Genomic DNA, 57671 nt, shown 5'->3' with positions numbered 1-57671 from the left:
TGTATATAGCAGCCAGTATCGGTATTGCAATTGCTCCAACTGATGGTGACACTTCTGAACTGCTGTTAAAAGCAGCCGATCAAGCTATGTATCAAGCCAAGCAAAATGGCCGAAACTGCTTTGCGTTTTTTAACTTAAATTTACGTGAGCAAGCACAAGCTAGAATGAATTTACTAAAAAACATTCGCAGAGGCATTGAGAAGCAACAATTTGATCTTTATTATCAACCTATTGTTGATCTTGATTCTGGGACGATCCACAAAGCTGAAGCCTTGATCCGCTGGTTACACCCAAGACAAGGAATTATTAGCCCCGCACAATTTATACCTCTTGCTGAAGAGTCTCGCTATATTAATCCTCTGGGACAATTTGTTTTCACCAGAGCATTACAAACACTCAATATATTACGCGAAAAAATAGACCCTAATTTTCAGCTAAGTATTAACGTCTCACCCGTACAATTTAGCTGCCTTGATAGTGGTATTGATCAATGGCCTGCGCTACTTGAAGCAGCCAATTTACCACCTAGCGCCATTGTGGCAGAGATCACCGAAGGACTAATGATCACGCCAGAGCATTTAACCCAACAAAGGCTCAAATCGCTAGTGCGTTCAGGTATGGAGCTTGCTTTAGATGATTTTGGTACTGGTTACTCATCCCTTGCTTATTTACAGCAAATGGACGCCGATTACCTAAAAATAGACAAATGCTTTGTTGATAACATTCATGCTAATAACCAAGAGCTCGCGCTATGTAAGGCCATAATAACTATGGCGCACCAGTTTGGTTTAAAAGTGATCGCTGAAGGGATTGAAACAACCGAACAACGCCACCTATTAATGGAACTTGGCTGCGACTATGGCCAAGGATACTTATTTTCAAAACCATTACCTGAGCAAGAATTTATCGCCCTACTCAATAATTCAAAAACAAATGATTAGGGCGTGTTGACCTTTCGTGATTGATTTTGCAGCAGTATGTTTGGTATTTAGGCAAGGCAGAGCCTATGTCGTGTGGTTGTTCCCCATAAATAGGTGATAACGCAGTATAAATACCAAACATGCGCTGCCCAAAGGGTTCTTCCTAGGGGCGATTGACTCTTTGTTACTCGGTTTTTACTTAGCCCGCTAGGTTACAAACCTCGCGCCGCGATTAAATCGCCCCTAAGTTGAACAAATTTCAATCCTCAAAGGTCAACACGCCCTAATCAACCCTATTTTTCTTTTGTAAGGTGGTTAGTCTGTCAGCCACAAAAGCGCCCCGTTCACCCACATCTTTAGCGGGGCCAATAGTGCTATCAAACATTGTTTGCTGCTCTGCGCATGCATTGATAGCTGCACCAAAAATGATAATATAAGCACTGATGTACAACCACATTAGCATGATCACAACGCCACCCAGTGAACCATAAGTTTCGTTATACGAAGCAAATTTAGCAACATAAAACGAAAACCCCAACGAAGCCACTATCCACAACACCATCGCAATTAAAGAACCCGGTGTTACCCAGCGCCATTTAGCCGCTTTTCTATGGGGCGCATAACGATACAAGCATGCCAATGCAAAATTAAAAACAAGCGCCAATAATGGCCATGAGACTAATTGAATGACAATATCGACCTGTTGAGTTAACCCAACCAAATTAAGTGCTATAGGTAAAATACCGATAATGAGCAGCGCGATGACTGCAACCATAATCGCACCCACCGAAAATATAAACCGTACAATCAATGCTTGAAAAAACGCCCGTTTATTATGCTCATGGTAAGTAATATTACATGCCGTAATTAATGCTTGGCAGCCTTTACTGCTACTCCATATAGCAAGCAACAAAGTACCTATGGCGCTTATACTTAAAGTGGTATGCGACTTTTGACTCACTGCAGTCACTTGTTCAAGCACAATGTCACGACTACTAGGCGGTAACAATGTGATAAATTGGCTTAAATGTGCTGATATTTCAGCTGGTGATGAAAAGTAAGCATAAACAGATACCAACGCAGCAATCGCAGGAAAAATAGCCAACAACGCATAAAATGCGACCCCCGCAGCCACAAACGATAAATTATCTTGTGACAAACTAACATAAACTCGCTTAGTAATGTCCCACCAACCAAGTATAGGTATAGAGGTAGGCGTACGAGCTTGATGACCTCTTTTATTTTTCGCAGTATGCATTTTATACCTCATCACATTTTAAACTGTGGTTAAAGTTAATACGTTTAACCTGCAACAAACTTGCCATTAAATTATGGTCTATTATTTGCACTTACACATCAACAATCAGACCTGCCATTGCAAGGGATTTGTATCAATGAATAATTTTTTTATATTTATAAATCAGTTTGTTAAGTTAATAGAGAAGGACTCAACCAAGCTGAAAGTAGAGCAGCCTTGGCAGTTCACAGCCCAAGGGTTCAGCGAGCAAATAACGCACTTTTTACAGACTACGGCGCAAATGTTACCCGCACTCATATTGGGTATACTTGCGATCGTAAGCTGTTATTTTCTAGCAAAGCCCTTATCTTACTTATTACTTAAGCCTTTAGGGTACGTAAGTGAAAGCCGCTTGTTGCATGTAGTCACAAGACGGTTCATTAGTACTTTAATCATATTATTTGGCATTTATTTATTTTTAAGGCTCGCTGGTTTAACTCAATTTGCCGTCGCGGTAATGAGCGGAACAGGCCTTCTCGGTTTAATTTTAGGGTTTGCATTTAGGGATATCGCCGAAAACTTTATTTCAAGCATGTTACTAAGCGTACAACGCCCTTTTAAAATAGACGACGTCATTGAGGTAGACGGTCGCCTAGGTGTTGTAAAAAAAGTAACTGCGCGTGCAACAACCCTTGTTGATTTTGATGGTAACCATATACAAATACCTAACGCGAGCGTTTATAAAAATGTTATTAAAAACTTAACAGCAAACCCCAAAATGCGAGGTCATTTCTCAATAGGAATTGGCTACGATAATGATATTCGCACCGCACAAAGCCTTGCTATTAGCACAATATCAGAGCAAACCGCAGTGCTTAGCGATCCACCCCCTCAAGTATTAGTTGATAACTTAGGCTCAGCCACCATCAACTTTACCGTGTACTTTTGGGTCAATAGCGAACAACATAGTGTTGTAAAAGTAGCTTCACAACTCATGCGAGAATTAATCAATAACTTTACTCAACATCAAATAAGCATGCCTGACGATGCCAGAGAACGCGTACTGCTTAATAGCCAAGGTGAAGATATTTACCCCCCAGCAATAGCACCTAAAACAGCGGCAACAGAAACCACAAACGAGAACCCCCACATTAAAAAACGCGCAACAACACAGCATGAACACGGTATTGACGATGTAAGCAGTGATACTGATGATATTCGCGAACAAGCCGATGAATCTCGTGATCCCGAACAAGGTAATAATATTATTTAAATTTTAAAGGATTAAAAAATAGCGGTACTTCACTATAAAACAGCAAACACAAAAAAGCCCGCAGCGTTAACTGCGGGCTTTTTATTGAATGAGTGAGTCAGCCTATAAGCCGGGTTTTGTCCTTTCCGAAGAAAGTGATAATCATTCGTCTAGGCCATAAATCGCTCTATGGCTCAAGCAACCTACCCGGTTCTCACGTGGGCCACGCGTTCATTATTTAAAATGATAGAACCCTATTTGGTCTTGCTCCGGGTGGAGTTTACCTTGCAACCAACTATTACTAGTGGCCCGGTGCGCTCTTACCGCACCCTTTCACCCTTACCAATCCGAAGATTGGCGGTCTCCTCTCTGCTGCACTTGTCGTGGGCTCGCGCCCCCCAGCCGTTAGCTGGCACCCTGCCCTATGGAGCCCGGACTTTCCTCCCCCTGATCATTTTCGTCACAGGCAGCGATCATCTTGGCTGACTCGGCGCGCATTATACCTGAGCTAAGCAGTATGTGCAGTAAGATTTATTCTTTTTCGTCGATAATTGTTTTATATAAGGCGTTTTTCTTCATGCCGAAGTAATCAGCCACAATACCGCAGGCTTTTTTCATTGGCATTTCATTCTCAAGGAGCGCCAGCATTTTACGCGCCTCTGGTGGTACATCATCAACAAGCTTTGCTTTACCTGGCAACATGAGTACTATTTCACCGCGCTGCTTGGTTGGATCGTCAGTTAAAAATTGTTTAAGCTCGCTTACTGTGCCATTAAAAAAGGTTTCAAATGTTTTGGTTAGCTCTTTAGCAAATACAACCTGCTGATCGCTGCCAAGCGCAGCTTCTAAATCGTCAAGGCTGGCCATTATACGATGCGTGCTTTCGTACATGATGCTGGTGATGTTGGAATTAACCGCATCAATGAAAAAATCTTGTCGCGCTTTACTTTTAGCGGGTGTAAAGCCAATAAACTGAAAACGATCAGTTGGTAAGCCTGAACAACATACGGCCGTAATTGCAGCACACGCACCTGGAATTGGCGTGACATGCGCACCTTGCTCTCGGCATAAGTTAACCACGGCATAACCTGGATCACTAATCAGCGGTGTGCCGGCATCCGATACCAACGCAATATTTAAACCTTGATTTAGTTGATCAATAATTTGTTGCGCTTTTTGCTTTTCGTTATGGTCATGCAAAGCAAACGTTTTTGCTTTAATCCCAAAATGACTGAGCAACTTGCCGGTGTGGCGAGTGTCTTCAGCAGCGATTAAGTCAACTTGCGATAATGTCGCGATTGCGCGCTGACTTAAATCGTCAAAATTGCCGATTGGGGTGGCTACAATGTAAAGAGTGCCGATTTTCTGTGAATTCTCCTCATTTAACATTGAGGTCTCCTGCGTCAGTCAGTAATATAAGCAAATCGCGTTAACGTATTGGGAAATCATTGTGCGACTTAAACTTGTTAGTCTATTAATCATATTGTCAGGGTTATCGGCCTGTAGTACAACCGAAAAACCGACTAAAACCACTGAAAACCTCAGTTCAGCTAATAGCACCACACAAATTCAAGCGACTGATGCACAATCTATGTACCAAATTGCTTTGAATCGCCAAGGTGCTGATAAAATTCAGCTACTCTACAGTGCTCGTGACGCAGCAATAACTGAACAAAGCTGGCCACTGTTGGAACAAGTGTGTATCGAACTTGAACGTACTCCGAGTGTTGATCAGGTACAAAACAAGCTTTACATCGCATTTGCACAAAAGCAGCAAAACAAGAACACTTTGGCGCTTGAAATCCTCGCCAGTTTAGATTCACAACTAACGCAGCCCGAACACTTTGCATGGCACCAGTATCTAACAGCCAGTATTTACGCATCACAAAATTTACCTAAAGACGCGATGCCTTACTTTTTTAGGGCGTCAGAGACTGCAAGTAAAAATAACTTAACCATACCGCAGTTAAACAAAGGATTATGGGAAAACTTAAAACAGCTTTCATCTTACGCGCTTGAACGCTTTAACCGCGGCTCTGTTGTTCAACAAGGTTGGGTTAATTTAGCTTTATATCATTTAGTGTATTTAGGCGCGCCTGTTGAATTGGATCAGGCAATTAATAATTGGCAGCGACGCTATCCAACTCACCCTGCGATAGATGTATTGCCTAAGAAAGCGGCCGCACTTATAGCTATTGCCCCCTTAGATATTGAACGTTTAGTAGTGCTAATTCCTCAGTCAGGTGCAAATGAACGATTAGGTGATGCATTAAAAGCAGGTATTTTAGGTGCGCTAGATAGCTCACTGATTCAAGAGACCATTTTTATTGATGAAATGCTTAGTCCCTCAGAAATAACAGCTAAGCTTAGCGAGATTAAACCAAACTTTGTGATTGGCCCATTACTCAAAGGTAACATTGATAAACTTGTGGCTAATCAAGCTCTGCAAAGCTATCCAACTTTACATTTAAATTCATTTGATGGCGAACGCACATCAACTCAGCATTATTTCTTTGCACTTAATCCTGAGCATGAAGTTCAGCAAGCGCTGGAACACTTTTTAGCAATGGGTTACCAAAAACCGATGTTGCTTGCGCCAAATAACGGTGCTGGTCAACGGTTAGTTGAGTACTTTAATGTTCAGTGGCAACGCTATAGTGAAACAAAACCAGAAGTCGGTTTATACGATGATAAAAAGGACATGCCTACAACGATAACCAGCTTACTCGAAGTGGATAAATCGAAGGAGCGAATCAGCACAGTAAAATCATTATTTAAACAAGAAGTTGAAAGCGAAACTCGATCTCGTCGTGATATTGATGTTATTTATATCCTAGGTGATGCTATGGAAACCCGTTTGCTCAAACCTTATTTAGATGTAAATGTAAGTACCTTTGCTGAACGGATCCCACTTTACGCAAGTTCAAAAAGTCATAGTAAACAAATTGATAAAACTGATAAAGGTGACCTAGATGGTTTGTACTTTACTGAGTTACCGTGGATGCTAAGTGACCAGATATCAAAGCAAGCCTTACGTCAGCAATATAATACTTTATGGCCTGATCAAGCTGATATAAGCCAACGATTATTTGCGATGGCCTATGACTCCGTAGCAATGCTTAGTGATATTACGCAGTTGAGTATGATCCCTGGTAAGCAGTTCGGTGGTTTAACAGGCCAATTAAGCATTACTAGCGATGGCCAAATTAACCGTCATTTGAATTGGGCTCAATACAAAAACAAGCAAATTAGCGCCGTGCAGCTTAAAACACATGCACCGATCCCATTATTTATGCAAACAGCAAGTGACCAAATGGGGAGTGAGTAGCTATAATCCTGATTTGAGGCCAGCAAAATAAGGATGTTGTGATGTCTTGGTTTAAACAACTATGGCAAAATAGCCGTGAAAAAGGTCAGTATTACGAGTTACAAGCGCAAAAGTATTTAGAAGAGCAAGGTTTAATAGCCATTGAGCGCAACTATAACTGCCCCTACGGCGAACTAGATGTGATAATGCGTGATGGTGATACATTAGTATTTGTTGAAGTGAAGTTTCGCAGTAGCCACATAAAAGGCGGCGCGCTGCATGCACTTGGTAAACAAAAACAGCAACGTTTAAAACGTACAATTTATCATTATTTAGCATTTAAAAAACTGAGTAATCAAGCGCTCAGAATTGACTTTGTCGCAATAACCGGCGAAGTGCCGCAACAACTTAATTGGATAAAAAACGTATTTTAATATGCAAGATACAATAAAAGAAATTTTTACAGAAAGTATTCAAGTGCAGATTGCTGCAGGTGAAGTTTTGCCTAGTGCGTTAGAAAGCGCCGCATTCACAATTGCGCAAAGCTTAATCAATGGTAATAAATTGATTTTTTGCGGCACAGCAAGCTGTCATATGCTGGCTCAACACATGGCTGGTGTGTTGATTAATTTTTATGAAACAGAACGCCCGTGCTTACCTGCAATTGCGTTATCGCAAGAGCATATTAACTTAGGTCAAACGAGCCAAAGTGACGAACAAGATACATTTGCTCGCCAAGTGCGTGCGTTTGCACAACAAGGTGATTTATTGTTGGTACTGGCCATTAATGGTAATGAAAAGAATATTATTTCTGCGGTTGAGGCTGCGTTAACTAAAGATATGAAAGTGATCGTTTTAGTTGGTGATGATGGTGGTGAATTAGCAGGCTTGCTTGGCGCAAATGATGTTGAGATCCGCGTACCATCAAAGCGCCCTAGTCGCATTATAGAGTCACACTTAGTTAACCTTCATTGCCTAAGTGAGCTAATCGATTTAACCCTATTTCCACAGGATGAAAGTTAATGCTCAAGCACTCACTTATTATTATCAGTACCGTTTTATTTTTACAAGGTTGCGCCGTTGCCGTTGTTGCAGGAACTGCTGGCGCAGTAACTGCAGCGAATGATCGCCGAACTTTGGGTTCGCAAATTGATGATAACAACATCGAGATCAAAGCTAACTTATCTATAAATGAGATACCACGCTTAGCAGATCATGCCAATATAAGCGCTGTAAGCGTTAATGGCATTGTTTTATTGATAGGGCAAGTTGCCAATCAAGAAATGAAAAATGAAGCCCATCGTGCGATTGAGACAGTAATAGGCATACGTAAGATCCATAATCAGATTCGTATCGGTTCTAATATTAGCATTAGCACAAAAACACACGATTCGTGGTTAACATCAAAAGTAAAAACAAAGCTACTTACTACCGATAATATTAGTAGTAATAACATCAAAGTAATTACTGAAAATGGCGAAGTTTTCTTAATGGGTTTAGTCTCCAACTCCGAGGCTAACACGGCTGTAAGCGTTGCCCGTAACGTATCTGGTGTTGAACGTGTAATTAAAGTGTTTGAGTATTTGTAAAGGTATCAGGTTCGAGGAGTTTAAAAGCCTTGCAGTTAATATCGCAAAGTTTTTTAATTCCTGTAGGCGGGAGTTTACCTCGCGCATCTTCACTAAAAAACGCGGGGTAAACAATCAACCTTAACCCGCTTCTAGCAGCTCGTCGCCTATGAACTTTAACACCACCTGCGCGGCATAAAGCCCCGCCTACAATAAACCCAAACACCCATACCAATCCCGTAGTCCATAGTTTACCTAGCACTTAGTACCAAGTCACTTCCCTAGCACCTTTGATTTTTACCTTTAATGCGCTTTTATACAGACATAAAAAAACCGCTACTTAGCGGTTTTTTTGTCAATTTACATATTATTTTACAACACGTAAATGCGAGCCTTTTTTGTTATCTGGCTTAGGCGGTGTAGGTTCATCATCAGGGGGGAACCCATCGTCTAAATCAACACTTTCTAGCTCACCTACAAAATCGTCTTCGTCCTCTAAAAACTCATCTGCGGTAAACACTGTGCCTTCTCCGTTTTCGCGGGCATAAATAGCAAGCACTGCACCAATTGGCACATATACTTGCATTGGCTGACCACCAAATCGGGCGCTAAAGCTTAATTGCTGATTATCCATCGAAAACTGCGTGACGGCTGAAGGGCTAATATTAAGCACAATTTGACCATCTTGGATAAACTGTGTTGGTATTTGCACTGCAGGAAAATCAGCGTTTACCACTAAATGTGGCGTACACTGATTATCAACAATCCAATCAAAAAAAGCGCGGAGTAAATAAGGACGATTAGACGTCATTACAAACGGATCTCACGCTCAGCTTCAGTCAAAGAAGCTTGGAATGATTCACGCTCAAATAAACGGATCATGTATTCTTTCATTTCTTTAGAACCAGCACCATTAAGCTCAATACCAAGTTCAGGCAAACGCCATAGTAGTGGTGCTAAGTAGCAATCAACTAAACTGAATTCTTCACTCATAAAGTAAGGAGCTTCAGTAAAGATTGCTGCAACAGCTAGTAATGCTTCTGTCAGCTCTTTACGTGCTTGAGCAGCATCTGCGCCATTGCCATAAACTTTTGCAGCAAGGCTATACCAGTCCGTATCGATACGATGCATCATTAGACGGCTACGGCCACGCATTACCGGATATACAGGCATTAGTGGAGGATGAGGAAAACGTTCATCAAGGTATTCCATGATGATATTTGCCTGATATAAACCTAACTCACGGTCAATCAGTGTTGGCACTGTACCGTAAGGGTTAATTTCATGAAGTGCTTCTGGCAGGTTGTCCTTTTCAGCCAGATGAATATCTACACTTACGCCTTTTTCAGCAAGTACAATACGTACTTGATGGCTATACATACAGTTAGCACCAGAAAAAAGGGTCATTACAGGGCGCTTATTGGCAGCTACGGCCATGCCTACCTCCATTAAATAACAAAAACAGCAATAGGGGCTTAAGCCCCTATTGCAAAATTACCTTTAAATATGTTCAAACTTAATGAACATCTCTCCAGTATTCTTTCTTAAGCATGAATGCCAAGATAAACAGGATAATTAAAAATCCGATTACCTTAAGACCTAACGCTTCTGAATCAAGACGTGAAGGTTCACCCACGTATTCGAGGAAGTTAGTTAAATCACGAGCCGCTTGGTCGTATTCATCCACACTCATTTCGCCCGACCCATCTGTTTCAGTGCCAATAACTTTAGTCACAGTGTGACCATGTTCTTCAACCTGTTCAGTAATAGGTGTTGGTAAGCCTTGCAATTCCTGAAGAACGTGAGGCATACCTACCGATGGGAAAACAATATTGTTTACGCCAAACGGACGAGATTCATCTTTATAAAATGATTTTAAATACGTGTAAATATAATCCGGAGATTTTACACGTGCAATTAGAGTTAGATCCGGCGGAGCCGCACCAAACCATTTTGCTGCATCATCTTTTTCCATTGCATTGGTAATGTGACTACCGACTTTTGAACCATCAAAAATTAATTGTTCAAGACCTACTTCTGTAGGAATCCCGATATCACGAAAAGTACGTTCATAACGCTGATACTCCATTTGGTGACAACCAAGGCAGTAGTTCATGAACAACTTAGCACCACGTTGCAACGAAGGCTGATCAGTTAGGTCATTTCCAGCTTCCATTAATGGAACCGAAGGACCCGCCGCCATTGCCGGCAATACGTTTATTGATAAAGCAAATAAACCGATAATTAGCTTTTTCATCATTTCGTCAACCTCTCTGGCAATGGCTTAGTTTTTTCATTCTTACTGTATACAAACAACAGCACGAAGAACATAAAGTAAGTCACAGTACAGACTTGCGAGATAATCGTTTTCATATCAGTTTGAGGAGTTGCACCCACCCAACCTAATAGAACGAAAGTAACCACAAAACCTGCAATATTCCATTTATGGAAGCCACAACGATAACGAACAGATTTAACTGTACCACGGTCAAGCCAAGGTAATAACGCAAGTACTACAATCGATGCGCCCATCGCAGCAACACCCATAAGTTTATCAGGGATTGCACGTAAGATTGCATAGAATGGCGTAAAGTACCACACTGGGAAAATATGCTCAGGAGTCTTAAGTGGATTTGCTGGCTCAAAGTTTGGCGCTTCTAAAAAGAACCCACCCATCGCTGGCATAAAGAACACAACCCAACAAAAGAAAATTAAGAAACCAACCACACCCACAATATCTTTTACTGTGTAGTAAGGATGGAACGGTATCGCATCAACAATGTCTTTCTTGTCAGTGTAATACTCATGGAATTTAAATTTAGGCTTATCTTCTTCAGCTACAGAGCCTTTCTTACGTTTGATTTCAACACCGTCAGGGTTATTTGAACCCACTTCGTGAAGTGCCACAATATGTAAGAATACTAAGATCACGATAACCAATGGCAATGCAATTACATGCAGTGCAAAGAAGCGGTTAAGCGTCGCACCAGATATTACATAATCACCACGGATCCAAAGCGTTAAGTCATCACCAATAACCGGAATAGCACCGAATAGTGAAATGATTACCTGTGCACCCCAAAACGACATTTGCCCCCAAGGTAATAAATACCCCATGAAAGCTTCAGCCATAAGTGCTAAGAAAATAAACATACCAAACAACCACAGTAATTCACGTGGTTTTTGATAAGAACCATAGATCATACCACGGAACATATGCAGATAAATAACGATGAAGAACGCTGACGCACCCGTTGAGTGCAAATAGCGTAATAACCAGCCGTATTCTACATCACGCATGATGTATTCTACTGACGCAAACGCGCCCTCAGCAGACGGAACATAGTTCATGGTTAACCAAATACCTGTAAGGATTTGGTTTACTAGCATTAACATGGCTAACGAGCCAAAGAAATACCAGAAATTAAAGTTTTTAGGTGCAGGATACTGTGCTATATGCATGTTCCAAACACGTGTCATTGGGATACGATCGTCGATCCAACCAATAATTTTACCAAACATTAGGCTACCCCTCTTTCTTCACCCACTAAAATAGTGGTCTCATCTAGAAAAGTATAAGGTGGTATTTCTAAGTTCAATGGAGCAGGTACCGATTGGAATACACGGCCAGCCATATCAAATTTAGAACCATGACATGGGCAGTAGAAACCGTCATCAGTTCCTTCTACCTTTTCACCAAATCCACCACTTAAAAACTGCGGTGAACATCCTAAATGCGTACAAATACCTACAGCGAGAAATATCTCTGGACGTAATGAACGGTAATCATTTGTTGATGATTCTAATTGTTGTGGCTCTTGCGATTGCGGATCACGAAGTTGACCTTCATGTTCTTTCATCTGCTCAAGCATTTTTGGGGTACGTGATACAACCCATACAGGTTTACCACGCCACTCGACACGTATTAATTGTCCAGGCTCAAGTTTGCTGATATCTACTTCTACAGGCGCACCCGCAGATTTAGCTCGCTCACTTGGATTCCAAGACGCAATAAAAGGAACAGCAGCCCCAGCCGCACCAACACCACCTACAACAGAGGTAGCTATGGTTAAAAAGCGACGTCGGCCATTGTCTACAGGCGCATTGCTCATCCACTTATCTCCACTATGATTCTCAACACTTGCCATATTGAGAACATCAGTTACAGCAGGTTAATTTTTCGAAATTTTAAAATAGAAGCGATCATAATTAAAACCCCTGACTAAAACAAGGTTATTAACAGCCTCATGCTCGAATAATCCCGACTTTATCAACTAATTGACTAAGTTAGCTCGAGCATAGAGCCGTCTCTATGATATGACTTTTACAAAAACAATATACTGACCAAGATCAACCTCACTAAGAGGAAGCAGAAAAACTGCACATGGTGCTGTTGAACTCACTCACATTACTTGCCAGACAATTGTAGCAAAAAAATTCATCAATTAACTGACGGATTTACACTAATTATGATAATTATTGAACTTTTTTTAGAGTTATACGCAGGAAAGGCAGTAGTAGGTTAATTATTAGGCGTATATTTAATACGAGTTTGTTGGTTACTTATAAAAAGTGCGAGTTTTCGAATACTGTAGATTTCTGTTTCAAAGGGTACACTGAGCTTTAAAGTATTCGTGGCGTTCTTTTACCCATGGGTTTCGTGATACTTAACCCACGCTACGGTGTATAGGTTGACACTGTACTACTCGCTAACTTTACTCTCGCTAGCTTTTATAGCTCTAAAAAACAAAAAACCCAGCATAAGCTGGGTTTTTGAATTCTTGATAACGTAAATATTAACGTTTTGAGAACTGTGGACGCTTACGCGCTTTCTTAAGACCCACTTTCTTACGCTCAACTTTACGTGCATCACGTGTAACGAAACCTGCTTTACGAAGTTGTGGACGTAGTGACTCGTCAAACTCCATAAGTGCACGAGTGATACCGTGACGGATAGCACCAGCTTGACCAGTAGTACCACCACCAGAAACGGTGATGTAAAGATCAAACTTTTCAGTCATATCAACAAGCCCTAGAGCTTGATGAACAACCATGCGTGCTGTATCGCGACCAAAATACTCTTCTAAAGAGCGATTGTTGATTACGATGTTACCAGTGCCTGGGCGTAAGAATACGCGAGCACTTGAACTTTTACGACGACCTGTACCGTAGTATTGATTTGCCATGTTAGTGCTCCTTAAATGTCTAGAACCTGAGGCTGTTGTGCAGCATGGTTGTGCTCAGTACCAGTGTAAACCTTAAGTTTACGGTACATTGCGCGGCCTAAAGGACCACGTGGCAACATGCCCTTAACAGCCTTCTCGATGATCATTTCAGGCTTTGCAGCTTGAAGTTTATCAAAAGTAGTAGACTTAAGACCACCTGGAAAACCAGAGTGTGAATAGTACACTTTGTTTTTGAATTTGTTACCAGTTACAGTAACTTTTTCAGCGTTGATAACGATGATATAATCACCAGTATCTACGTGCGGTGTATATTCAACTTTATGCTTACCGCGTAGGCGATGAGCGATTTCAGTAGCGATACGACCTAAAGTTTTACCTTCAGCGTCAACTACATACCAGTCACGTTTTACTGTTTCCGGTTTAGCAACAAACGTTTTCATTTATAAAAATCCAATGTTTTTCAATTAAAACCACAGGTAATTATTATTAATTACCGCTCTAAATGTTTGCTCCAACCCCTTCGAGTTTAAGACTTGTGCGCCATTCAAAAGAGGCTAATCTAATGAAGGCAATAGAACGCAACGTGGCAGACGCGGGAGTATACCAGCACTTTTACCACATTGCTACTCAACGGTTGTTTTTTCCGCAAGAAATTTGTTCTATAAGCTATAAGCTGTAAGCTGTAAGCTGTAAGCTGTAAGCTGTAAGCTGTAAATTTTGTTTGTATTAACTTACGTGTCAAGAAAAGCTTGCCTTAACTGACGGCTCAGACTACGCCAAATGCTCTCTTGCTAAATACTCTAACGACTGCATTTCTTGCAATCGACTAATACAACGCTTGAACTCAAAATTAAGATTTCCTTGCGTGTATAACTCAGTGATTGGTTTTTCTGCTGAGATGATCAATGTTACGTGGCGCTCGTAAAACTCATCGACCAATGCAATAAAGCGACGTGCTGCATCATCATTACTTTGCCCGAGTTGTTTTACGTTCGATAAAATCACCGTATTATATAATCGGCTTATTTCCATGTAATCAACTTGGCTACGTGCGCTTTCACATAGCTCAGCAAAATCAAACATCACAATACAATCGGATACTTTGCGGGTTTTGATCATTCGCCCTTCTATTTGTATAGAAGTATCGAGCTTGCCAGGCTCTGGCGATAGCTTATCAAAATACTCAAACAAGTTTTTATCAGCTTGCTCATCCAACGGGCTATGAAATATCTCAGCCTGCTCCAAAGTACGTAATCGGTAATCAATACCCGAATCCACATTCACAATTTCAGTGTTTGCATTTACGAGTGCTATTGCTGGTAAAAAACGAGCTCGCTGCAGGCCATTGCGATATAATTCGTCAGGCACAATATTGGACGTTGCCACTAAAACGATACCACGAGCAAATAATGCCTCCATTAAACCGCCAAGTAGCATGGCATCTGTGATGTCTTGTACAAAAAATTCGTCAAAGCAGATAATGTCAGTTTCAGCTTTGAGAATATCAGCCACCACTTCAAGTGGATCAGCCGTTTTATTGAGCTTTTTAAGCTCATCGTGAACACGGTGCATAAAGCGATGGAAATGCACGCGCATTTTGCGTGTTCCCGGTAGCGCCTCATAAAAGGTATCGACTAAATAGGTTTTACCGCGACCCACACCACCCCAAAAGTACAAACCTTTTATAGGAGCCGTGCTATCTTTACTAAATAGCTTCGCAAACCAACCTTGAGTCGCAGGTTTTTGAGTCGTTAAATCATCGTATAACCTTTGTAGGTGACGCACTGCATTTTCTTGTGCGGCATCATAAACAAAGTCATCACGCTGTAGATCTTGTTGGTATTTTTGCCAAGGAGTCATAGATTATTACAATAAAACACGGTTTAATTTGCGCAATATATTAACACGCATCGTAACTCGGGGTATATTATCCGCAGCAGAAATTATTTTTGAATATACGCTTTATGCGTAATTTTAGTTATTTTCCCAAAGGGGTAGAATTTATGGGTACAGTTACTTGGATCGGCATTATTATTATTGTGGCAGTTGCGGCGTTTTTCCTCGGCGCATTTGTAACTAAAAAGCAATTTAAACAAGATGAGCTAGAACAACAGGCTGAACAGGCAAAAAATGCACTTGAGCAATACCGTCAAGATGTTGCCGATCATCTAGCAAGTACAGGTAAGCTCGTTAATAAGATGAAAGACAATTATGATCAGCTACTTGATCACGTTGAAGAAACAAACAAATTACTCGTTAATGATAAAAAGCAGCACCCTGCTGAACCATTTTTCTCAAAAGAAACCACAGAACAATTACAACGCTCATTAAAAGAGCGTCAGAGCGATCGCTCATCAGCTCATGCACAACCAGCTGACTATGTATCAGGTGAGTCAGGGTTATTTGCAGGCGAGAATAAAGAGCCTGAATCAGCGAAAGCGTCTTAGGGCGCGTTGACCTTTCGTGATTGATTTTGCAGCAGTATGTTTGGTATTTAGGCAAGGCAGAGCCTATGCAGTGTGGTTGTTCCCCATAAATAAGCGATAACGCAGTATAAATGCCAAACATGCGCTGCCCAAAGGGTTCTTCCTAGGGGCGATTGACTCTTTGTTGCTCGGTTTTTACTTAGCCCGCTAGGTTACAAACCTCGCGCCGCGATTAAATAGCCCCTAGATTGAACAAATTTCAATCCACAAAGGTCAACACGCCCTAGTAATTTCAAATATTCTAAAGTGTCTTGATGAACTTTTATTTGACCCCATAGTCTGTAGATAGAGCAGCTTATGTTTTATATGCATACCTAAAGACACTGAAATATATTTTCCAGTGCATTAGATACAACATTGATAAAAGGCTGCATTTGCAGCCTTTTTTGTGTGTGCTTTTTCTGTAAAGTGGAGTAAACCCTGACTATGAAAATGAAATTATCGTTAATCAGTGCAGCTATGGTATCTGCCAGCTTGTTATTAACCCCTGCAATCTCAGTGGCTAAAATGCCTATCGCAGTAAATGGTCAACAATTACCAACTTTAGCGCCCATGCTAGAACAAATAACGCCTGGTGTTGTCAGTATCCAAGTATCTGGTTCAAAAGAAGTGCGCCGTCGCGGTGACCCGCTCGACTTCTTTTTTGGCAATCCCCAACCGCGCAGCCAAAAGCGCCAATTTAGCGGTTTAGGCTCCGGTGTAATTATTGACGCCAAAGAAGGTTACGTTGTTACAAACAACCATGTAGTACAAGATGCGCAAACCATGCTTGTTACGCTTGAAGATGGCCGCGAATATGAAGCGAAGAAAATTGGCAGCGATAAAGAATCCGATATCGCCCTTTTACAAATAGATGCAGAAGACTTAATCGAAGTGAAACTTGCTAACTCTGATCAACTTCGCGTTGGTGACTTTGCGGTGGCGATTGGTAACCCATTTGGCTTGAGTCATACGGTAACATCAGGAATCGTTAGCGCTCTTGGCCGCAGCGGCTTAAATATAGAAGGCTACGAAGACTTCATTCAAACTGATGCAGCTATAAACCAAGGTAATTCCGGTGGCGCATTGGTTAACTTAAATGGCGAGTTGATTGGTATTAATACCGCTATTTTAGGCGCATCTGGTGGCAATGTAGGGATTGGCTTTGCAATTCCTTCCAATATGATGAAAAACCTCGTCGATCAAATTGTTGAACATGGCGAAGTACGTAGAGGCTCATTAGGTATATCTGGCCGCCCTCTCGATGCAGGCCTTGCCAAAGCGCAAAAGCTAGATGTAAAACAAGGTGCTTATGTGATGAAGGTCACTGATGATTCAGCTGCAAGTAAAGCAGGGATCCAAGCAGGTGATGTAATTGTTAGTATAGATGGCACAGATATAAGTGGCTTCCATGAGCTACGCAGTAAAATTGCGACTCTGGGCGAAGGTAAAAAAGTTAAATTGGGAATTTATCGCGATGGTAAAATCAAAACGATAAAAGTAACTCTTGATGGTGCAGCAGGTCTAACAGCCGCTGGTGACGAACTACATCCTGCATTCCAAGGTGCAACTCTCGAAAGCGTACAGAAAAATGGCGCTAAAGGAATTGAATTAACATCTGTCGATCCTCGTTCTCCATCAGCAAGAGTGGGACTTGAGGAAGGCGACATTATTATGCAAGTGAATCGTCAACGCGTCGAATCGATTCGTGATATGAACAAAATCATCGAAAACACCAAGGGAAATATTGTGCTTGGCGTAAAACGAGGCCGCGAATCTGTATTTGTACTCATTCAGTAAGCAATAAACACATTTAATAACATAAAAAATAACAGTGGCACTTGCCGCTGTTATTTTTTTTGTGCCATCATAAAGGGAATGCCCACTAATAATAAGAAAACCGTGCTGAAATTCTTTAAGTTTGTCCTTCCACCACTTTTTGCAGGCCTTGGGATTGCGTTTTTAGTGGTGTTTTTTAGCCCTAATATGCGAGCGTCACTATTACCTAACGTCCCCTTGCCCAGCGCAATGAGTGCACAACATCTTAGCTTTGCTGATGCAGTGCAACGTGCTGCACCTTCTGTTGTCACTATCTTTTCAGAAAGCATTTCTAGCCAACCTCGTTATAAGCGCCAAAATACCGTAAGGGAGTTAGGTTCAGGGGTAATAATGTCTAGTGACGGGTACATTTTAACGAACTATCATGTCATTAATAATGCTGATCAAATTATTGTAATTTTAACCGATGGCCGACGCTTTTTTGATGTGCAGTTAATTGGCTTTGATACCATTACTGATTTAGCGTTATTAAAAATTAATGTAGAGCATTTGCCTGTTATTCCAATCAGTGAGCGATTCTCGCCCCGCGTTGGTGATGTAGTGCTGGCAATAGGTAACCCATTAAACCTTGGCCAAACAATTACCCAAGGGATTATAAGTGCTACAGGTAAGCAAAAAATCACCGATAGCCCCTATAATAACCTGCTACAAATGGATGCTGCGATTAATGTCGGTAATTCAGGTGGTGCACTGGTTAATTCTAATGGCGACTTGGTAGGCATTACTTCCGCACAATTTAAAACCCGTGAGAATTTAGATATTCAGGGTATTTTCTTTGCTGTGCCTTATTCATTGGCGAAAGAAGTTATGGATAAACTGATCCGCCATGGTCGTGTTGTTAGAGGTTACTTAGGCTTTACGGGTACTGCCGTAGATACGACTGGCAAAGAAGTAAGTGATAACTTTACACCGGTTTCAGGGCTGCGTATTACTAATTTAGACCCGTTAGGTCCAGCATGGCAAGCGGGCATCAAAGAGCAAGATATTGTTATTAAAATTGCGGGGGTGAGCGTATCTAACCCACAACAAACATTGAGTACCATAGGAAACTCAGAACCCGGTGAAAAAATTGAGTTTGAGCTTTATCGTGACGGAAAAATTCAAAAAGTAATGCTGACAGTTGCAGAGCTAGAAACCAAGTTATAAAAACCTAGGGTCCTAGGGTCCTAGGGTCCTAGGGTCCTAGGACCCTAGAACAACTTAACTACTTCTACGTTTAATATTTGCACCCAACGCACTCAGCTTATCTTCGATACGCTGATAACCACGATCTACATGATAAATACGGTCAACAACCGTTTCACCTTGCGCAACAATACCGGTCAAAATTAAGCTTGCAGATGCACGTAAGTCAGTTGCCATTACCTGTGCGCCGCTCAAGCTTTTAGTGTCGCCACAAATTGCAGTGTTACCTTCTAAGCGAATATTAGCGCCCATACGTTGCAGTTCAGGGACATGCATAAAGCGGTTTTCAAAAATCGTTTCTGTGATTGTTGCGCTGCCATTTGCAACCACATTTAACGCGGTAAACTGGGCTTGCATATCAGTTGGAAAACCCGGATGAGGCATGGTTTTGATATTAACTGCTTTTAACTCGCGGCCACGCATATCTAAATAAATGCTATCGCTATGAACTTCGACTAATGCATTAGCGGCGCGTAATTTTTCAATGACTGGCTCAAGGCTATGAAAATCAGTTAACTTACATAACACTTCGCCGCCAGCCATCGCTGCGGCAACCAAAAACGTACCGGTTTCAATGCGATCAGGTAAAATGCGGTGTTCACACCCACTTAGCTTTTCGACACCTTCAACTTCAATACGACTAGTGCCTGCTCCGGTGATTTTTGCACCCATTGCAGTTAAGCAAGTAGCTAAATCAACAATCTCAGGTTCACGAGCCGCATTCTCTAATACTGTTTTACCATCAGCAAGCGTTGCCGCCATTAATAAGTTTTCAGTGGCTCCGACGCTAACCATTTCCATATAAATTTCAGCGCCTTTGAGTCGCCCATCAACGGTGGCATTGATATAACCATTTTCAACGTTAATCGTCGCGCCCATGCGCTCTAAACCTTGAATATGAATATCAACTGGGCGCGCACCAATAGCGCAACCACCAGGCAATGATACCTGCGCTTGACCAAAACGAGCAACCAAAGGTCCAAGTGCAAGCACTGATGCACGCATTTGTTTAACAAGCTCATAAGGGGCAAGTGTTTTATCAACTTTGCCACCATCAATTATAAGCTGATCGCCATGCCATTGTATTTCTGCGCCAAGCGTTTTTAATAGTGCTTCAGTAGTGCCGATATCACGTAAGCGAGGGACATTGTTAAATGTGCTTTTACCGTGTGCTAACAATGCAGCAAATAAAATAGGTAAAGCTGCATTTTTAGCGCCTGAAATAGTGACTTCACCGGCAAGCCCGGTTCCACCCTGAATTACAAATTGATCCATGAGGAAACCTTTTTATTGAGGTAAAATGAATTTTTGTTCGCGCTTCCACTCTGTCGGGGTAAAAGCCCGAATCGATACCGCATGGATCGTGCCGTCAGAAATCGTATTCATTAACGGGCCATAAACTAGCTGTTGTTTTTTTACACGGCTTAATCCGTCAAAACATTCACCTACAGCAATCACTTCATAATGACTACCGTTGGCTTTAACATGTACTTCGGCTAATTGCAGTTCGTCGCGCAATAAAGTTTCAACTTGGCTAGTTTCCATAACTCTCACTCAAATAGGTTTGTGACCTGCCCCAACTGCATTAATTTTTGCAATTGTTCAGGGATATTTTGCAATTCAAGGCGTATGCCTTGTTGCTTTAATTCTGCGAAAGAGTGAATTAACCAAGCTAAGCCCGCCGTGTCAACCCTAGATACATCAGAAAGGTCAAAATACCATGTTTTATGGTTACTTTGTGAGTGTTTATTAACAAGTGGTTCAGCTGAAATTGAATTTCGGGTCAATTCTCCACTGACCCGAAACTGCGCATCACTGAGTTTCGTGACGGTGACTTTACTCATCACCACCTTCACCTCTAAACTGCACTGGTAATGTGCTTTTTTGCTCTAGTAAGTTACTTACATGCTCAATACCTTGCTGGCGCAAGATACCTTGAAATTCACTTTGCTTGGCATCTAGTAAGCTAATACCTTCAGCAACCATATCATAAGCACGCCATTCACCGCTTCTATCTTCACGTACTTTGAAATCTATTTTGATTTCTGGCTTGCCCGACTCAACAATTTTAGTTTTAACTAATACGACGTCTTGTCCTGCAAACGCTTTACTTTGGCCAAACTCAACTTGCTGATTAGTGTATTGAGTAAAAACCCCCGCATAAGTCGCGACTAAATACTGCTGAAAAACATCAATAAAACGTTTAATGTCTTCAACTGCTTGCTTTTGCTCTGCTGGATCTTTAATTGCACGCACTTTTGATACATGACTGCCTAGTACACGTAATGCCGCATACTTGTAATCTATATAAGGCATAAGCTCTTCACTAACAATCACACGCAGGTGCTCGTTGTCTTGTTTAATTAAAGCCTGATCGCGCGTAATACGCTGAAAAGTGTTATCAGATACTTGGCGGACCATTTTATATGGGTCTTTCAAATCAACTGCATCACTGGCTACACTAACGGCGCTGACGGTCAACGCTAAAACCATTAAAAACTTTTTAAACATAATAAATTACTCGCCACCTTGATTGAATAAAAACTGCCCAATTAACTCTTCAAGCACTAATGCAGACTTAGTATCAGTGATGTAATCACCATCATTTAGTGCCTTACTTTCCACACCAAATAATTCATCTAATCCTAAATCTTGATCGTTACTGGTTACTTCCTGACCCATACAGCGCTGCTCTGCAGATTTAGGCGCTATCACTGGGTTAATACCTAAATACTGCTCGCCTAAAATACCTGACGTTAAAATAGAAACCGAACTGGTATCTGAAAAGCGACACTGATATAGGGCATCTATTGTCATATCTACCACAGGTAAAAACTCCTGAGGATGAACCGAGATAGCTTCAACACGGCCAATAACAACACCACCGACCTTGATTGGCGCACGTGCTTTTAATGAGCCAATATTTTCAAATTTAGCTTTTAACTGATAGGTTTCACCGCTACCGCTAATCCCTGCGTTTGCGACCTTTAATGCCAACATGGCAAATGCAGCAATTCCTAACGCTACAAAAAAGCCAACTAAAATTTCTAATTTCCGTGAATTCATTATTTATACCTTTATTAGTTGGTAAACATTACCGCAGTCAAAATAAAATCAAACCCTAAAACAGCCAAAGATGAGTGCACAACCGTTTCTGTCGTTGCTTTACTGATCCCCTCTGAAGTCGGTGTGCAGTCATATCCTTTATAAAGTGCTATCCAAGTAACGACGATGGCAAATACAAAACTTTTTATCATGCCATTTAAAATATCTTGTTGGAACGACACTTGAGATTGCATAATTGACCAAAAGCTACCAGTATCTACGCCTAGCCAATCAACACCAACAAGATGCGCACCAATTATTGCTACCGCAGAGAAAATTAATGCCAGTAATGGCATGCTGATAAAGCCAGCCCAAAAACGCGGCGCAATAATACGTTTAAGCGGATCAATTGCCATCATTTCAAGGCTCGATAATTGCTCTGTCGCTTTCATCAACCCTATTTCGGCGGTTAATGCACTACCTGCGCGCCCAGCAAATAATAATGCGGTCACTACCGGGCCTAATTCTCGTAATAAGCTCAATGCCACTAACGGGCCCAAGCTATCTTCTGCACCGTAGCCCACCAAAACCGTATAACCTTGCAGCGCAAGCACCATACCTATAAATAGCCCTGACACCATAATAATCAGCAGTGACTGCGAACCTATCATGTATAACTGACGAATTAATAGCGGGGTACCTTTTCTAAAGTTAGGTATATTCCACAAGGCACCAACTAACATTTGCGTTGAACGCCCTAACGCCGCAAAACGACCTAAAGCTTTATGGCCTAGCTTTTGAAGTAAATCAAACATCAGCTATGCACTCCGAGTAACTCTTCATCGTATGGTTGAGCAGGAAAATGAAATGGCACTGGACCATCTGACAAGCCTTTTAAAAATTGTTGCACTAACGGTGATTCATGATTACGCATTTCATCAGGCGTGCCACACCCTATTACGCCTTGATCAGCAATAATGATCACGTGGTCAGCAATGCTCATCACTTCAGTAACATCATGAGTCACTATCAACGATGACAAACCTAACACCTGGTTTAACGACTTAATCAATTTCACCAATACTCCCATTGAGATTGGATCTTGCCCTGCAAATGGCTCGTCATACATTATCAACTCAGGATCAAGCGCAATTGAACGTGCCAGCGCTGCTCGGCGTGCCATACCACCTGATAATTCTGAAGGCATAAGATCTTGTGCGCCACGCAAGCCCACAGCCTGCAACTTCATTAATACAACAAGGCGAATTAAATCTTCACTTAAGCGGGTATGTTCTCGTAGTGGAAACGCGATATTGTCAAACACTGACATATCGGTAAACAATGCTCCACTTTGAAATAACATGCTCATTTTGGTTCGCGCAGCATAAAGCTCTTTACGCGACATGGTCGGGATATTATCGCCTTCAAACAAAATAGTGCCATTATCTGGTTTTAACTGACCGCCAATCAAACGTAGCATCGTCGTTTTACCAATGCCGCTAGGGCCCATAATCGCCGTTATTTTGCCTTTTGGAACACTGAAACTCATATTTTTATATATGCTTCTGTTGCCCCGTGAAAAGCTCACATCCTTGATTTCTACTATTGGTTGCGACAAGTCGCTCTCCATTACTATTTTCCTAGTTTTGCTATTTTAAGGGTTTTTCCACCAAGATGGAAAAAACAAATCGTAAAATTTTGTAATATTTCATGTAAAAGTAACCTAGCTTACATATTCACCTCTAAATACCTCCTTACTACGTTACTTTTAAAGGCAAATCTAACAAGTTGACCTGATTCTTTTATTTATACTTTCAGGTTCGCTTTTGTTACTATTTGCAGCCATCTCATTTTGAATAATTGGCGTAAAATAATGGTGACATCATTTGTCATTTTAATTCTGGGTTTTGCAGCTCTGGTCTGGAGTGCTGATCGCTTTGTTTACGGTGCTGCTGCATTAGCTAAAAACTTAGGGATCCCTACTTTAATTATCGGTTTAACGGTTGTTGCAATGGGCTCATCCGCACCTGAAATGATGGTGTCTGCCTCTGCTGCACTCGCGGGTAAAACAGACACAGCTGTGGGTAATGCCGTAGGGTCAAATATCACCAATATTCTTTTAGTACTTGGCATTACAGCATTATTCAGACCTTTATGTGTTTCTTCAACAACTTTAAAGCGTGAAATGCCCCTTGTGCTGTTAGTGTCAGTTGCTGCTTGGTATATTTTTTCTGATAACTATTTTTCATTTTTTGAAGGTATTGCGCTAATCATTGGCTTTGTTATATTTATTGTCGGTCTTATTTTTGTATCTATTCGAGCAAAAAACGAAGCAGATGACCCGTTTGTAAGCGAAGCATGTGAAGATGTGCCTGACAATGTAACAACTAAGTCGGCGCTTTTTTGGTTAGTCATTGGCATGATATTACTGCCAATCAGTTCGCATTTTTTAGTTGGTTCAGCCGTTGACATAGCACAGTACTTTGGTTTGAGTGACTTAGTTATCGGTCTAACAATTATTGCCATTGGTACAAGCTTGCCAGAACTTGCAGCATGTATTGCTGGGGTCCTTAAAAAAGAAGATGACTTAGCTTTAGGTAATATCGTTGGTTCAAACTTATTTAACATATTAGCCGTATTGCCACTGGCTGGTATTATAAACCCATCGATCATTGACCCTTCAGCAGCAAACCGCGATGCATTAATAATGATTGGTGCAACCATCGCATTAATTGCCATGTCCTTGAGTTTTAGAGGGTCACGACGTATTACTCGAGTAGAAGGTGGCATATTACTGATCTCATTTTTAGTATACCAAGGTTATATTTTCAGCCAAGTTGCTTAATGCACCTCATAAAATGGATAACACAATGACGCAGTTAAATTTTATTGAACAAGGTAAACGAGTCCTTGAAATAGAACGCCAAGCCCTTGCTGATATTGCTCAATACCTTGATCATAATTTTAATCAAGCCTGCCAACTAATGTATCAATGCAGCGGTCGGATTATTGTCGTAGGCATGGGTAAATCTGGCCATATTGGTAATAAAATAGCGGCAACGTTAGCCAGCACAGGTACCCCTGCTTTTTTTGTACATCCAGGAGAGGCAAGCCACGGCGATTTAGGTATGATCACACGTGATGATGTGGTTATTCTTATCTCTAATTCAGGTGAAACCAGTGAAGTATTAAACATTATCCCGGTCATAAAGCGCCTTGGTGCAAAAATGATCGCAATGACCGGCAATCCTGACTCATCAATGGCTACATGGGCTGATGTTCACGTATGCGTTAAAGTAAGCCAAGAAGCATGCCCGCTTGGCCTTGCCCCAACAGCAAGCACAACAGCCACGCTTGCTATGGGGGATGCAATGGCAGTTGCCCTACTGGAAACGCGAGGTTTTACTGCTGACGACTTTGCACTATCACACCCTGGTGGAAGTTTAGGCAAACGCTTATTGCTGTGCTTAAAAGATATTATGCATACTGGCAATACAACGCCTATCATCAAAGACACGCAATGTATTAAAGACGCGTTAATTGAAATGTCGGCTAAAGGCTTGGGCATGACCGCTATAGTTGATAATTCGGGTCAACTTGCTGGCTTGTTCACAGATGGTGATTTGCGCCGAATTTTAGAGCAACGAATTGATATTCACAGTACTTTAATTAGTCACGTAATGACCCGTTCTTGCACAACCGCTACAGCCGATATGCTAGCAGCCGAGGCGCTTAATATCATGGAGAATAAACGCATTAATGGCTTAATTGTCATTGATGAAAATCACCACCCTATTGGCGCACTTAACATGCAAGATTTGCTAAAAGCAGGAGTTTTATAATGCAATTTGCAGACTTATACCAACCACTTTCAGACGATGCGCAAACCCGCGCCAAAAAAGTTAAATTACTTATTTGTGATATTGACGGGGTATTCTCTGATGGCCGTATTTATCTTGGTAACCAAGGTGAAGAACTAAAAGCCTTCAATACTAAAGACGGTTTTGGTATCAAAGCGCTTATCAATAGTGGTTTTGAAGTAGCCGTGATCACAGGCCGCCATTCACAGATAGTTCAGCAACGAATGACTAGCCTAACTGTACCGCATATCTACCAAGGCCAAGAAAACAAGTTGCACGCTTATCAAGAGCTAAAAGATAAACTCCAGTTAAGTGACGAACAAATTGCCTATATCGGCGATGACGGTCCTGATTTACCGGTTATGGAACTGGTTGGCTTTGCAGTTGCTGTAAATGACGCACACCCGCTAATTAAGCGACTATCACATTACACAACAATGCTACCCGGTGGCTTTGGTGCAGTACGCGAGCTAACTGACCTATTAATGCTAGTTAATGGAAAACCATTGACCAGTGAAGGGACTAGCTCATGAATAGTGCGCGTTTAATATTAAGCGTATTATTTATAGGTTTTATGGCGTGGTTGTGGCTCCCGTACTTTAGCCAAACAACGACCACGGTAAAAAATCAAGAAGATGTGATAGCAAAACCTGATTATACCGCGGTCGAATTAAAGCAAACCGCATTTGATGAGCAAGGTAAAATTAGCCACAAAGTAACCGCAGCAAAAATGGAACTTTATCAGCAGTTAGGATTTACTTACTTTGAAAAGCCTATTTTTACTTTATATAATCAACAGCAAACGTGGCAAATCAATGCGCAAGAAGCCACATTATATGAAAATAACCAGTTGATTTTAGAAGGCAATGTTGTTGCTAAAAATCTCACAAACAACGCAATGATTAAGCATATTAATGCCGATAATATCTTGGTTGATATTGAACAACAAACCATGAGTTCAGAACAGCCTGTTGAATTAATCGGACCAAATTTAAAGACCACCGGACGCGGCCTTAGAGCCGACTTAAAAGCCGAAGTGGTAGAACTTATTAACCATACGCGAACCATATATTATGACCAATAAATTTGCTCACTTACTTGTAATACCTAGCTTGTTCATTGCCCTTTCAAGCTTTGCTGAAGGTACTCTTCCACTTGCAGAACAAGTATCGATAAGCGCTGATAAACAGCTTGCACAGCTGAAAAAAAATGTCGGTATTTTTGAAAAAAACGTAGAGATAATCCATGGTAATCGTCGTATCACAGCTGATCACCTAGAAGTGCACAAACGTGAAGATTTAGGTGATAATAAGCAGCTGCTTGTTGCCACTGGAAGCCCTGCATACTTTGAAGAAAAACAAACAGATGGCACAATTATGAGCGCCAGCGCCAATGAGGTTCGTTACGATGTTGATAAACGCTATTTAACTTTAATCGGTAACGCCCAAGTCACTCAAGCAGGTCAAAAGATTAATGCCAAAAGTATTACATACGACATGGACCAACAATTAATTAGCGCTGAAAAAGATGAAAATTCAGACGAACGAGTGCATACAATATTAGTCCCAGTAAACACTAAAAAAGATAACGAAAAAGGTCAGCCATGAGCACATTAAAAGCTGAGTTTTTAGCAAAAAGTTATAAAGGCCGCCAAGTAGTAAAAAATGTAGGCTTAGAAGTCAGCGCTGGCAGCATTGTTGGCTTACTTGGCCCTAATGGCGCAGGCAAAACCACCACTTTTTACATGATTGTAGGATTAGTGCCAAGCGACAAAGGTCAAATAAGCATAGATGATAACGACATCACCTTATTGCCAATGCACAGCCGTGCACGTTTAGGGATTGGCTATTTACCGCAAGAATCTTCGATATTTCGCAAACTGACCGTTTACCAAAACCTGATGGCGATACTCGAAACCCGTAAAGAGCTAAATAAACAAGCTCGTGAAGAAGCGCTTGATGGCTTACTTGATGAATTTAGCATTCAGCACATCCGTGATAGTCAAGGTATGGCATTATCTGGTGGTGAACGCCGTCGCGTTGAAATTGCTCGCGCTTTAGCCGCAAACCCTAAATTTATCCTGTTAGATGAGCCTTTTGCTGGCGTTGATCCTATTTCGGTGTTAGATATAAAGAAGATTATTGAACATCTTAAAAACCGTGGGATAGGCGTACTTATTACCGACCACAATGTACGAGAAACCCTTGATGTTTGTGAAAAAGCCTACATAGTTTCTCATGGGGAGTTAATTGCATCAGGCACTCCTGAGCATGTACTTGCCGACCAAACAGTCCGCGACGTTTATTTGGGTGAGCAATTTAGGCTATAAAGCCACGCCCGGCTAAGGTTCTGCTAGACTTAATTATGACAACAATAAAAGGATTGTTAGAGATACATGAGGCAATCACTCCAGCTGCGCATGGGCCAGCAACTTACAATGACACCACAACTACAACAAGCTATTCGTTTGTTGCAGTTGAGCACATTAGATCTTCAACAAGAGATCCAAGAAGCACTAGATAGCAATCCATTACTTGAGGTCGATGAAAATGACTTTGGTGATGAATCAGGTGGTAAGAACGAACAAAAACAAGATACTGATGATCAAACTGTCAGTGCCTCTGCTGATGACACGCCAAGTGAATACGAACAAGAAAGCAGTGAAGCGCTAGCAAAAGATACCGTAAGCGACGAAATGGCGATGGATGTTACATGGGATGAATACATGAGCGCCGCACCAAGCTCTTCATCAGGGCCAATGCCTGAAGATGAATCTATTTATCAAGGCGCTTCATCTGAAACCCTCCACGATCACCTTATGTGGCAACTACAGCTGACACATTTTAGTCCGACTGACGAAGCTATCGCGATAGCCATTGTCGAAGCGGTTGATGACTCAGGTATTCTTACATTAAGCTGTGAAGACATTGCTGAAAGCCTAAACAAAGGTAATAACGAAGAAGAAATTGAACTTGATGAAGTTCAAGCGGTATTAAAGCGTATTCAGTTATTTGATCCGGTCGGTATTGCTGCACGCAGCCTACCTGAATGTTTATGTATTCAGCTAAATCAATTTGATCCTGCAACGCCTTGGATTAGCGAAACAAAAATGATTTTAACTGATCATATCGATTTATTAGCTAGTCGCGACTATCGTACTTTGATGAAAAAGACTAAGCTAAAGGAAGATGAACTAAAAGAAGTAATGACACTCATCCACAGCCTTAATCCAAAGCCTGCGGATACCATAGTTCGAGAAGAGTCAGAGTACGTTATTCCCGACGTGTCAGTGAAAAAAATTAAAGGCCGCTGGGTGGTAGAGCTCAACCCTGATAGCATGCCAAAAATTAGAGTTAACAGCCAATATGCGGCGATGTCGCGCTCTGTAAAATCGAGCACTGACAGCCAATTTATTCGCTCTCATTTACAAGAAGCTAAATGGTTTATAAAAAGCCTAGAAAGTCGTAATGACACATTACTCAAAGTAACGAACTGCATTGTTAAACAGCAGCAAGGTTTTTTTGAGCATGGCCCCGAGGCTATGCGACCTATGGTATTAAACGATGTTGCTGAAATGGTTGAAATGCATGAATCAACAATCTCCCGGGTAACAACCCAGAAGTACATGCATACACCACGTGGTATTTTTGAGTTAAAGTATTTTTTCTCAAGCCATGTCAGTACCGAAAATGGCGGAGAATGCTCATCGACAGCAATTCGTGCACTCATAAAAAAATTGATTGCAGCAGAAAACTCAGCTAAACCATTGAGTGATAGTAAAATTGCAGATATATTGGCAGAGCAAGGTATCAAAGTAGCTAGACGAACAATAGCAAAGTACCGTGAATCGCTAGCTATTCCACCGTCAAATCAACGTAAAAGCTTGATTTAAGGCGTAAAACCACAAGAAGGAAAATGCTTATGCAACTAAATTTAACTGGTCGTCACGTAGAAATTACTGATTCATTAAGAGACTATGTAAACAATAAGTTTGCGAAGCTTGAGAGGCATTTTGATCACATCAACAATGTCCATGTTATTCTTGACGTAGAAAAGCTCAACCAAAAAGCAGAAGCAACATTACATGTCAGTGGCGCAGAGCTATTTGCCTCAACGCAGCACCAGGACATGTATGCCGCGATTGACGGGCTCATCGATAAACTCGACCGTCAAGTTATCAAACACAAAGAGAAGCACGCTCGACACTAACACTATGAAACTAAGTTCACTTACTTGTCAGGACTGCAGTAAAGCTGCGGTCCTTTTTAATAGCAAAAAACGTATCCTCGAATTTATCAGCCAATTGGCTCATGAACGGCTTCCTCACTTATCACAACAAGACATATTGAGTGCTCTATTAAATAGAGAAAAATTAGGTAGTACAGGTATTGGCCGTGGTATCGCGATCCCGCATGGTCGCATGAGTGGCGCACAAGAACCACTCGCTTTAATTTTAGTAAGCGAACAACCAATCAATTTTGATGCCATTGATAATCGCCCCGTCGATATTTTTGTTGCACTCATCGTACCTGATGGTGACAGTGAACTTCATTTAAAGACGTTAGCTACAATTGCTGATAAACTCAACGACAAAGAGTTTTGTAAACAAATACGTAGCGCAAAAACAGACCAAGATCTATATCAAGTCATTGTTGAACAGTCGTAGTTAAAAGAAGGAGAGTTTACATGGAATTAATTATCATCAGTGGGCGCTCAGGGTCAGGTAAATCTGTCGCTTTGCGTGTATTAGAAGACCTTGGCTATTATTGTGTTGATAATATCCCTGTAAACTTATTACCGTCGTTAGTACGCAGTGTATCTGATAACTACGATAAGATTGCCGTCAGTATTGATGTGCGTAACTTACCCAAAGAACAGCAAGAGTTTAATGATATTCTTGAGTATCTTCCGGGGTTTGCAAACCCAACTCTATTTTATCTAGACAGTGACGACCAAACGCTCATTAAGCGCTTTTCTGAAACACGCCGTTTACACCCACTTTCTTTAGATTCACTGCCACTTGATTTAGCCATTAAACAAGAAAAAGTGCTATTAGATGTACTCATTACCCGCGCCGACTTTATTCTTGATACAACCGATTTAAGTGTCCACCAGCTGGCTGAATCAATTCGCGAAAAAATCTTAGGCAAAAAAGATAAAAAACTGATCATTACATTTGAGTCATTTGGTTTTAAGCATGGCATTCCTAAGGGAGCTGATTATGTATTTGATGCGCGCTTTTTACCAAACCCACACTGGGAACCTGAATTAAAGCCACTAACAGGGCTTGATCAACCGGTAAAAGATTATTTAGCGAGTCACAGCATAGTGCAAAAATTCACATGGCAAATTCAAACTTTTATGCAAACATGGTTACCACACCTTGAACGCAATAATCGTAGCTACTTAACAATTGCAATCGGCTGTACCGGTGGACAACATCGTTCAGTGTATTTAGCACAAACCATTGGCGAAAGCTTTGCAATGAGCCATAGTAATGTGAAGATTCGCCATCGCGAACAAGAATAAACGAAGAGAAACCAATGCGTTTAGAAGATACATTTTTAATAGAAAATAAGCTTGGTTTACACGCCCGTGCAGCCAGTGTATTAGCGCAACTAGCCGTGCAGTTCGATGCCAGTATTACGCTTCATCAAGATAACAAAAAAGCCGCTGGAGATAGCGTATTAGGCTTAATGTTACTTGAAAGTAGCCAAGGAAAAGAAGTAAAAGTAGTGTGCGAAGGCCCCGATGCAGAACCCGCACTAGCGGCAATAGGGCAACTTATTGCACAGAAATTTAACGAGCAAGAATAGCTCGTAGTATCGCTTTACAAATTGCGATAAACTGAATAAGCATGTTGGTTATAACAATCAGCCTGCTTAATTATCGAAGTCTACCCTACCCTAAAAGTGTATTAATTATTTAAGGACGCCAATGCCTGAAGCTTTTGAACAAGATTACCCACTACAACAACTAAAACAAGTGACTAAGTCACTTAACAGTGGTCAGTTTGTTCAAGTTAGGCGTATGTTGGCAAAAACAGCTCCATGTGACACCGCATTACTGCTTGAGTCATCCCCCCATAAAACTCGTACCCAACTATGGCAACTAGTTGACCCTGATGTTCAAGGTGACGTACTCGAAGAACTCTCAGAAGATGTTCGTTTAGGTATTATCGCCCAAATGGAACCGGAGCATATTGCTGCGGCCACTGAAGACATGGGGCATGATGATTTAGGTGAAGTGCTAAGGAGCCTGCCTGACACTGTTTATCAAGACGTTGTTAGCGCAATGGATAGCCAAGACAGAGAACGCGCAACGCAAGCTCTTTCATATCAAGAGCGCTCTGCTGGTGCGCTGATGAATACAGATACCGTAACCATTCGTCCAGATGTCACTATCGACGTGGTACTTCGTTATTTACGCTTAAGAGGTGAACTACCAGAGGGCACCGATGACCTTTATGTCGTTGATAAAAACAACTGCTTTATAGGTGCTATGTCACTAACCACATTATTGACTAATTCGCCGGATAAGATCATTCGTGATTTTATGGATGAAGATTGTGAGTCCATTCCTATTTCAATGGATGAAACGGAAGTAGCCCAACTATTTGAGCGCCATAACTGGATATCAGCACCTGTTGTTGATGATAACGACCATCTACTTGGTCGTATTACAATCGATGATATCGTTGACGTTATCCGAGAAGACGCCGAGCATAGCCTATTAAGCTTGGCGGGTCTTGATGATGAAGAAGACACCTTTGCCCCCGTATTAAAAAGCTCTAAAAAACGCTCTATTTGGCTGGGAGTTAACTTATTAACAGCACTTATGGCAGCTATTGTTGCCAGCTTTTTTGAAAACACCTTAGCAATCCTACCTATCCTTGCTGTATTGAATGGCATAGTGCCTTCAATGGGTGGCGTTGCGGGTAGCCAAACATTAACACTTGTAATACGTGGTATTGCCGTTGGTCATATAAACCAAACTAACCAACGTTTCTTACTTATGAAAGAACTCGCTATTGGCGCGATTAACGGTATTGTTTGGTCAATTCTGATAGCAGGTGTAGTCGCAATTTGGCAGTGGGACTTTAAACTTGGTGGCGTACTCGCATTTGCAATGTTTATGAATCTAGTTGCTGCGGGCATCGCTGGTGCAAGTATCCCACTGATCTTGAAAAGAATGAAAATAGATCCCGCCCTTGCTGGTAGCGTAGTACTGACAACCGTTACAGACATTGTCGGCATATTCGCATTCTTAGGAACCGCAACCTGGCTGCTCGTCTAAGAGCGTACCTACACAAATTTAAACAGTGATTTTAACCATGGCTGTAGGCGGGAGCTTACCTCGCACACTGCCTGAAACAACACAGAAAAAGCATATATCCCGCCTAGTTTATTACTTACCTAGAATCTATTACTTTCCTAGAACCAAATATCTTTTAAAAATTCGCGCGGCATAAAGCTCCGCCTACACAAATTTAAACTGCTATGATTTTAACCACGGCCGTAGGCGGGAGTTTACCTCGCGCACTGCCTGAAACAACACAGAAAAAGCATATATCCCGACTAGTTTATTACTTTCTTAGAATCTATTACTTTCCTAGAACCGAATATCTTTTCCAAAAATTCGCGCGGCATAAAGACCCGCCTACACAAATTTAAACTGCTATGATTTAACCACGGCCTCAGGCAGGATTTACCTTGCGCGGATTTTCTTAAAATTTGGGACGTAAGTTAATACTGAAGAATTCTGGTGAGTCATAAGTGCATGCTCTCTATTAGTAAATAGCATGCACTTATAATTTGAATGTAAACATCCTAGCTAAAATCCTTTTTGATCCTTGTGCAAACACATACCTTAAATAGGCAGTTCCAAAAATGTCCGTATAAATATAAATATCCTTTTAACTCCTGAGCCAATCCTTGTAGTTTTTATTATCCTTAACTAATCAACTTGATTATTTGTTCATTCCTTGAGTCATATAAATAACTCGCTTCCACTGTTGCGCTGTCCATAACGCTTTTGGGAGGCGTGTTTTTTCTTCCTGATTGTGTTGCGCTACCTTTTCCATAAAGATCTCCTGCTACGCTTTATATACCCAAACAACCTCAAGATACAGAAATTCATATTTTGAAATGGTTTGAATATGCTACCGTCCTTGCTGTTCATTCCTTGTCGCTAACTAATAAATTTAACGTTTCGCAATAATGTATATTGCATGTATTAGGCCTGGAAAATAACCTAATAGCGTTAATAAAATATTAATCCAAAATTGTGCACCTAGGCCAACTTGTAAAAACACACCTAAAGGCGGAATTAAAACCGATAATAAAATACGTATTAAATCCATTGTTTACACTCCTTGTTATAAGAGTAGAAAGCCCAGCCTAGCTGGGCGTTTCTAACTAAAATTATTCTGCGATAATAGTTAAATTATCAACTACATCACGTACATCTTCAGCATTTTTAGCAATTTTAACCGCAAGTTGCTTTTCAGCATCAGAGTCTACTGTACCATTGAGTGTCACAACACCTTTGTCAGTATCTACATCAATATCTGTACCGCCAACTTCTGAGTTGAATAAATAACGTGTAGTAATAACAGTACTAATCTTTGCGTCAGTTAAGTCACTTTCAACGCTATCGTTATCGTTGTGCTTGATTTCAGCATTTTTTACAACGGTAAGCTCATTATTTACGCCCAGTACACCATCAAGACTTAGTACTAGTTCTTCAGCTAACTCTTTATCAAGCTCGCTTTCAACTTTACCTGTCAGTACAACCTTGCCATTTTTTACATCTGTGTTAATGTCAAAATTGTTTAGGTTAGTGTTCATTAAAAGAACTGTTTCCGCCTTTCCATCAATCCAAGCATCTTTACTTTCATTTTCCCAGCTACTTGCTTGAGCACTCATAGCAGTTGTACCAAGAACTAAAGCGGCAATAATAGATTTGTTAAATGTTTTCATAATCTTTTTCCTTTTGATTTAAGACAATTAGAGTAATGCGAACATCAGGCCAACTTTTTAAACTTTTAATATCAACAACTTAAGAGGAATCTAGTTTATCTCTCTTTCCACATGTGGTAATAATTTACAGGCTATTAAGTAATTTGTTCTCATGGTTGTTAAATAAACCAATTAATAGTGTTGTTCGTTAATATTTCATTAATTTAAAAAGGTAAAGTATCTTTGAAATAAATAAACAGCTGATTTTTAACAACTAAAAAAATGGCCTAAGCTTTGCTTTACAAAAGAGCCATTACAAAACAACATAGTCACTCAAAGGAAAACTCATGACTGTAAAATTAGAAGATCGCCCAATTGAACAAGTGCGTGAACAAGTTATTGATCAATTAATCTATAACTACAGCCACGCGGTTATTTCTGCAGAAGCCTTTGAGCGTCGATTGGACCAAGCAATGGAAGCCACAAACAACCAAACTCTAATCGATCTGGTGAGTGACTTAGAATTAAAAGCCGACAGTAGCTATCAATCTGAAAAACGTGCCCAGTTTTCTCCTAACTACAGTAACAACACTAGTGATGAAGGACTGCACCTACGTAGTATTCTTGGGTCAAACGAACGCAGTGGCCAGTGGGTTGTGCCAAAGGTGATCCATCTTACTAACCTACTTGGTTCAATAGAATTAGATTTTACAGATGCTATTTTTCAGCACCAACACATTACTATCCATGTAAATTGCTTATTAGGCAGTGACGAAATTTATGTACCTGAGCATGTTAACGTGGTTTCTAAAATATTCAGTGTTGTTGGTAGTGTCGAAAATAAATCGGTGTCGCTCAATAAACATCAAGGGCCAACAATTACCATTGAAGGCAAAGTGGTGCTTGGCTCAGTTGAAATAAAAATTAAACGCACAATAAAAGAAAAGTTTGTCAGCTTTGCCAACAGCCTAAAAACAAGCTGGCAAGGAAAAGATAAGTATTAAAGCGCGCTCCTACGTGCAGGTATATCGTAGGAACAGGCTTCAGCCGTGATAATGGTTATGTTTGACCGTTAATATTCTGCTTGAATACCGCATGAAACCTATCGGCGCTAAAGCGCTCTCCTACGTGCGGGTATATCGTAGGAACAGGCTTTAGCCGTGATGATAGCTGTGTTTGGCTGTGATGATTCGGTTTGAATTTTGTTCCAAATCATAAATCGTTATTTCGCTCACAGGGAATATCACTTAAATACTCAACAAACTCTACTTCAAAACCAGCAGGATCAATAAAGTACACATTTTTCCTGAATGGATTATCTGCACCTGGTTTAGCAATGCTATAACCCGCATTTTCTAAACGCGAAATAACCGCAGCTATATTACTAGTCACATAAGCAAAATGCGCAAGGCCAACTTGGTGTCCTGTTAGATTACGATTAGGTTGCTCACCATTATCGCTAAGTGCTAGATACTGGCGATCATCTCCAAAGTGCAACCATTTACGTGGTTTTCCATGCCAATCACCTCGCCCTTCGCTTCTGATTGACCAATGTGGAAAAGCGGCCTTATAGAAATGTAGCATCTCATCAACATTACTCACCACCAAATTTACGTGCTCTAAATACATAATAAATACCCTTTATTTAAAATAATTTAAGTCACAATAAAACCTCAACAATAGTTGAGGTAAAGTGTTTTTATTTAAAATTGGATAATAAAAAGATAACCGATTTGCGCGGCATAAAGCCCCGCCTACGCAAATTTAAATATCTGAGTTAATCATACCTGTAGGCGGGAGTTTACCTCGCGCAATGTTATGCTTATGGCTTACGGCTTACGGCTTACGGCTTACAACTTCAAGCTTTAACCTAACTTCCCGCAACCTGCATTTGTTCAATCAATACCGAGCCTGTTTGAATACCACCACGACGCTCTATATCGCCACCAATTCCACTAATTGCCTTAAACATATCTTGTAACTTACCGGCAATGGTAATTTCACTCACTGGATATTGAATTTCACCATTTTCAACCCAGAAACCCGCTGCGCCACGAGAGTAATCACCCGTTACTGTGTTAACACCTTGGCCCATTAGCTCTGTAACCAATAAGCCTGTGCCCATTGTTTTTAATAATGCAGCTAAATCAGCATGAGTTTGCTCAACCAACCAATTATGAATGCCACCAGCATGGCCTGTTGGTGTCATATTCATCTTACGTGCAGCGTAGCTCGCTAATAAATAAGTTTGTAACTGGCCACCTTGAATGATCTCACGATCAATTGTTTTTACACCTTCACTATCAAAAGGAGATGACGCTAAGCCTTTTAAAATATGCGGACGTTCTGAAATATTAACGCAATTGCTAAATACCTGTTTACCTAAGCTGTCTAATAAAAAACTCGATTTACGATATAGTGCACCACCGCCAATAGCCGACACTAAATGCCCAAACAATGAGTTGGCAATATCAGCTCTAAAAACAACCGGGACTTTCATGGTGCCTAACTTTTGACTATTAAGTTTTGCTAACGTTTCAGTGGCAGCTTCCAGGCCAACTGAAGCTGCATCATTTAGCCCTGCTTGGTCACGTGCTACAGTGTACGCAGAATCACGCTGCATTTGTTCGCCATCTTTACCTATCACCATAGTGCTAATGCTATGACGTGTGCGCGGGTAACCAGTGATTAAGCCATGGCTATTACCATATACTCGTAAGCCTTGATGTGATGAAAAACTAGCGCCGTCAGAATTCACAATGCGCTCATCAGCATTGAGTGCAGCTTGTTCTGCCGCATGACATAACTCGATACCCTCTTCAGGGCTCACATCCCATGGGTGGTATAAATCTAAATCAAGTGGAGCAAATTCAAGTAATTCCTTATCGGCAACACCATTATGCGGGTCATCAGATGTGAACTTTGCAATATCAATTGCTTTTTCGACGACGGTACGTAACGTTTTAGGATTTAAATCAGCCGTTGATGCAGACCCTTTATGATTGCCAACATAAACGCTGATCCCCAATCCACCGTCTTGGTTAAACTCAATCGTTTCGACCTCACCCATACGTGTGCTTACCGATAAACCCGATGTGCTCGACATTGCCGCTTCGGCTCCAGTTGCACCAAGTTTTTTTGCATGCTCTAGCACTTCTGCCACGGCATCTTTGACTTGAGAAATCTGAGTGTAAATAGGATCTTGCTGTTGGCTTTTCATATTTTAGGTCCTGAGCTTGTAACGCTTACAATATACTTAAATGCTAACACACTCATCGCATTGCATCAGCTAATATTAATCATTAAAAGAATCGCGTATAATGCCGACAGTTAACGTTATTATATGAGCACCCCATGGCGAAGAAAAAAGGCAAGCCTGCTGAAATTGAAGAAGAAATTATCTATGTATCAAAAAGTGAACTCAAACGCGAAGCGCAAGAGTTTCATCAGTTAGGTTCCGAAATTGCCAAAATGGGGAAAAAGCAGCGCGAACGCTTACCCTTAAATGACGATTTAAAAGCTGCAATGGTTGTTGCTGATAAAATCAGTAACAAGAGCGATGCATACCGTCGCCACCTAAACTACATAGCAAAAACATTACGTACTGTTGAAAACATCGAAGACATAAAAGCGATTATCGACATCATGCTTAATAAAAATAATCAGGCTGAAGTTATGATTAAAAAAATTGAGCAATTACGTAGTGACTTAATAGCACAAGGTGATGATTTAATTAATCAAACAATTGAAGATTACCCTGCACTAGAGCGTCAAAAAATGCGTCAATTAGTGCGTAATGCTGCCAAAGAAGCTAAAGCAGAAAAGCCAGCACGAGGCTATAAAGAGCTTTTTCAGTATTTAAAAGAAACAATAATGTCATAATATTAAATATTATTGATATTAAAAAAGCCCATTAATACAACGTATTAATGGGCTTTTTTATTTGTACACTAAAGCGCTGACGCCCTAGCCTAGCTAACAATACCTAATGGTTGGGCATTTTTCCAAGCACCCCGAGTGAAATCAGGGATATCAATTGATGCACTTCGGTTGCTGACTGACTGCGCCGATAACGGCGATATGACCGACCATGCTGCGCCATCGTATACATCTTGATCTAAAGCTTCGCCATTGCGTAAACAATAAATCATGCGCCAAAACATTAAAAAGTCCATGCCGCCATGCCCGCCATTACGCTGCGCTTCTTCACCCATTTTAGTCCATAACGGATGGTCATATTTTTTATACCAACCTTCCATTTCATAATCCCACTCATGAAAACTCTTAGAGCCGCCTTCTTCAAGCGCGATACGATTTGGAAAACCAGCAAATACACCATTAGTGCCTTGAATTAAATTATGACGAGAATAAGGCCTTGGTGTAGTCGTATCGTGCTGGACCATAATACTGCGCCCTTTGATTGTTTTGATAAGTGTGGTGTTCATGTCACCAGCGATGTAGTTAAGTTGATTGCGTTGATGATCTGCAGGAAACTCTTTTTTAGCGTAAGCACTGCGGCCTAAAGCGGGTGAACTCATCGACGTTAAAAAATCAAAACGATCGCCACGGTTAATATTCATATACTGTGATACCGGCCCTAAGCCATGTGTTGGGTATAAGTTACCATCACGCTGAGCATGCCACGCAGTACGCCAAGAGCCCGTTTTATGCTCAAGCTCTTTCATCTGCCAACGTAGCTCATGAATATACGCCGCTTCACCATGCAATAACTCGCCAAATACACCTTGGCGAACCATATTCAATACCATTAACTCATCGCGGCCGTAGTTGACGTTTTCCATCATCATACAGTTCTTTTGGGTGCGCTCTGCGGTATCGACAATTTGCCACATTTCTTCAACTGTTAATGCCAGTGGTACTTCAACAAATGCGTGCTTACCGCTATTCATGGTATCAATCGCCATCGGAGCATGCCATGCCCAGGGGGTTGAAATAATAACAATATCAATATCATCGCGATTAAGCATTTCTTGATAGGCGTTATCAGCTCCTGAATATAGCGCAGGCTTTGGAAGGCCTTTATCTGTTAAGAATTTTGCTGAACGTTCGAGTACTTCTGTATGCGTATCACAAATGGCTGTTATCTTAGTACCCGCAATATGACTCATGCGTTTTACATGACCATAACCACGCTGGCCTACACCTATAAAGCCCACTCGTACAACATCCATTTTTGGTGCAATTAAACCAATAACTGAACGCCCTTGCTGTGCTGGCGTAACTGCTCCGCCATTAACGCCACTTGCACACCCTGCCACAACACTTGCTGCAGCCGCTGCACTAGCCGCTTTTAAAAAGTCTCGACGATTAAACTGCTTCATTATTATTATCCTTGAATTAACCTGTTTTTAACTTACCTAAAACAGGTTAAGAGGTAAAGCTGATAGGGATAGATAGCAGAAAAAGGAGATTAATGTAGGAGAGCGCTTTAGCGCCGATGGATTTCGCACAGGTATTCAAACAGAACCTTAACAGCCAAAAATAACCATCATCACGGCTAAAGCCTGTTCCTACGATATACCTACACGTAGGAGAGCGCTTTAGCGCCGATGGATTTAGCACAGGTATTCAAACAGAACCTTAACAGCCAAAAATAACCATTATCACGGTTCAAGCCTGTTTCAACAATATATCTGCACGTAGGAGAGCGCTTTAGCGCCGATAGGGTTTCGCACGATATTAAAACCGAATCCATCACAGCCAAAAATAACTATTTTCACGGCTAAAGCCTGTTCCTACGATATACCTGCACGTAGGAGAGCGCTTTAGCGCCGATGGATTTCGCACAGGTACTCAAACAGAACCTTAACAGCCAAAAATAACCATCATCACGGCTCAAGCCTGTTTCAACAATATATCTGCACGTAGGAGAGCGCTTTAGCGCCGATAGGATTTCGCACGGTATTAAAACCGAATCCATCACAGCCAAAAATAACTATTTTCACGGCTAAAGCCTGTTCCTACGATATATCTACACGTAGGAGAGCGCTTTAGCGCCGATGGGGGAAATCACACAATATAAGATTAAATCAAAATAGAGAGTGCAATCACGGCTGAAGCCTGTTCCTACGATATACCTACACGTAGGAGAGCGCTTTGGCGCCGATAGGGTTTATCAAAATACAACCCCTTAAGAGCAAATGCGGCTCTTAAGGGTTATCTGTTGTGATTCAATGAAAACTAGTTAAACATCACTTAACATAGCTTTAAGCGTGCTTTTTTTAGCTAGAATATCACGATATAACGCAAACTGATTTTGCGCACGTTCGAGGTTATGATTCGCATGCTTGATCGAGAAATAATGATCACCATCAATGTAATCAGTTAAAAAGCGTAAACCAATCATAAACGTCATTACCTTTGTGCCTAACCAAAAACTTTGCTTTTCTTGTTCAGTGATGAGGTCTTTTAAAGGTTCTACATATCCCTTAACAACCGCTTCAAAAATGTCTTCACGCACACGCACGTTTGCTAAGTTTGTTGAATCTTCTTGTTCTGGAGAACAAAAAGTTCGCACCATATCACCAAAATCATAAAGCCAATAACCTGGCATGCAGGTGTCTAAATCAATAACGGCTTTTGCACCATGTGATTTATTACAAAACAACATGTTGTTAATTTTAGTATCGTTATGACAAGGGCGAATTGGTACAACCCCTTTCAATGCTTTTAATTCATCAATTAAACCAAATTGAGATAAGCAAAAATCAACCTCTGCCTGGCAACTTGCTAAACGGTTTTCAGGATCAGCTTTGATAACGTCTGTTAATTTTTCAGCGCGCATTGCTAAATTATGAAAATCAGGAATAACATGGTGTAACTGCTTCGCATCAAAATCTTCTAACGCAACAGCAAACTGGCCAAATGCATTGGCCGCAGTTTCTGCTTGTGAAGTATTTGCCACTACATCTTCACTATAACTGCCGCCAATAAATTCGAGCGCACGCCACAAACCTTGTTCACATTCTACTAAATAATCATCGCCAACCGTCGCAACATGACGAATAATATCTAAATTATATTCGCCTACTTGATGCTTTTGCGTTAAATGGGATTCAATTAAACGTGCGTTTTTAACCAGCATATCTGGTTCAGGAAAAACGTCGGTGTTGAGTTTTTGGACTACTAACGACTTGCTAGGCACGCTTAACAGCATAGTGCTGTTAATATGGCCACTTCCAATCGGCTTCATGCTGACACGTTCATTGCCTAGACCAAAATTCTCAGACAAGTAAACCGCAGTGGGATTTGACTTCATACTTACTTCGCTATTTTTGTGCCCAGAAAAAGGCAAGATCGGTGCTATTTCATCCATGACGTAATTCATATAATTTACTCGCAACATCCTGTAATTCAGATTTATAGGTCACTCCATACCAGGACTCTTGCGCAGTATAAACGGTGACACTTTGTTGATTGTTTGTGATCGTTTGTTGAATTTGATCAGGCAAATAATACTCCATTTTGACACCGTTGTCATATTTTTGCAGGAAGTTATCAAAACCGATTTCTAATCTATTGAAAAATGAAGGCGTTAACCCCCAAAAACTCATTGAACCTAGCGCGTCATCAGCAATGTGAACCCGCTGTTGCTGTGGGTTTTCACCCATAAGGGAGTTGTTTTCTATGCTTATGTTTAAAAACTCAATAACATTTATAAGCTGGTTATTTTGGATCTTGCAAACACCTCGATTAACACCTCCTTGATCAGATAAAGTATTGATAATTGGGTAACCAACCATCGCCCAATCTGAGTGTAATTTAAAATGTTCAGCCAATAAATTAAATGACGAAGTTCCATAATAATCATCAGCGGTAATCACAATAAAAGGATTATGTACATGCTGTTTTGCGCACAATAACGCATGACCCGTGCCCCAAGGCTTTACACGTTCATCAACCAGTGCTTTAAATTGCACTGGTACTAAATCAATTCGCTGTTCAACCAACACCACGTCAAGATCTAAAGGCAGACGCGGTAAAATAACCTGCTCTATTTCACTGCGAACAGCCTGGTTGATTATAATAACCACTTGAGTCACACCCGCTGCATATGCATCTGCAATACTTAACTCCATGATGGTACAGCCTAATCCTGATATTTCAGCAATTTGCTTGTTGCCACCAAAGCGACTGCCTAAGCCGCCCGCCAATATAACTAAACTCAAATCATGTTTTTTAATATTCATTTTCAACCATTTTTATTATTCTCGATTCTTAACGACCTTAGTGTATCAGTTTTAGCACTTGTCTCTATACCCAAATATAGTTATCTAAATAACAACTATTTTGCAATTTCGACTGCGGTTGCCTGCCCTAAAATAGCCTTGTACTTTTGCGCTAATGCTTGCTTTGCTTGTTCATCGCCGTGCACAATTTTAATCAAAACAGGCTTTTTGCGCATTCCTGTTACAAACTTAACTAAGCCTTTTTGATCTGCGTGAGCGCTGTAACCACTAATTGTGTGAATTTTAGCGCGTATAGTCACTTTACTGTCGTTAATATGCACATAACCCCCACGTGGGCCATATGTTTGAATGTCTCGACCAAGTGTTCCACGGCCTTGGTAACCAACAAAAATTATATCCGTTGTTTTATCTGACAAAAATCGGCTCAGGTAATTCACAATTCGGCCACCTGTGCACATGCCACTCGCGGCAATAACAATTGCAGCTTCGTCTCGCTTACTTAAATACTCAATCACTGCAAGATGCTCTTTATGGCTATCAACAGTATGTAATTGTTGAAAATCTAACGGGTGACGGCCGTTCGCTAAACGCTTTTTAGCTTCATCATCCCATAGACTTTTAAACTCTCGATATTTACTCGTAAAATTAGCCGCCATAGGTGAATCAACAATCACATTAATACTTTGCCAAGATGGGTTTTTACGGGCGCTGTGAATAATTTGCTCTAACTCGTAGAGTAACTCCTGCGTACGCCCAATGCTAAAAGCAGGCACTAATACAACGCCGTTGTCTGCAACCGCTTTTTCAATCACTTTTTTAAGCGTTGATGTTCGCTCTTTTCGCCCTTGATGGTTTTTATCGCCGTAGGTTGATTCAATCACGAGCACATCAGCCTTATAAGGCGCTTTGGGGCTTGGTAACAGCGGCGTATAAGGCGCGCCTAAATCACCAGAAAACACCACACGCTGAACAGTAGGCTTTACCCCTACATCGACTTCAACATAAGCTGAACCAAGAATATGCCCAGCACGCTGAAACCGAGCCTTTGTAAGGGGTAACTCATTACTGCCAGGTAACTCAAACCACTGATTAAATTCAACAGCGACAATACGTTTTTCAAGTAAACTTAAGCAGGCATCTATGATTTTTTGATCTCGCGTTACACCCACTTTAAGTGCATCTTCAATCACCAAGGGCAACAAGCTTGCTGATGCCTTTGAGGTAAAAATGGGTCCACTAAAACCAGCTGCAAACAAATAAGGAATACGGCCAACATGATCAATATGGCAATGAGTCACGATTAATGCCGTAACGGTAGAAATATCAAAATCGATTGCTAAATCCGGCCCCGCGTCTTCACCTTGAAAAATACCACAATCAATCAGTACCGATTCAGTACTTGTATAGTCGAGTTGATGACAAGAGCCCGTCACCCCATTCACCGCTCCATGGTGTGTAATATTCATAATATATCCTTATATGTTTAAACAATGTACAGCGAGATTAAAATATATCAGCACAAAATAAAAGAGATAAACATAATACCCACACGTAGGAGAGCGCTTTAGCGCCGATGGGTTTAGTGCGATGTTCAGCAGAATATTAACAGCCAAACATAACCATCATCACGGCTAAAGCCTGTTCCTACGATATACCCGCACGTAGGAGTGCGCTTTAGCGCCGATGGGTTTAGTGCGATGTTCAGCAGAATATTAACGGCCCAAACCGAATCATCACAGTCAAACATAACTATTTTCACGGCTAAAGCCTGTTCCTACGATATACCCGCACGTAGGAGAGCGCTTTAGCGCCGATAGGTTTCATGCGATGTTCAAGCAGAATATTAACGGTCAAACAGAATCATCACAGCCAAACACAACGAGTATCACGGCTAAAGCCTGTTCCTACGATATACCCGCACGTAGGAGCGCGCTTTAGCGCAGATGGGGTTACTTAATTTGAAATGCCAGCATTAATCATTGCTTTGTATTTGCAATCATTTAAAATAAATTTCTTCGTTCTAAATACTGGTGTTTTCATGGCTAAAGACAGGTTCGCACCAAAGCCATTAAACGATATTATGGCGGGCCTCAGCGGCAGATTGGCGTCATATGCAGGCAAAAGCCAAGCTCTCGATAAGCAGCAAACTTTACTGAGTGATTTTTTAGGCGCTAATTTAGGCGGTAAATGTCGCGTAAGTAACTATCGCGATGGCACACTTATGATCGAAGCGGTATCAGCGCCTATCGCACTGCGTTTAAATTATTTAAAGATGGATATGCTTTCACATTTTCGAGCTGCTGGCATGGCTGAGCTTGGGCAAATAAAAATTACTGCAAATCCACAAACTACGCAGCGCTTGAGCCCTAACACAACTACAAAAATGAATAACAACGCACCCGCAGCTAAACACCCCCCCATGAGCGAACAAACAGCAGATTACCTCACCGCAATTGCCTCAAACGCCCCTCCTTCGCTTAAAGCAAAACTAGAGCGACTCGCACGGCACGGGAAAAAGTAAGTACCTCATTGATAATAAGCCAGCCAATTGCTTTGTTTTCACCCTTGATTTTATTTTATCCACCTCCATATATTCATCGTTAATGTAATAAATGAGCAAGATTAAAGTTATCTTTACGGTATTTACGAAATTTTTCAGTTAAAAATGGGCATCTTGATGAACAGGTGGTTCGTTGTTTCGCAGAGTCTGGTATAGTAACGCACGTAATAAATGATGCATTTTGCAGCGTTTATTAAAATTGCTAATTAATATGTTCTTTTTATGAGCAGTATATTAATTAGTAATGACCCCAAAACGCTTGGGCATATCAAAATGGGTTAGCTGATAATCGGCTAACAAAGAATATATTGTAACGGTTTTATCATGATATCTAATTTATTTACCAAGATTTTTGGTAGTCGCAATGACCGCACTATTAAAAATTTAAGAAAGACGGTCGCGCTGATCAACGCACTTGAAACGCAACTAGAAGCGCTTTCAGACGAAGATTTAAAAGCCAAAACAGCAGAGTTTAGAGAACGTTACGATAACGGACAAAGCCTTGATGACATTCTGCCAGAGGCCTTTGCTGTGGTACGTGAAGCATCAAAGCGTGTTAATAGCATGCGTCACTTTGACGTACAGCTTCTTGGCGGTATGGTACTAAACCAAGGGCGTATCGCAGAAATGCGCACCGGTGAGGGTAAAACACTTACTGCAAGTTTACCGGCTTACTTACGTGGCTTAACGGGTAAAGGCGTCCACGTTATTACCGTGAACGACTACCTAGCAAAACGTGATGCTGAAACAAACCGTCCACTATTTGAATTTTTAGGCTTAACAGTTGGCTGCAACGTACCAGGTATGATGCCGCAGCAGAAAAAAGAAGCCTACGCTGCCGATATTACTTACGGTACAAATAACGAGTTTGGTTTTGATTACCTACGTGACAACATGGCGTTTAGCATTAACGAACGCGTACAACGTCCACTTTACTACGCAGTAGTGGATGAAGTTGACTCAATTTTAATTGATGAAGCGCGTACTCCGCTTATCATTTCAGGCCCAGCTGAAGATAGCTCTGAGCTTTACACTGAAATCAATACCATCGTTCCTACTCTTGAACTACAAGAAAAAGAAGACGAAGAAGGTATTGAAGGCGATGGCGATTTCACAATCGATGAAAAATCTAAGCAAGTTCATTTAACTGAACGCGGCCAAATTAAAGTTGAAGAATTACTAACCGAGCGCGGTTTAATAGCAGAAGGCGATTCGCTTTACTCTGCAGGTAGTATCACTTTACTAAGCCATGTTTATGCTGCATTACGCGCTCACAAGCTCTATCAAAAAGATGTTGATTACGTTGTAAAAGAAAACGAAGTAATCATTATCGATGAGCATACAGGCCGTTCAATGGAAGGGCGTCGTTGGTCTGAAGGTTTACACCAAGCTGTTGAAGCTAAAGAAGGTGTAAAAATTCAAAACGAAAACCAAACGTTGGCATCAATCACATTCCAAAACTACTTCCGTATTTACGAAACCCTTGCTGGTATGACAGGTACTGCCGACACTGAAGCATTTGAGTTCCAGTCAATCTACGGCCTTGATACTGTTGTTATGCCAACTAATAAGCCAATGATCCGCGATGACCGTGCTGACCTAGTTTACTTAACGCAAGAAGAAAAATACGAAGCAATTTTAGTCGATATTAAAGATTGCCAAGAGCGCGGCCAGCCAGTATTAGTAGGTACAATTTCGATTGAAAGCTCAGAGTACTTATCGCAATTTTTACGTAAAGAAAAAATTAAGCACAACGTACTTAATGCTAAGTTCCATGCCCAAGAAGCCGACATCGTTGCTGATGCAGGTTTACCTGGTACAGTAACCATTGCAACTAACATGGCCGGTCGTGGTACTGATATTGTGTTAGGCGGTAACTGGAATAGCGAACTTGAAAAACTTGATAACCCAAGTGATGAAAAAATAGCTGAAATCAAAGCGGCATGGCAAATACGTCACGATGCAGTAATTACAGCTGGCGGTTTACATATTATTGGTACCGAGCGTCATGAATCTCGCCGTATTGATAATCAGCTTCGTGGTCGTTCTGGTCGTCAGGGTGATGCTGGGTCAAGCCGTTTTTACTTATCAATGGATGACGCATTAATGCGTATATTTGCTGGTGAACGCATGACTAACATGATGCGTAAACTCGGCATGCAACGCGGCGAAGCCATCGAACACCCATGGGTTAACCGCGCAATTGAAAACGCACAACGCAAAGTAGAAGCACGTAACTTTGACGTTCGTAAACAATTACTAGAATACGATGACGTAGCAAACGACCAACGTCGTGTTGTATACGCACAACGTAATGAGTTACTTGTTGAAGGCGATATTTCAGAAACCATCACGGTTATTCGTGGCGATGTACTTGGTAACACAATTGACCAATATATTGCACCGCAAAGCCTTGCTGAAATGTGGGATATCCCAGGCCTAGAAGAACGCTTAAAACAAGATTTCTTGATCGAGCTACCAATCACACAATGGCTAGCAGACGATAACAAGCTTTACGAAGAAAAGCTGCGTGAACGAATCGAAGAAGAGATCAATACCGCATACAAGCAAAAAGAAGAGCAAGTTGGCGAACCAGTACTTCGCCAGTTTGAAAAAGCAATTATGCTGCAAAGCCTTGATCAACATTGGAAAGATCACCTTGCTGCAATGGACCATTTACGCCAAGGTATTCACTTACGCGGTTATGCACAAAAGAACCCTAAGCAAGAATACAAGCGTGAATCGTTTGAATTGTTCTCAGAGATGCTTGAAAACCTTAAAATCGACGTAGTAAGTATTTTAAGTAAAGTACAAGTGCGCGCTGAAGAAGACGTTGAAAAAATCGAAGAGCAACATCGCAAAAGCGAAAGCGCACCTCGCGAATATCAACACGAAGAAGTTGAGCACGTTGGCGGCGAAACACCACAAGGTGCCGTAGTCGCAGCTCGTGCGGAGCCAAAAGTTGGCCGTAACGAACCATGTCCTTGTAAATCAGGTCAAAAATTTAAACAGTGTTGCGGTAAATTAAAGTAGCAACATATTGTTAAATAATAATTAAAAAGCGACGCCTGCGTCGCTTTTTTTTATGAAAATAATTAGGTGACAATAACCGATATAAGCTGGCTTTGGCGTTTATATTTACCGTAGGCGGGGCTTTACGCCGCGCAGATTAATTAAAAAATAGAGATTAAAATATGACAAAAAAAATAATCCACGTAGCCGTTGGCGTTATCAAAGCTGGCAACACATTATTTATTTGCAAACGCCCGGACGATAAACACCAAGGCGGTTTATGGGAGTTTCCGGGTGGGAAAGTAGAAAGCGGCGAAACCGTATTTGAGGCACTAAAACGCGAACTTATTGAAGAAGTAGCATTAACGATTCACAGCTCAAGTCAGCTAATGGTCATAGAGCATGATTATGGCGATAAATGTGTAAAACTAGACGTGCATGTTGTCACCGACTTCAGCGGCGATGCACATGGCGCCGAAGGCCAATTAAGCGCATGGGTAGCAATTGATAAGTTAAGCGAATACAACTTCCCCGCCGCCAATGTAGAAATCATCGAAAAAATAAAAACACAATTTTAAACTCCACCTCGCGCATTAACACCAAACCGCGCGAGGTAAACTCCCGCCTACATCGGCTTGAACAGCTTTGATTCTGCTCTTCAATAAACTTTGTTACATATTAGCTACTATCGTTGCGTGTAACTGGTTTATTGTTGTTACGAACAGGTTTAAGATGGGGTCAGAGAATATTCAATCGAAATACTTTATTTATTCGGTTAACTGATTATTCATACAACAACTAACAAACGAGACTCTCATGAAAAAAGTAACTCTTACTGCAGCAAGTATTGCACTTGCTTTGGGACTAGTCGGCTGTGGCGATAAACAAGAACAAACAAAAGCCCCAGAAACAGCGGCGGTTAGCGCACCGGTTGAACAATTAAATTCAGGTATTGAATTAGCAAACATGGATAAATCAGTCCGTGCTCAGGATGATTTTTACTACCACGTAAACGGCCAATGGCTAGCAACGACAGAAATCCCAGGGGATAAATCTAACTACGGCTCATTTTCACAGCTATATGACGAATCACAAAAAGCCATGAAAACAGTACTTGAAAAAGCAGCGGCAAGTACAACAGCAAAACCAGGCAGTGATGAGTACAAACTTGGCGCTTTCTTTAAAAGCTACATGGACGAAAATGCGCGTGAAGAACTTAACATTTCACCGCTAATGACACAGCTAAATACGATTGACGCAGTAAAAAACAAGTCTGACCTCGTTACATTAATGGCGCAACTTCGCATGCAAGGCGGCAGCGCTCCATTTGGTTGGTATGTAAATAATGACGCAAAAAATTCAAGCGAATATGCCTTGTATGCTTATCAATCAGGTTTAGGCTTGCCTGATCGTGATTATTACTTAAAAGACGATGAAAAATTCACTAAAATCCGCGCGGCTTATAATACCTACGTAACTGAAGTATTAAAGCGTGCTGGTGTACAAAAACCAGAGCAACAAGCAAAAGCTATTGTTGCACTTGAAACCAATATTGCACAAGCGCAGTGGAGTCGTGTAGAGCAGCGCGATGCAACTAAAACATACAATAAAATGAGCGTAGTTGATGCCAGTAAATTAACAGGAAGCTTTGACCTTGTTGAATATTTTAAAGCATCTGGCGTGAATACTACTGATATCATCGTGGGTCAACCAAGTTACTTTGAAAAATTTGCCGATATTTACGCAAAAACCGATGTAACAACATGGCAAAATTACCTTAAGTTTCACTTTGTAAGCAACTATGCAGGCCTACTAAATAAAGACCTTGTTGACTTAAACTTTAACTTTTACAGCACAACATTACGCGGCGTAGAAGAACAAGCGCCACTTTGGAAGCAAGCTGTTGATGCTTCAAATGGTGTGCTAGGTGAAATTTTAGGCAAAGTCTACGTTAAAGAAAACTTCCCGCCTGAAGCAAAAGCGCGTATGGAAGAACTCGTTGATAACGTGATCAAAGGCTATGGCGTAGCAATTGAAAACCTTGAATGGATGAGCCCAGAAACTAAACTTGCTGCAAAAGAAAAACTCGATAAATTCACACCAAAAATTGGCTACCCTGACAACTGGAAAGACTACTCAGCGCTAAGCATTAATGCTGATGAGCTCGTAGGTAACTATATTCGCCATAGCGAATGGTCATACGCAGATATGATTGCAAAATTAGGTAAACCAGTAGATCGTTCTGAATGGCACATGACACCACAAACCGTTAATGCCTATTACAACCCGGTTAATAATGAAATTGTATTTCCAGCCGCGATTTTACAACCCCCATTTTTTAACTTAGATGCTGACGATGCTGTAAATTATGGTGCAATTGGTGCTGTAATTGGCCACGAGCTTGGTCATGGTTTTGACGACCAAGGCGCTAAATACGATGGTGACGGCAATTTACGTAACTGGTGGAGTGAGTCAGACCTTAAGCAGTTTGGTGAGCGTACAGGTCAGTTAGTCGCACAATATAACGAATATAAACCATTTGAAGATGCCAATGTTAATGGCGAGCTCACATTAGGTGAAAACATCGGCGACTTAGGCGGTTTAACCGTTGCCTATACTGCATATCAGCTATCTTTAGGTAATGATAAAGCACCGATTATTGATGGCTACACTGGCGATCAGCGCTTCTTTATGGGTTGGTCACAAATTTGGCGTCGTAAGTATCGTGACGAAGAGTTACGTAACCGCCTAATGACAGATTCGCATTCACCAAGCCATTACCGTGTAATTGGTATTTTATCGAACATGCCTGAATTTTATAAAGCATACGACGTAAAAGAAGGCGATAAAATGTATATCAAACCAGAAGATCGCGTAAAGATCTGGTAATACCGATTACACTGTAAGTTATTTAGCTCGTTAGAGTAGTAATGTTTCAATAGAATTAACATCACCATTCTTGCGATCAAAAAAGCCACCTTAAAATAGGTGGCTTTTTATTGCCCAAACAAAAGTAGTTGTAGGAACAGGCTTTAGCCGTGAAAATGCTTATTTTTGGCTATGATAATTCGTTTGAATACAGTAAAACCATCGGCGCTAAAGCCCCCTCCTACGTGTAAGTAATACCGTAGGAACAGGCTTCAGCCATGAGAATTCATATTTGTGGCGATGATAATTCGCTTGAATACAGTAAAACCATTGTCGCTAAAGCGCTCTCCTACGTGTAAATAACCCGTAGGAACAGGCTTCAGCCGTGCAAATGCTTATTTTTGGCTATGATAATTCGTTTGAATATAGCGTAAACCATCGGCGCTAAAGCACTCTCCTACGTGTAAGTAATACCGTAGAAACAGGCTTTAGCCGTGAAAATGCTTATTTTTGGCTATGATAATTCGCCTGAATACAGCGTAAAACCATCAGCGCTAAAGCCCCCTCCTACGTGTAAGTAATACCGTAGGAACAGGCTTCAGCCGTGAGAATTCTTACTTGTGGCTATAATAATTCGTTTGAATACAGCGTAAAACCATCGGCGCTAAAGCACTCTCCTACGTGTAAGTAACCCGTAGGAACAGGCTTTAGCCGTGAGAATTCTTACTTGTGGCTATAATGATTCGTTTGAATATAGCGTAAACCATCGGCGCTAAAGCACTCTCCTACGTGTAAATATACCGTAGGAACAGGCTTTAGCCGTGAAAATGCTTATTTGTGGCTATGATAATTCGTTTGAATACAGCGTAAAACCATCGGCGCTAAAGCACCCTCCTACGTGTAAGTAATACCGTAGGAACAGGCTTCAGCCGTGATTGCTTTATAATTTACAAAAAACGGTGATATATGCCATCGCTTTACAAAATAACTATTTTAAACCGCCTTTAAATGTTTATTACCTGACTGTACTAAACCTGTCACAAAGCTTGAAAACTCTTCACCAAGGTTTTCATCGCGCATACCGTATTCTACAATCGCTTTCAAATAACCAAGTTTGTCACCACAATCGTGAGCACGACCACTCATATGAAATGCCTCTACGACTTCTTTTTCCATAAGCATATCGATTGCATCGGTTAGCTGTACTTCACCGCCAGCGCCAATAGGTGTTTTAGCCAGTAGCGACCAAATTGTTTTTGATAAAACATAACGACCCACAACAGCTAAGTTTGATGGTGCATCTTCAATACTCGGCTTTTCAACCATCGTTTTTATTTTTGCGCTTTCACCGGCACTAATAGCTACACCACCAATGTCTGCAATGCCATATTTACTTACGTCTTGTTGTGGTACAGGCTCAAGCATGATCTGGCTAGCTGCCGTAGCTTTAAAACGAGCTATCATTGCGGCTAGGTTCTGAGTTTTTTGATCTGCTGTATAGGCATCAAGAATTACATCGGGTAAAACCACAACAAAATCATCTTCACCAATAATTGGTTTGGCGCATAACACTGCATGGCCTAATCCTTTAGCCTCGCCCTGGCGTACATGTAAAATGGTAACATCTGGCGGGCAAATTGAGCGTACTTCATCTAATAACTTACGCTTAACACGCTTTTCTAACGTGGCTTCAAGCTCAAAACTTGTATCAAAATGGTTTTCGATCGCATTTTTTGAACTATGAGTTACTAGCACAATTTCTTTTATTCCTGCAGCAACACATTCATTAACAATATATTGAATAAGTGGCTTATCAACCACTGGTAGCATTTCTTTAGGAATTGCCTTTGTCATTGGCAACATGCGCGTACCTAACCCTGCAACTGGGATAACAGCTTTCATATTTAGTCCTTTATTTAACTTTAATCACTTCCGAATAAATCGCGTGTATATACTTTATCAACCACATTTTCTAACTCTTTAACCATGCGGTTTGAAATAATTACATCTGACATTTCTTTAAATTCATTTAGATCTTTTATTACCCGAGAGTTAAAAAAAGCATCATCTTTCAAAGCTGGTTCATATACCACAACTTCAATACCTTTAGCTTTTATGCGCTTCATGATCCCCTGAATTGCGGACGCTCTAAAGTTATCAGACCCCGTTTTCATTACTAAACGATACACCCCCACAACCTTAGGATTGCGGTTGATAATTGAAAACGCAATAAAGTCTTTACGGGTAGTATTAGCATCAACAATCGCTGCAATCATGTTATTAGGTACATTCTTATAGTTTGCCAATAATTGCTTAGTATCTTTAGGTAAGCAGTAACCGCCGTAACCAAACGATGGATTATTATAATGATTACCTATGCGAGGGTCTAAACCCACACCTTCTATAATTTGCTTTGCGCTTAGCCCTAAGCTCTCTGCGTAGCTATCTAGTTCATTAAAGTAAGCAACTCTCATAGCCAAATAAGTGTTAGAAAAAAGCTTAATAGCCTCAGCCTCAGTTGATTCTGTAAACAAAATATCAATATCTTGCTTTATTGCACCTTGCGCTAATAAGTTAGCAAACGTTCTTGCTCGCTCACTTTGCTCCCCCACAATAATACGAGAGGGATGTAAATTATCATGCAAAGCTTTGCCTTCACGCAAAAATTCAGGTGAAAACAATATGTTGTTTGTATTAAATTTTTGCTTTACTGATTCGGTAAATCCAACAGGTACTGTTGATTTAATGATCATGGTCGCAGTTGGGTTAATTTTTATAACATCCTGAATAACCGACTCAACCGAACCAGTATTAAAGTAATTTGTTACTGGGTCATAATCTGTAGGGGTCGCAATAATTACAAACTCAGCCCCTTCTAAGGCAAGTTTTTTGTCATTGGTTGCTGTAAAATCGAGGTTTTCATTCTTCAAAAAATTACTTATTTCAACATCAACAATAGGTGATTGCTTGCTTTTTAATAGTGCAACTTTGTGCTCATCAATATCAAGTGCAATAACATTATTATTTTGCGCAAGCAACATGGCGTTTGATAGGCCAACATAACCTGTACCAACAACAGCAACTTTCATTTCAACTCCTTAAATTTATAAATTATTGCTTCCTAGCACCTTACAAGCCTAGTGCCTATAGTTTCGAATTCTAACTTGCTTATATTCAAGCCATTAAGCTAGAGTTTTTAAATTATGCGTCTAAACAAATAAACTAATGCTGAAAATTGCAGACTCATTCATACCTTTAATAATTATTGTAGATAAAGACATTATGTAATATGTGCTATTAAGCATAGCCCTTTCAGATTTTTTTGTGATATTTGATTTATATTTGCGAAATGTACCATAAACAGGTAACAAAACGGTACTAAAACATGGCTTTATTGTAATTTTTCTGATCATATAGCAAATTTGTTACATAGTTACGGCAGATTAAATGAGAGAAGAAACAATGAACTACCCCGCGCCAAGGCTTTTCGCTTAGGCTCAAATTCGCTTCGCGAAGAGGGGTATCTTAATTAGTCTAAGGTAAAAAACCTTTACGCCGCAAGCGACGGGGAATAAACCCGAAGAGATTTAAGAGATATGAGGGTACATAATAGGTATCGGCTTTAGCAGTGATAGTGGTTATAACAGTAATTTTTGATAATAACTCGAATGGTGGGCTTTAACCGTGATAGTGGGTATAACAGTAATTTTGATAATAACTCGAATAGTGGCTTTAAACGCGAGGCGCAACACATCGGCGCTAAAGCGCTCTCCTACGTGTAAATATACCGTAGGAACAGGCTTTAGCCGTGATAGTCGTTATAATAGCTATAACAGTAATTTCGATAATAACTCGAATGGTGGGCTTTAAACACGAGGTACAACACATCGGCGCTAAAGCGCGCTCCTACATGTAAATATACCGTAGGAACCAGCTTTAGCCGTAATTAATATGTGGTTCATAACCGTCCTTTGTTACAACACATTAAAACGCCTATCAATTTTTTAAATTGACTACCTTGGCAGTGGTCACTTCGTTAGGTGATTCATGTTTTGCATTCCACACTAAATCACAAATACCGTCTGTTGGATTAAACCCTGTTGGTGCATCTAACAATAACTGGCGAATCACTTGGTGATCAAAGTTATGGCAAGCTATGTCGAGTGCCTCTAAAAATACATTTAACTCAGGCAAAGGCAGCATAACTTCACTAGCTGTCATTATACGCTCGTGAGTAGTTTGGCCAACATTGTCACCAATCAACAGCTCTTCATATAGCTTTTCACCTGGACGAAGGCCTGTGCATTGAATTTCAATATCACCATGAGGATTAGTTTTATCTTTTACTTCAAAGCCAGATAAACGAATCATCTTACTTGCTAAATCTTTAATTTTAACTGGCTCGCCCATATCAAGCACAAATACGTCACCACCTTTGCCCATAGAGCCCGCCTGTATTACAAGCTGCGCTGCTTCTGGTATTGTCATAAAAAAGCGGGTTATATCTTGGTGGGTAAGCGTAATAGGTCCGCCTTCTTTAATTTGCCTACGAAATAGCGGCACAACCGAGCCCGACGAGCCAAGTACATTACCAAAACGCACCATACAAAAACGTGTACGATGACCTTTACCTTTAGTTTGCGCTAAACCTTGTAGCACTAACTCAGCCATTCGCTTAGTCGCGCCCATTACATTTGTTGGACGAACCGCTTTATCCGTCGAAATTAATACAAATGTTTCAACACCCGCATTTGCAGCCGCTTTTGCCGCATAAAATGTACCAAATACATTATTACGCACACCTTCAACTACATTGTGCTCAACCAGTGGAACATGCTTGTAAGCCGCAGCGTGATAAACCGTTTGTACGCCAAATGCCATCATTACTGTTTCAATACGATTAATGCGCTGCACAGAGCCCATTATTGGTATTAGCTCTAAATCAATACTGTTATTAATAATGTACTCATTTAGCTCCTTTTCTATTGAATATAAACCAAATTCTGATATTTCAAATAACACTAATTTTTTAGGTTGCTGCCTAACTATTTGCCTACAAAGCTCAGACCCAATAGAACCGCCAGCGCCTGTCACCATTACTACTTTACCGGTAATGTTAGCAGCCATTAATTCAGGTTTAGGTGTTACTGGGTCTCGGCCCAATAAATCTTCAATTTCAACATCGCGAAACTCTGATAGCTTAGCTTTACCTTCAACTACATCGGCCATGCCAGGGATTGACAACACTTTAATAGTTAACGGCTCTAATTGCGCTAACACTTCTTTACGCCGTGCTCGAGTCGCACTTGGTAAAGCCAATAAAACTTTAGTCGCTTTACCTTTATTAATTAGTTCGTAAATACCTTTAAAGTTAATTACTGGTATACCTTGAATGATTGAACCTTGCTTTGTCTCGTCGTCATCAATAAATGCGCGTACATAATATTCAGGCCCAGCACCTAACGCAGTGGCTAATTGTCTCCCTGCAGATCCAGCCCCATAAATAATAACCGACTCTTTATTTGCAGTGGCCATTTTACCAATCATGGCTCGCACCAATACACGCGAACCACCAACAGTTAATAAACATAACCAAGCAAAAATAAATGGCATAGTACGCGGGATAGTAATACCAACAAAAAACGACAATAACACCAAGCTAACTGTTGTTATAACTGTGCCTAATACAATTGCCCATAACGCTTGTGCATTCATGTATCTAAGTACAGCTCGATATAAGCCTAGGTTAATAAATGCAAATAATGCAGTAGGGATTAATAAAGCTAAAAGCAGCCAATTATCAAGATCGCTAAAAGGGGCAAGACTATCTAAGCGTACAATTAAAGCCAGCCAAAATGCAGCCGCAATAAAAAGTGAGTCTATAAATAACGTTATGGCACGCTTTGTACCACGCGATGCATTTAAAATAGATCTGATGTAGCTATCCACAACAAGTTCCCTTTTTCTTGTATTTGATTGATTTAAAAAATAAAGTACACAAAATAGTGCGTTTACTTGTTAAAATTTCATGAATTATAGAGTAGATAGACTAAATTAGCTAGATCTTAGGAGCTATCAGCTATCAGCTATCAGCTATCAGCTATCAGCTATCAGCTATCAGCTATCAGCTATCAGCTATCAGCTATCAGCTATCAGCTATCAGCTATCAGCTATCAGCTATCAGCTATCAGCTATCA

General features: G+C 40.9%; 55 protein-coding genes and 1 other RNA gene (1 of these 56 running past the window's edge). 27 read left to right on the top strand and 29 right to left on the bottom strand.

Features of this window, described 5'->3' with window-relative positions:
- A protein-coding gene (locus HH219_RS16390; protein WP_211842166.1) for an EAL domain-containing protein crosses the window boundary here: on the top strand, positions 1–941 show its 3' end. Its footprint begins 2098 nt before the window's first position; only the last 941 of its 3039 coding nucleotides appear in the window; the start codon falls outside the window, past its left edge; it ends in the stop codon at positions 939–941.
- Between the two features lie 262 nt (positions 942–1203).
- On the opposite strand, the gene HH219_RS16385 is transcribed toward HH219_RS16390, so the two are convergent.
- Positions 1204–2178 (bottom strand): YihY/virulence factor BrkB family protein, encoded by a 975-nt coding sequence (locus HH219_RS16385; RefSeq protein ID WP_054206650.1) that lies wholly within the window; start codon positions 2176–2178, stop codon positions 1204–1206.
- A 136-nt stretch (positions 2179–2314) separates the two neighbouring features.
- Here HH219_RS16385 and HH219_RS16380 point away from each other — a divergent pair, with 136 nt between their 5' ends.
- Positions 2315–3430 (top strand): mechanosensitive ion channel domain-containing protein, encoded by a 1116-nt coding sequence (locus HH219_RS16380; RefSeq protein ID WP_169328078.1) that lies wholly within the window; start codon positions 2315–2317, stop codon positions 3428–3430.
- Positions 3431–3519: 89 nt separating this feature from the next.
- On the opposite strand, the gene rnpB is transcribed toward HH219_RS16380, so the two are convergent.
- An RNA gene (rnpB, locus tag HH219_RS16375) (RNase P RNA component class A) lies at positions 3520–3899 on the bottom strand.
- Positions 3900–3940: 41 nt separating this feature from the next.
- Positions 3941–4798, bottom strand: coding sequence for a 16S rRNA (cytidine(1402)-2'-O)-methyltransferase (gene rsmI / locus HH219_RS16370; RefSeq protein ID WP_054204386.1), 858 nt, complete (start codon positions 4796–4798; stop codon positions 3941–3943).
- Positions 4799–4859: 61 nt separating this feature from the next.
- On the opposite strand from rsmI, the gene HH219_RS16365 reads away from it, so the two are divergent.
- The 4 genes from HH219_RS16365 to dolP are packed head-to-tail and all read left to right on the top strand — an operon-like array spanning position 4860 to position 8305.
- On the top strand, positions 4860–6737 hold the full coding sequence (locus tag HH219_RS16365; protein WP_169328077.1) for a penicillin-binding protein activator: 1878 nt from the start codon (positions 4860–4862) through the stop codon (positions 6735–6737).
- A 41-nt stretch (positions 6738–6778) separates the two neighbouring features.
- Positions 6779–7150, top strand: a complete 372-nt coding sequence (locus HH219_RS16360; RefSeq protein WP_054204388.1) for a YraN family protein — start codon at positions 6779–6781, stop codon at positions 7148–7150.
- Between the two features lies 1 nt (position 7151).
- Positions 7152–7739 carry an SIS domain-containing protein gene (locus HH219_RS16355; protein WP_054204389.1) on the top strand — a complete coding sequence of 196 codons (588 nt, stop codon included), beginning with the start codon at positions 7152–7154 and terminating at the stop codon, positions 7737–7739.
- Complete coding sequence (gene dolP, locus HH219_RS16350) at positions 7739–8305, top strand: division/outer membrane stress-associated lipid-binding lipoprotein (RefSeq protein WP_054204390.1); 567 nt, start codon at positions 7739–7741, stop codon at positions 8303–8305. The genes HH219_RS16355 and dolP overlap by 1 nt, the downstream gene beginning before the upstream one ends.
- A gap of 346 nt (positions 8306–8651) precedes the next feature.
- Here the strand turns inward: dolP and HH219_RS16345 are convergent, their stop codons facing one another.
- The 8 genes from HH219_RS16345 to zapE all read right to left on the bottom strand — a co-directional run bounded on the left by HH219_RS16345 (position 8652) and on the right by zapE (position 15330).
- Positions 8652–9095 (bottom strand): ClpXP protease specificity-enhancing factor, encoded by a 444-nt coding sequence (locus HH219_RS16345; protein WP_169328076.1) that lies wholly within the window; start codon positions 9093–9095, stop codon positions 8652–8654.
- Positions 9095–9721: a stringent starvation protein SspA gene (gene sspA, locus HH219_RS16340; RefSeq protein ID WP_054204392.1), complete on the bottom strand. Its 627-nt coding sequence runs from the start codon at positions 9719–9721 to the stop codon at positions 9095–9097. Before sspA ends, HH219_RS16345 begins: the two co-directional genes overlap by 1 nt.
- A gap of 79 nt (positions 9722–9800) precedes the next feature.
- Positions 9801–10544 carry a cytochrome c1 gene (locus HH219_RS16335; protein ID WP_054204393.1) on the bottom strand — a complete coding sequence of 248 codons (744 nt, stop codon included), beginning with the start codon at positions 10542–10544 and terminating at the stop codon, positions 9801–9803.
- Positions 10541–11806 carry a cytochrome b N-terminal domain-containing protein gene (locus HH219_RS16330; RefSeq protein WP_054204394.1) on the bottom strand — a complete coding sequence of 422 codons (1266 nt, stop codon included), beginning with the start codon at positions 11804–11806 and terminating at the stop codon, positions 10541–10543. Before HH219_RS16330 ends, HH219_RS16335 begins: the two co-directional genes overlap by 4 nt.
- Positions 11806–12396: a ubiquinol-cytochrome c reductase iron-sulfur subunit gene (gene petA, locus HH219_RS16325; protein WP_054204395.1), complete on the bottom strand. Its 591-nt coding sequence runs from the start codon at positions 12394–12396 to the stop codon at positions 11806–11808. Before petA ends, HH219_RS16330 begins: the two co-directional genes overlap by 1 nt.
- A 684-nt stretch (positions 12397–13080) precedes the next feature.
- Positions 13081–13470: a 30S ribosomal protein S9 gene (gene rpsI, locus HH219_RS16320; protein ID WP_054204396.1), complete on the bottom strand. Its 390-nt coding sequence runs from the start codon at positions 13468–13470 to the stop codon at positions 13081–13083.
- Positions 13471–13481: 11 nt separating this feature from the next.
- On the bottom strand, positions 13482–13910 hold the full coding sequence (rplM, locus tag HH219_RS16315) for a 50S ribosomal protein L13 (RefSeq protein WP_007378318.1): 429 nt from the start codon (positions 13908–13910) through the stop codon (positions 13482–13484).
- A gap of 331 nt (positions 13911–14241) precedes the next feature.
- Positions 14242–15330 carry a cell division protein ZapE gene (gene zapE, locus HH219_RS16310; protein WP_054204397.1) on the bottom strand — a complete coding sequence of 363 codons (1089 nt, stop codon included), beginning with the start codon at positions 15328–15330 and terminating at the stop codon, positions 14242–14244.
- 143 nt (positions 15331–15473) lie between these two features.
- On the opposite strand from zapE, the gene HH219_RS16305 reads away from it, so the two are divergent.
- The 3 genes from HH219_RS16305 (at position 15474) to HH219_RS16295 (ending at position 18920) form a co-directional block, all read left to right on the top strand.
- On the top strand, positions 15474–15917 hold the full coding sequence (locus HH219_RS16305; RefSeq protein ID WP_054204398.1) for a YhcB family protein: 444 nt from the start codon (positions 15474–15476) through the stop codon (positions 15915–15917).
- Positions 15918–16382: 465 nt separating this feature from the next.
- Positions 16383–17735: a DegQ family serine endoprotease gene (locus tag HH219_RS16300; protein ID WP_054204399.1), complete on the top strand. Its 1353-nt coding sequence runs from the start codon at positions 16383–16385 to the stop codon at positions 17733–17735.
- Between the two features lie 102 nt (positions 17736–17837).
- Entirely contained in the window at positions 17838–18920 is a 1083-nt protein-coding gene (locus tag HH219_RS16295; RefSeq protein ID WP_054204553.1) for a trypsin-like peptidase domain-containing protein, read from the top strand.
- Between the two features lie 54 nt (positions 18921–18974).
- Here HH219_RS16295 and murA read toward each other — a convergent pair whose 3' ends face one another.
- Genes murA through mlaF form a run of 7 tightly spaced genes read right to left on the bottom strand, consistent with a single transcriptional unit; the run spans position 18975 to position 23634 of the window.
- Positions 18975–20234, bottom strand: a complete 1260-nt coding sequence (gene murA / locus HH219_RS16290) for a UDP-N-acetylglucosamine 1-carboxyvinyltransferase (RefSeq protein ID WP_169328075.1) — start codon at positions 20232–20234, stop codon at positions 18975–18977.
- Between the two features lie 12 nt (positions 20235–20246).
- Positions 20247–20504, bottom strand: coding sequence for a BolA family protein (locus tag HH219_RS16285; protein WP_007378312.1), 258 nt, complete (start codon positions 20502–20504; stop codon positions 20247–20249).
- A gap of 5 nt (positions 20505–20509) precedes the next feature.
- Entirely contained in the window at positions 20510–20803 is a 294-nt protein-coding gene (locus HH219_RS16280; protein ID WP_169328074.1) for an STAS domain-containing protein, read from the bottom strand.
- Positions 20796–21470, bottom strand: coding sequence for an ABC transporter substrate-binding protein (locus HH219_RS16275; RefSeq protein WP_169328073.1), 675 nt, complete (start codon positions 21468–21470; stop codon positions 20796–20798). Before HH219_RS16275 ends, HH219_RS16280 begins: the two co-directional genes overlap by 8 nt.
- A 6-nt stretch (positions 21471–21476) precedes the next feature.
- Positions 21477–22025 (bottom strand): outer membrane lipid asymmetry maintenance protein MlaD, encoded by a 549-nt coding sequence (mlaD, locus tag HH219_RS16270; RefSeq protein WP_054204403.1) that lies wholly within the window; start codon positions 22023–22025, stop codon positions 21477–21479.
- Between the two features lie 14 nt (positions 22026–22039).
- Positions 22040–22819: a lipid asymmetry maintenance ABC transporter permease subunit MlaE gene (mlaE, locus tag HH219_RS16265; RefSeq protein ID WP_169328072.1), complete on the bottom strand. Its 780-nt coding sequence runs from the start codon at positions 22817–22819 to the stop codon at positions 22040–22042.
- Positions 22819–23634 (bottom strand): phospholipid ABC transporter ATP-binding protein MlaF, encoded by an 816-nt coding sequence (mlaF, locus tag HH219_RS16260; RefSeq protein WP_054204405.1) that lies wholly within the window; start codon positions 23632–23634, stop codon positions 22819–22821. The genes mlaE and mlaF overlap by 1 nt, the downstream gene beginning before the upstream one ends.
- A gap of 243 nt (positions 23635–23877) precedes the next feature.
- On the opposite strand from mlaF, the gene HH219_RS16255 reads away from it, so the two are divergent.
- From HH219_RS16255 to mgtE, 12 genes are all read left to right on the top strand, one after another.
- The gene (locus HH219_RS16255) at positions 23878–24849 is read left to right on the top strand and encodes a calcium/sodium antiporter (RefSeq protein WP_169328071.1); all 972 of its coding nucleotides are present in this window, start codon (positions 23878–23880) and stop codon (positions 24847–24849) included.
- A 25-nt stretch (positions 24850–24874) separates the two neighbouring features.
- Positions 24875–25846 carry a KpsF/GutQ family sugar-phosphate isomerase gene (locus HH219_RS16250; protein ID WP_054452731.1) on the top strand — a complete coding sequence of 324 codons (972 nt, stop codon included), beginning with the start codon at positions 24875–24877 and terminating at the stop codon, positions 25844–25846.
- Positions 25846–26397, top strand: a complete 552-nt coding sequence (gene kdsC, locus HH219_RS16245) for a 3-deoxy-manno-octulosonate-8-phosphatase KdsC (protein ID WP_054204408.1) — start codon at positions 25846–25848, stop codon at positions 26395–26397. The genes HH219_RS16250 and kdsC overlap by 1 nt, the downstream gene beginning before the upstream one ends.
- Entirely contained in the window at positions 26394–26948 is a 555-nt protein-coding gene (gene lptC / locus HH219_RS16240) for an LPS export ABC transporter periplasmic protein LptC (RefSeq protein ID WP_054204409.1), read from the top strand. The genes kdsC and lptC overlap by 4 nt, the downstream gene beginning before the upstream one ends.
- A complete protein-coding gene (lptA, locus tag HH219_RS16235) occupies positions 26938–27471 on the top strand; it encodes a lipopolysaccharide transport periplasmic protein LptA (protein WP_169328070.1) in 534 nt (177 codons plus the stop codon). Before lptC ends, lptA begins: the two co-directional genes overlap by 11 nt.
- Positions 27468–28193: an LPS export ABC transporter ATP-binding protein gene (gene lptB, locus HH219_RS16230; RefSeq protein WP_169328069.1), complete on the top strand. Its 726-nt coding sequence runs from the start codon at positions 27468–27470 to the stop codon at positions 28191–28193. The genes lptA and lptB overlap by 4 nt, the downstream gene beginning before the upstream one ends.
- Positions 28194–28259: 66 nt before the next feature.
- Positions 28260–29756 (top strand): RNA polymerase factor sigma-54, encoded by a 1497-nt coding sequence (locus tag HH219_RS16225; RefSeq protein WP_169328068.1) that lies wholly within the window; start codon positions 28260–28262, stop codon positions 29754–29756.
- A gap of 29 nt (positions 29757–29785) precedes the next feature.
- Positions 29786–30073, top strand: a complete 288-nt coding sequence (hpf, locus tag HH219_RS16220; RefSeq protein ID WP_054204413.1) for a ribosome hibernation promoting factor — start codon at positions 29786–29788, stop codon at positions 30071–30073.
- Between the two features lie 4 nt (positions 30074–30077).
- Positions 30078–30530 (top strand): PTS sugar transporter subunit IIA, encoded by a 453-nt coding sequence (locus HH219_RS16215; protein ID WP_054204414.1) that lies wholly within the window; start codon positions 30078–30080, stop codon positions 30528–30530.
- 20 nt (positions 30531–30550) lie between these two features.
- Positions 30551–31393: an RNase adapter RapZ gene (rapZ, locus tag HH219_RS16210; protein ID WP_054204415.1), complete on the top strand. Its 843-nt coding sequence runs from the start codon at positions 30551–30553 to the stop codon at positions 31391–31393.
- Between the two features lie 14 nt (positions 31394–31407).
- Positions 31408–31680, top strand: coding sequence for an HPr family phosphocarrier protein (locus tag HH219_RS16205; protein ID WP_169328067.1), 273 nt, complete (start codon positions 31408–31410; stop codon positions 31678–31680).
- 121 nt (positions 31681–31801) lie between these two features.
- On the top strand, positions 31802–33160 hold the full coding sequence (mgtE, locus tag HH219_RS16200) for a magnesium transporter (RefSeq protein ID WP_054204417.1): 1359 nt from the start codon (positions 31802–31804) through the stop codon (positions 33158–33160).
- A 907-nt stretch (positions 33161–34067) separates the two neighbouring features.
- Here the strand turns inward: mgtE and HH219_RS16195 are convergent.
- Together HH219_RS16195 and HH219_RS16190 are read right to left on the bottom strand one after the other, a co-directional pair.
- Positions 34068–34226, bottom strand: a complete 159-nt coding sequence (locus HH219_RS16195; RefSeq protein ID WP_064485887.1) for a YqaE/Pmp3 family membrane protein — start codon at positions 34224–34226, stop codon at positions 34068–34070.
- A 61-nt stretch (positions 34227–34287) separates the two neighbouring features.
- Entirely contained in the window at positions 34288–34845 is a 558-nt protein-coding gene (locus tag HH219_RS16190; RefSeq protein ID WP_054204418.1) for a BON domain-containing protein, read from the bottom strand.
- A gap of 326 nt (positions 34846–35171) precedes the next feature.
- Here HH219_RS16190 and HH219_RS16185 point away from each other — a divergent pair, with 326 nt between their 5' ends.
- The gene (locus HH219_RS16185) at positions 35172–35828 is read left to right on the top strand and encodes a LiaF domain-containing protein (protein ID WP_054204419.1); all 657 of its coding nucleotides are present in this window, start codon (positions 35172–35174) and stop codon (positions 35826–35828) included.
- A gap of 208 nt (positions 35829–36036) precedes the next feature.
- On the opposite strand, the gene HH219_RS16180 is transcribed toward HH219_RS16185, so the two are convergent.
- On the bottom strand, positions 36037–36453 hold the full coding sequence (locus tag HH219_RS16180; protein WP_054452734.1) for a VOC family protein: 417 nt from the start codon (positions 36451–36453) through the stop codon (positions 36037–36039).
- A gap of 241 nt (positions 36454–36694) precedes the next feature.
- On the bottom strand, positions 36695–38044 hold the full coding sequence (gene pmbA, locus HH219_RS16175; RefSeq protein ID WP_054204421.1) for a metalloprotease PmbA: 1350 nt from the start codon (positions 38042–38044) through the stop codon (positions 36695–36697).
- 134 nt (positions 38045–38178) lie between these two features.
- Here pmbA and yjgA point away from each other — a divergent pair, with 134 nt between their 5' ends.
- Positions 38179–38706, top strand: a complete 528-nt coding sequence (gene yjgA / locus HH219_RS16170) for a ribosome biogenesis factor YjgA (protein ID WP_054204422.1) — start codon at positions 38179–38181, stop codon at positions 38704–38706.
- Between the two features lie 89 nt (positions 38707–38795).
- Here yjgA and HH219_RS16165 read toward each other — a convergent pair whose 3' ends face one another.
- From HH219_RS16165 to HH219_RS16150, 4 genes are all read right to left on the bottom strand, one after another.
- On the bottom strand, positions 38796–40166 hold the full coding sequence (locus tag HH219_RS16165; RefSeq protein WP_169328066.1) for a Gfo/Idh/MocA family oxidoreductase: 1371 nt from the start codon (positions 40164–40166) through the stop codon (positions 38796–38798).
- 863 nt (positions 40167–41029) lie between these two features.
- Positions 41030–42103 (bottom strand): aminoglycoside phosphotransferase family protein, encoded by a 1074-nt coding sequence (locus HH219_RS16160; protein WP_054452932.1) that lies wholly within the window; start codon positions 42101–42103, stop codon positions 41030–41032.
- Positions 42104–42152: 49 nt separating this feature from the next.
- On the bottom strand, positions 42153–43034 hold the full coding sequence (locus HH219_RS16155) for an NTP transferase domain-containing protein (protein ID WP_169328065.1): 882 nt from the start codon (positions 43032–43034) through the stop codon (positions 42153–42155).
- A 95-nt stretch (positions 43035–43129) separates the two neighbouring features.
- Positions 43130–44500, bottom strand: a complete 1371-nt coding sequence (locus HH219_RS16150) for an MBL fold metallo-hydrolase (RefSeq protein WP_169328064.1) — start codon at positions 44498–44500, stop codon at positions 43130–43132.
- A gap of 572 nt (positions 44501–45072) precedes the next feature.
- Here HH219_RS16150 and HH219_RS16145 point away from each other — a divergent pair.
- The 4 genes from HH219_RS16145 (at position 45073) to HH219_RS16130 (ending at position 51495) form a co-directional block, all read left to right on the top strand.
- A complete protein-coding gene (locus tag HH219_RS16145) occupies positions 45073–45555 on the top strand; it encodes a DciA family protein (protein WP_054204555.1) in 483 nt (160 codons plus the stop codon).
- A 363-nt stretch (positions 45556–45918) separates the two neighbouring features.
- Positions 45919–48627, top strand: coding sequence for a preprotein translocase subunit SecA (secA, locus tag HH219_RS16140; RefSeq protein ID WP_054204426.1), 2709 nt, complete (start codon positions 45919–45921; stop codon positions 48625–48627).
- A 161-nt stretch (positions 48628–48788) separates the two neighbouring features.
- Complete coding sequence (gene mutT, locus HH219_RS16135) at positions 48789–49184, top strand: 8-oxo-dGTP diphosphatase MutT (RefSeq protein ID WP_054452747.1); 396 nt, start codon at positions 48789–48791, stop codon at positions 49182–49184.
- A 238-nt stretch (positions 49185–49422) separates the two neighbouring features.
- On the top strand, positions 49423–51495 hold the full coding sequence (locus tag HH219_RS16130; protein WP_169328063.1) for a M13-type metalloendopeptidase: 2073 nt from the start codon (positions 49423–49425) through the stop codon (positions 51493–51495).
- Positions 51496–52467: 972 nt separating this feature from the next.
- On the opposite strand, the gene galU is transcribed toward HH219_RS16130, so the two are convergent.
- The 3 genes from galU to HH219_RS16115 form a co-directional block, all read right to left on the bottom strand.
- Positions 52468–53376 (bottom strand): UTP--glucose-1-phosphate uridylyltransferase GalU, encoded by a 909-nt coding sequence (gene galU / locus HH219_RS16125; protein WP_169328062.1) that lies wholly within the window; start codon positions 53374–53376, stop codon positions 52468–52470.
- A gap of 20 nt (positions 53377–53396) precedes the next feature.
- Positions 53397–54563, bottom strand: a complete 1167-nt coding sequence (locus HH219_RS16120; RefSeq protein WP_169328061.1) for a nucleotide sugar dehydrogenase — start codon at positions 54561–54563, stop codon at positions 53397–53399.
- 907 nt (positions 54564–55470) lie between these two features.
- Positions 55471–57423 (bottom strand): nucleoside-diphosphate sugar epimerase/dehydratase, encoded by a 1953-nt coding sequence (locus HH219_RS16115; RefSeq protein ID WP_169328060.1) that lies wholly within the window; start codon positions 57421–57423, stop codon positions 55471–55473.
- Positions 57424–57671: the final 248 nt, after the last annotated feature.

Origin of the sequence: Pseudoalteromonas sp. NEC-BIFX-2020_015 (assembly GCF_012952265.1) — a bacterium.
Taxonomy (GTDB): Bacteria; Pseudomonadota; Gammaproteobacteria; order Enterobacterales; family Alteromonadaceae; genus Pseudoalteromonas; species Pseudoalteromonas neustonica.
The sequence above is the reverse complement of the archived record's forward strand: the minus strand, read 5'-3'. Positions and strand labels throughout refer to the sequence as shown.

Coding starts and splice junctions, on each gene's coding strand:
- HH219_RS16385 (WP_054206650.1), bottom strand. CDS start 2,178: ATGCATACTGCGAAAAATAAAAGAGGTCATCAAGCTCGTACGCCTACC.
- HH219_RS16380 (WP_169328078.1), top strand. CDS start 2,315: ATGAATAATTTTTTTATATTTATAAATCAGTTTGTTAAGTTAATAGAG.
- rsmI (WP_054204386.1), bottom strand. CDS start 4,798: ATGTTAAATGAGGAGAATTCACAGAAAATCGGCACTCTTTACATTGTA.
- HH219_RS16360 (WP_054204388.1), top strand. CDS start 6,779: ATGTCTTGGTTTAAACAACTATGGCAAAATAGCCGTGAAAAAGGTCAG.
- HH219_RS16355 (WP_054204389.1), top strand. CDS start 7,152: ATGCAAGATACAATAAAAGAAATTTTTACAGAAAGTATTCAAGTGCAG.
- dolP (WP_054204390.1), top strand. CDS start 7,739: ATGCTCAAGCACTCACTTATTATTATCAGTACCGTTTTATTTTTACAA.
- HH219_RS16345 (WP_169328076.1), bottom strand. CDS start 9,095: ATGACGTCTAATCGTCCTTATTTACTCCGCGCTTTTTTTGATTGGATT.
- sspA (WP_054204392.1), bottom strand. CDS start 9,721: ATGGCCGTAGCTGCCAATAAGCGCCCTGTAATGACCCTTTTTTCTGGT.
- HH219_RS16335 (WP_054204393.1), bottom strand. CDS start 10,544: ATGATGAAAAAGCTAATTATCGGTTTATTTGCTTTATCAATAAACGTA.
- HH219_RS16330 (WP_054204394.1), bottom strand. CDS start 11,806: ATGTTTGGTAAAATTATTGGTTGGATCGACGATCGTATCCCAATGACA.
- petA (WP_054204395.1), bottom strand. CDS start 12,396: ATGAGCAATGCGCCTGTAGACAATGGCCGACGTCGCTTTTTAACCATA.
- rpsI (WP_054204396.1), bottom strand. CDS start 13,470: ATGGCAAATCAATACTACGGTACAGGTCGTCGTAAAAGTTCAAGTGCT.
- rplM (WP_007378318.1), bottom strand. CDS start 13,910: ATGAAAACGTTTGTTGCTAAACCGGAAACAGTAAAACGTGACTGGTAT.
- zapE (WP_054204397.1), bottom strand. CDS start 15,330: ATGACTCCTTGGCAAAAATACCAACAAGATCTACAGCGTGATGACTTT.
- HH219_RS16305 (WP_054204398.1), top strand. CDS start 15,474: ATGGGTACAGTTACTTGGATCGGCATTATTATTATTGTGGCAGTTGCG.
- HH219_RS16300 (WP_054204399.1), top strand. CDS start 16,383: ATGAAAATGAAATTATCGTTAATCAGTGCAGCTATGGTATCTGCCAGC.
- murA (WP_169328075.1), bottom strand. CDS start 20,234: ATGGATCAATTTGTAATTCAGGGTGGAACCGGGCTTGCCGGTGAAGTC.
- HH219_RS16285 (WP_007378312.1), bottom strand. CDS start 20,504: ATGGAAACTAGCCAAGTTGAAACTTTATTGCGCGACGAACTGCAATTA.
- HH219_RS16280 (WP_169328074.1), bottom strand. CDS start 20,803: ATGAGTAAAGTCACCGTCACGAAACTCAGTGATGCGCAGTTTCGGGTC.
- HH219_RS16275 (WP_169328073.1), bottom strand. CDS start 21,470: ATGTTTAAAAAGTTTTTAATGGTTTTAGCGTTGACCGTCAGCGCCGTT.
- mlaD (WP_054204403.1), bottom strand. CDS start 22,025: ATGAATTCACGGAAATTAGAAATTTTAGTTGGCTTTTTTGTAGCGTTA.
- mlaE (WP_169328072.1), bottom strand. CDS start 22,819: ATGTTTGATTTACTTCAAAAGCTAGGCCATAAAGCTTTAGGTCGTTTT.
- mlaF (WP_054204405.1), bottom strand. CDS start 23,634: ATGGAGAGCGACTTGTCGCAACCAATAGTAGAAATCAAGGATGTGAGC.
- HH219_RS16255 (WP_169328071.1), top strand. CDS start 23,878: ATGGTGACATCATTTGTCATTTTAATTCTGGGTTTTGCAGCTCTGGTC.
- HH219_RS16250 (WP_054452731.1), top strand. CDS start 24,875: ATGACGCAGTTAAATTTTATTGAACAAGGTAAACGAGTCCTTGAAATA.
- kdsC (WP_054204408.1), top strand. CDS start 25,846: ATGCAATTTGCAGACTTATACCAACCACTTTCAGACGATGCGCAAACC.
- lptC (WP_054204409.1), top strand. CDS start 26,394: ATGAATAGTGCGCGTTTAATATTAAGCGTATTATTTATAGGTTTTATG.
- lptA (WP_169328070.1), top strand. CDS start 26,938: ATGACCAATAAATTTGCTCACTTACTTGTAATACCTAGCTTGTTCATT.
- lptB (WP_169328069.1), top strand. CDS start 27,468: ATGAGCACATTAAAAGCTGAGTTTTTAGCAAAAAGTTATAAAGGCCGC.
- HH219_RS16225 (WP_169328068.1), top strand. CDS start 28,260: ATGAGGCAATCACTCCAGCTGCGCATGGGCCAGCAACTTACAATGACA.
- hpf (WP_054204413.1), top strand. CDS start 29,786: ATGCAACTAAATTTAACTGGTCGTCACGTAGAAATTACTGATTCATTA.
- HH219_RS16215 (WP_054204414.1), top strand. CDS start 30,078: ATGAAACTAAGTTCACTTACTTGTCAGGACTGCAGTAAAGCTGCGGTC.
- rapZ (WP_054204415.1), top strand. CDS start 30,551: ATGGAATTAATTATCATCAGTGGGCGCTCAGGGTCAGGTAAATCTGTC.
- HH219_RS16205 (WP_169328067.1), top strand. CDS start 31,408: ATGCGTTTAGAAGATACATTTTTAATAGAAAATAAGCTTGGTTTACAC.
- mgtE (WP_054204417.1), top strand. CDS start 31,802: ATGCCTGAAGCTTTTGAACAAGATTACCCACTACAACAACTAAAACAA.
- HH219_RS16195 (WP_064485887.1), bottom strand. CDS start 34,226: ATGGATTTAATACGTATTTTATTATCGGTTTTAATTCCGCCTTTAGGT.
- HH219_RS16190 (WP_054204418.1), bottom strand. CDS start 34,845: ATGAAAACATTTAACAAATCTATTATTGCCGCTTTAGTTCTTGGTACA.
- HH219_RS16185 (WP_054204419.1), top strand. CDS start 35,172: ATGACTGTAAAATTAGAAGATCGCCCAATTGAACAAGTGCGTGAACAA.
- HH219_RS16180 (WP_054452734.1), bottom strand. CDS start 36,453: ATGTATTTAGAGCACGTAAATTTGGTGGTGAGTAATGTTGATGAGATG.
- pmbA (WP_054204421.1), bottom strand. CDS start 38,044: ATGAAAAGCCAACAGCAAGATCCTATTTACACTCAGATTTCTCAAGTC.
- yjgA (WP_054204422.1), top strand. CDS start 38,179: ATGGCGAAGAAAAAAGGCAAGCCTGCTGAAATTGAAGAAGAAATTATC.
- HH219_RS16165 (WP_169328066.1), bottom strand. CDS start 40,166: ATGAAGCAGTTTAATCGTCGAGACTTTTTAAAAGCGGCTAGTGCAGCG.
- HH219_RS16160 (WP_054452932.1), bottom strand. CDS start 42,103: ATGAAGTCAAATCCCACTGCGGTTTACTTGTCTGAGAATTTTGGTCTA.
- HH219_RS16155 (WP_169328065.1), bottom strand. CDS start 43,034: ATGAATATTAAAAAACATGATTTGAGTTTAGTTATATTGGCGGGCGGC.
- HH219_RS16150 (WP_169328064.1), bottom strand. CDS start 44,500: ATGAATATTACACACCATGGAGCGGTGAATGGGGTGACGGGCTCTTGT.
- HH219_RS16145 (WP_054204555.1), top strand. CDS start 45,073: ATGGCTAAAGACAGGTTCGCACCAAAGCCATTAAACGATATTATGGCG.
- secA (WP_054204426.1), top strand. CDS start 45,919: ATGATATCTAATTTATTTACCAAGATTTTTGGTAGTCGCAATGACCGC.
- mutT (WP_054452747.1), top strand. CDS start 48,789: ATGACAAAAAAAATAATCCACGTAGCCGTTGGCGTTATCAAAGCTGGC.
- HH219_RS16130 (WP_169328063.1), top strand. CDS start 49,423: ATGAAAAAAGTAACTCTTACTGCAGCAAGTATTGCACTTGCTTTGGGA.
- galU (WP_169328062.1), bottom strand. CDS start 53,376: ATGAAAGCTGTTATCCCAGTTGCAGGGTTAGGTACGCGCATGTTGCCA.
- HH219_RS16120 (WP_169328061.1), bottom strand. CDS start 54,563: ATGAAAGTTGCTGTTGTTGGTACAGGTTATGTTGGCCTATCAAACGCC.